Annotated in this window: 32 protein-coding genes and 1 pseudogene (1 of these 33 running past the window's edge); 6 read left to right on the top strand and 27 right to left on the bottom strand. The window is 41.3% G+C overall.

Going from position 1 to position 57,671, the window contains the following annotated elements; translation table 11 throughout:
* From QZR76_RS09485 to QZR76_RS09425, 13 genes are all read right to left on the bottom strand, one after another.
* Positions 1-125, bottom strand: the 5' portion of a protein-coding gene (locus QZR76_RS09485) for an STN domain-containing protein (protein ID WP_294142567.1). It extends 235 nt beyond the left edge of the window; the window shows 125 of its 360 coding nt (coding positions 1-125); the start codon lies at positions 123-125; its stop codon lies off the left edge, out of view.
* Between the two features lie 143 nt (positions 126-268).
* Positions 269-2,947 carry a prolyl oligopeptidase family serine peptidase gene (locus tag QZR76_RS09480; protein WP_294142566.1) on the bottom strand — a complete coding sequence of 893 codons (2,679 nt, stop codon included), beginning with the start codon at positions 2,945-2,947 and terminating at the stop codon, positions 269-271.
* A gap of 89 nt (positions 2,948-3,036) precedes the next feature.
* Positions 3,037-5,637: a zinc-dependent metalloprotease gene (locus QZR76_RS09475; RefSeq protein ID WP_294142565.1), complete on the bottom strand. Its 2,601-nt coding sequence runs from the start codon at positions 5,635-5,637 to the stop codon at positions 3,037-3,039.
* A gap of 75 nt (positions 5,638-5,712) precedes the next feature.
* A complete protein-coding gene (locus QZR76_RS09470; protein WP_294142564.1) occupies positions 5,713-8,352 on the bottom strand; it encodes a zinc-dependent metalloprotease in 2,640 nt (879 codons plus the stop codon).
* A gap of 46 nt (positions 8,353-8,398) precedes the next feature.
* The gene (locus tag QZR76_RS09465; protein ID WP_294142562.1) at positions 8,399-10,723 is read right to left on the bottom strand and encodes a DPP IV N-terminal domain-containing protein; all 2,325 of its coding nucleotides are present in this window, start codon (positions 10,721-10,723) and stop codon (positions 8,399-8,401) included.
* A gap of 149 nt (positions 10,724-10,872) precedes the next feature.
* A complete protein-coding gene (locus QZR76_RS09460) occupies positions 10,873-13,236 on the bottom strand; it encodes a DPP IV N-terminal domain-containing protein (protein WP_294142560.1) in 2,364 nt (787 codons plus the stop codon).
* An 89-nt stretch (positions 13,237-13,325) separates the two neighbouring features.
* The gene (locus QZR76_RS09455; protein ID WP_294142558.1) at positions 13,326-15,644 is read right to left on the bottom strand and encodes a DPP IV N-terminal domain-containing protein; all 2,319 of its coding nucleotides are present in this window, start codon (positions 15,642-15,644) and stop codon (positions 13,326-13,328) included.
* Between the two features lie 95 nt (positions 15,645-15,739).
* Positions 15,740-18,058 carry a DPP IV N-terminal domain-containing protein gene (locus QZR76_RS09450; protein ID WP_294142557.1) on the bottom strand — a complete coding sequence of 773 codons (2,319 nt, stop codon included), beginning with the start codon at positions 18,056-18,058 and terminating at the stop codon, positions 15,740-15,742.
* Positions 18,059-18,165: 107 nt separating this feature from the next.
* Positions 18,166-19,821, bottom strand: coding sequence for a PKD-like family lipoprotein (locus QZR76_RS09445; protein WP_294142556.1), 1,656 nt, complete (start codon positions 19,819-19,821; stop codon positions 18,166-18,168).
* 12 nt (positions 19,822-19,833) lie between these two features.
* Positions 19,834-20,595, bottom strand: coding sequence for a DUF4843 domain-containing protein (locus tag QZR76_RS09440; RefSeq protein WP_294142554.1), 762 nt, complete (start codon positions 20,593-20,595; stop codon positions 19,834-19,836).
* A 7-nt stretch (positions 20,596-20,602) separates the two neighbouring features.
* Positions 20,603-22,129, bottom strand: a complete 1,527-nt coding sequence (locus QZR76_RS09435; protein WP_294142551.1) for a RagB/SusD family nutrient uptake outer membrane protein — start codon at positions 22,127-22,129, stop codon at positions 20,603-20,605.
* Between the two features lie 12 nt (positions 22,130-22,141).
* Positions 22,142-25,579, bottom strand: coding sequence for a SusC/RagA family TonB-linked outer membrane protein (locus QZR76_RS09430; RefSeq protein WP_294142549.1), 3,438 nt, complete (start codon positions 25,577-25,579; stop codon positions 22,142-22,144).
* Between the two features lie 114 nt (positions 25,580-25,693).
* Positions 25,694-26,890, bottom strand: coding sequence for a FecR domain-containing protein (locus tag QZR76_RS09425; RefSeq protein WP_294142547.1), 1,197 nt, complete (start codon positions 26,888-26,890; stop codon positions 25,694-25,696).
* A gap of 223 nt (positions 26,891-27,113) precedes the next feature.
* On the opposite strand from QZR76_RS09425, the pseudogene QZR76_RS09420 reads away from it, so the two are divergent.
* Positions 27,114-27,318, top strand: a pseudogene (locus QZR76_RS09420) (KilA-N domain-containing protein); the annotation flags it as partial.
* 116 nt (positions 27,319-27,434) lie between these two features.
* Here QZR76_RS09420 and QZR76_RS09415 read toward each other — a convergent pair.
* Positions 27,435-28,334 (bottom strand): helix-turn-helix domain-containing protein, encoded by a 900-nt coding sequence (locus tag QZR76_RS09415; RefSeq protein WP_294142598.1) that lies wholly within the window; start codon positions 28,332-28,334, stop codon positions 27,435-27,437.
* A 252-nt stretch (positions 28,335-28,586) separates the two neighbouring features.
* Here QZR76_RS09415 and QZR76_RS09410 point away from each other — a divergent pair, with 252 nt between their 5' ends.
* A complete protein-coding gene (locus tag QZR76_RS09410) occupies positions 28,587-29,696 on the top strand; it encodes an alpha/beta hydrolase (protein ID WP_294142597.1) in 1,110 nt (369 codons plus the stop codon).
* 145 nt (positions 29,697-29,841) lie between these two features.
* Here QZR76_RS09410 and QZR76_RS09405 read toward each other — a convergent pair whose 3' ends face one another.
* The 7 genes from QZR76_RS09405 to QZR76_RS09375 all read right to left on the bottom strand — a co-directional run bounded on the left by QZR76_RS09405 (position 29,842) and on the right by QZR76_RS09375 (position 39,986).
* On the bottom strand, positions 29,842-30,393 hold the full coding sequence (locus tag QZR76_RS09405) for an RNA polymerase sigma-70 factor (RefSeq protein ID WP_294142545.1): 552 nt from the start codon (positions 30,391-30,393) through the stop codon (positions 29,842-29,844).
* Positions 30,394-30,860: 467 nt separating this feature from the next.
* Positions 30,861-32,441 (bottom strand): PKD-like family lipoprotein, encoded by a 1,581-nt coding sequence (locus QZR76_RS09400; protein WP_294142544.1) that lies wholly within the window; start codon positions 32,439-32,441, stop codon positions 30,861-30,863.
* Positions 32,442-32,461: 20 nt separating this feature from the next.
* A complete protein-coding gene (locus QZR76_RS09395) occupies positions 32,462-33,124 on the bottom strand; it encodes a DUF4843 domain-containing protein (RefSeq protein WP_294142541.1) in 663 nt (220 codons plus the stop codon).
* 10 nt (positions 33,125-33,134) lie between these two features.
* Positions 33,135-34,649: a RagB/SusD family nutrient uptake outer membrane protein gene (locus tag QZR76_RS09390; protein WP_294142539.1), complete on the bottom strand. Its 1,515-nt coding sequence runs from the start codon at positions 34,647-34,649 to the stop codon at positions 33,135-33,137.
* 11 nt (positions 34,650-34,660) lie between these two features.
* Complete coding sequence (locus tag QZR76_RS09385; RefSeq protein WP_294142537.1) at positions 34,661-38,119, bottom strand: SusC/RagA family TonB-linked outer membrane protein; 3,459 nt, start codon at positions 38,117-38,119, stop codon at positions 34,661-34,663.
* 76 nt (positions 38,120-38,195) lie between these two features.
* Positions 38,196-39,353 carry a FecR domain-containing protein gene (locus QZR76_RS09380; protein WP_294142535.1) on the bottom strand — a complete coding sequence of 386 codons (1,158 nt, stop codon included), beginning with the start codon at positions 39,351-39,353 and terminating at the stop codon, positions 38,196-38,198.
* 72 nt (positions 39,354-39,425) lie between these two features.
* Positions 39,426-39,986 carry a sigma-70 family RNA polymerase sigma factor gene (locus QZR76_RS09375; protein WP_294142533.1) on the bottom strand — a complete coding sequence of 187 codons (561 nt, stop codon included), beginning with the start codon at positions 39,984-39,986 and terminating at the stop codon, positions 39,426-39,428.
* A 228-nt stretch (positions 39,987-40,214) separates the two neighbouring features.
* Between QZR76_RS09375 and QZR76_RS09370 the strand changes: the two genes are divergently transcribed.
* Positions 40,215-45,941 (top strand): alpha-2-macroglobulin family protein, encoded by a 5,727-nt coding sequence (locus tag QZR76_RS09370; protein WP_294142531.1) that lies wholly within the window; start codon positions 40,215-40,217, stop codon positions 45,939-45,941.
* Between the two features lie 61 nt (positions 45,942-46,002).
* Here QZR76_RS09370 and QZR76_RS09365 read toward each other — a convergent pair whose 3' ends face one another.
* The 6 genes from QZR76_RS09365 to alaS all read right to left on the bottom strand — a co-directional run bounded on the left by QZR76_RS09365 (position 46,003) and on the right by alaS (position 55,253).
* Positions 46,003-46,689 (bottom strand): response regulator transcription factor, encoded by a 687-nt coding sequence (locus QZR76_RS09365; protein WP_041502773.1) that lies wholly within the window; start codon positions 46,687-46,689, stop codon positions 46,003-46,005.
* A 39-nt stretch (positions 46,690-46,728) separates the two neighbouring features.
* Entirely contained in the window at positions 46,729-48,309 is a 1,581-nt protein-coding gene (locus QZR76_RS09360) for a HAMP domain-containing sensor histidine kinase (RefSeq protein WP_294142529.1), read from the bottom strand.
* Between the two features lie 133 nt (positions 48,310-48,442).
* Positions 48,443-49,126, bottom strand: coding sequence for a hypothetical protein (locus QZR76_RS09355; protein ID WP_294142527.1), 684 nt, complete (start codon positions 49,124-49,126; stop codon positions 48,443-48,445).
* A gap of 149 nt (positions 49,127-49,275) precedes the next feature.
* A complete protein-coding gene (locus QZR76_RS09350; RefSeq protein WP_294142525.1) occupies positions 49,276-50,583 on the bottom strand; it encodes a TlpA disulfide reductase family protein in 1,308 nt (435 codons plus the stop codon).
* 212 nt (positions 50,584-50,795) lie between these two features.
* Complete coding sequence (locus tag QZR76_RS09345; RefSeq protein ID WP_294142523.1) at positions 50,796-52,514, bottom strand: hypothetical protein; 1,719 nt, start codon at positions 52,512-52,514, stop codon at positions 50,796-50,798.
* A gap of 99 nt (positions 52,515-52,613) precedes the next feature.
* Positions 52,614-55,253 carry an alanine--tRNA ligase gene (alaS, locus tag QZR76_RS09340; RefSeq protein ID WP_294142520.1) on the bottom strand — a complete coding sequence of 880 codons (2,640 nt, stop codon included), beginning with the start codon at positions 55,251-55,253 and terminating at the stop codon, positions 52,614-52,616.
* A gap of 144 nt (positions 55,254-55,397) precedes the next feature.
* Here alaS and QZR76_RS09335 point away from each other — a divergent pair, with 144 nt between their 5' ends.
* From QZR76_RS09335 to QZR76_RS09325, 3 genes are read left to right on the top strand one after another with little or no spacing between them, the layout of a single operon-like run.
* A complete protein-coding gene (locus QZR76_RS09335; protein ID WP_294142518.1) occupies positions 55,398-56,366 on the top strand; it encodes a M23 family metallopeptidase in 969 nt (322 codons plus the stop codon).
* Positions 56,367-56,402: 36 nt separating this feature from the next.
* Positions 56,403-56,744 (top strand): MerR family transcriptional regulator, encoded by a 342-nt coding sequence (locus QZR76_RS09330; RefSeq protein ID WP_294142516.1) that lies wholly within the window; start codon positions 56,403-56,405, stop codon positions 56,742-56,744.
* Positions 56,745-56,774: 30 nt separating this feature from the next.
* Positions 56,775-57,560: a Nif3-like dinuclear metal center hexameric protein gene (locus QZR76_RS09325; protein WP_294142514.1), complete on the top strand. Its 786-nt coding sequence runs from the start codon at positions 56,775-56,777 to the stop codon at positions 57,558-57,560.
* The last annotated feature ends 111 nt before the right edge of the window (positions 57,561-57,671 follow it).

Here is a 57,671-nt window from a genome sequence, read left to right as displayed (position 1 = left end):
TTAAAAAACTCGACACTCACCCGCTGTTCCGTCTCCCAATAGCGAAAAGACAAGAACGCCCCCGACAATACAACTCCCGTCAACAAAACAAAATACATCATCTTTTTACTTACAACTTCCTTCATATTTTTAGTCACACATTTAAAATACCCAAAAAGCATTTATCCACCGGAATAAATCCTTCCAACACCATCCTCCCCGATATTCCCATTTTTAAACACTTCCTGGGTATTCGTCAAAACTATTACTATCGCACACTCTATTTCTACTAATCGTATTTCTGGTCGATTCCCCTTTCGTTCACATGAATCCCCTCTTTCATCCAGCGGGGCATAGGAAGTCCTTTCAAATAGTGATCGAAGAACTGTTGCATGCGGAAGGTCCAATCCCGCTCTGCCGCTTTATTATAGAGGAAATGGCGTTCACCCTTGTAATTCAACAGCCAGGCCGGTTTTTGCAGCCTCCGCATGGCTAAGAACAGGTTGAGTCCTTCCGCATAGGGCACAGCCTCATCCGCATCGCAATGGAAAATCAACAGTGGGGTCTGAATCCTATCGGCATACAGGATCGGAGAGTGTTTGATATACATCTCCGGGTCCTCCCATAAGGATTTTCCCAAACGGCTTTGTGTCTCTTCGTACATAAACATACGGGGCATACCGCTACCCGTACGGATTCCCGTGTAGGCCGATATCATACTGGAAACCGCCGCTCCGGGACTGGCACATTTAAACATATTCGTCCGGGTTACCAAATAGGCCACCTGATAGCCGGACCAACTGTGTCCCTGTATCCCGATACGATCCTTGTCCGCTATTCCCCGGTCGATCAACATTTGGGTTCCGCTGACCACGGCATTGTAACTGCTTTCCCCGGGATTTCCCACGGTGAAATGCACGTCCGGCATAAACACCACATACCCGTTGCTCACGTAAGTCACGACATTGATCATCCCACTACTTAAAGCAGGAACGATATAGTTATGCAGATCGCCCGAGTGCGTCTCGTAAAAATTCACGATCGTAGGATAGGTCTTTGTCGAGTCGTAATTTTCAGGCAAATAGAGCAATCCGGCATTCTCCTTCCCCTCGAAATTGTTCCACTTCACTAACCTCACACTTCCCCATTTATAGTTTTTTTGCTGCGGATTAGCATCCGTAAGGCGTTGGGGATGTTTGAAGTCGCTCCTACTCCACCACAAATCCCGAAACTCCGTGTAGCTCTGTTTGGTCCAAATACAACTCTTCCCATCCTCCGAAAGCTGATAGACATTGACGGAAAACGGCCCCTCTATCAGACGGACGAATTTACCTCCGGGAATAAAACGGTATATCCCCTGATCCCCGTTATCCACCTTGGTAAACTCCAACAAAAGGTCTTTTTTCAGATCGACGATCTTTTCGTCGTAATCCCGTTTCAACCAACGGAAAGTCCTCTGGGTCTCCCGGCCGTATCCCTTTGTCAAACAATACGTCTCTGCATTTCCCGTCATGTCCACCACCCATAAATCGTAACGATCGTAAAGGATCACCCGGTCTCCGTCGGCCGTCCATCCCGCAATACCGTAGGGATCGGCAGGTTTGGGCAGATCATGCAATTCGTTATGTACCGGATGACCGATAGCCTTGGAAATATTCTCCTGTTTCCCGGTTTTCGGGTCCACCTTATACCACGCCTTCTCTTTCGCGTGATAAAGCACGGCATATTTCCCGTTCGGACTCCAGACGGGCTCGGTTTCAAAATCCTTTTCCAAAACACGGGCCTCTCCGGTATTCATATCGATCAGATAGATATCTCCGTTCACGTCGTTTTTCCAATCCGAAAAACGTTTATAGGGATTTTTGTCAATGGCAAAAGCATAATCATAAGAGACACCGGAAGGAAGAATCAGTTTCTCCATATTCTGTGTCGTTATCCGGTAACATTTTTGTTGCTCCAGATCGTACGCGAACTTAACATTGCTCGGACGATAGCTTCCCTTATGTTGTTGCAAACAAGATACTTCGTCGTTCCAAGTCCACAACTCCAATTCAAAACTCGTATCCGGTTTTTCCTCCCTTTTCCTTCTTCCGGAAGAGATCGTATCCACATCGATAATCACCCGTTTTTCTCCTTTCGACAACCGATAAGGACGATTCCGGGAAACATATTGTTTAGGTATGCCGATTTTTTCGTAATTCAACAAAAAACGGACCTTCCCGTCCTGTAATGAAAAGGCATACAACAAATCCGGATTTTTAATCTTCAATGTATCCGAGGCTGCCACAAAAGTGCCTTCCTCGCGTTGAGCATTCAAAAAGAAATCCGTGACAACCGCATTCCCGTCACCGAAGATCCGCGAATGACGCCCCTTTAAAGGGCCATAATACAGAACTCCTTTCTTTATATAAAGGATATTTTTCCCCTTATCCAACAACTTATAATCGCCTATACTATCTACCGAAGTCGTGTCTCCCGTTTCGATATTCCAACAAACCAGCCGCTTATCGGCATTATCCCCTTCCGATAATTTATAAGAATAAGTAACGATAGTGGAACCGGAGGACTCCGAGAAATCATACTTCCGATTCCAGTACAGTTTTTTCATATCCCTCAAACGCAGTAAAAAGGTCGAATCCTGCATTCCAGTAGTATCGGCTTCCGGTTTCAATACCGTGTATCTCAACCATTTTCCCCCGGCAAAAAAGTTCGGGCGGGTCACGCGAGGAAGTTCATAGGTCTTGCGGGTTGTCGTATTATACAAAAAAGTAATGGGATCCTTGGGATTAGAATCACTATCGATAAACGTAAATTGGTAAGAGACCCATTTCCCGTCTTCGGACATGGTCTGGGCATCCACCCGTTTCCACAGCTTATAGTCCTCCATCGTCAACCTCTTTTTCTGGGCATATCCCTGGAGGCTTAAAGCCGTTATGAAAAGAAATAAAAAGATATTTTTTGTCTTCATCAACGTGAATTATTGTGTCCGGTTTATGATTGTACCACGGGATATTACTCCCGTGGTACGAATCGGACTATTATGAAAAATGGATTATACTAATTTTTCTTCAACGCTTTCTTTATCCTGTAAAGCATCAGCTCGTAATGCAATTTGGTCTCTCCGGAACTGTTCACGAGAGCCCGGTTAATCAAATCCCTCGTTTTAAACAACATTTCCAAATAGATATGCGCCGTGGAGCCGTTCGAGGCTTCAAAATAAGGAATAGACGAATAGCCGGCTATCTCCTCTTCCGCGGGACGATCGAGAGCAAAACGGTTTTGTTCGAAGGACTGCATCCGGTTTACCAATTCCATCTCCCAGGGATTCAGCGAACGAAGACCGTCGGAGAATTGCGGGGCAAAAACAGTTGCCGGAGCATCCACACAGGAGGTGGCAATAATACTGGCCAAGAACAATTGTTCCATGTCCATATCGTGTTTTGTCAACGGACGGTTCCGGATCGTATTCTTCCAAACCTCATCATAGATATCCTGGATAAACTCCTCCTGGGTATAATCTCCTCCCGATTTCTGAGCGGCAATTCCCACGTAACGGAAACGGGACATAATACCGTTGAAAATTTCATCTCTCATCTTCAAGGAGGGGAGATCGCTGATCTGCATCTGCGTCAAGACCTCCTTATTATCAATCCAGGAGAGATCTTTAGATAAGTCGAACAGGTATTTCAACACCTTTCTTTGTGTCGCTTTCGGAATAACTTTATAACTGGGAGCCTGATCCCCCTCCTCCACGTCAAAGATCTCGATACCTCCGAGATAAGTCATCAGGGGACGGACCGTTGTCGTAAACAAGCCCGTCAACTCCATGTTGAACAGGCGGCGGGCCTCCATATCCAAATCCCCCTCCTTATACCATTCAAAGAAGTTTTTGATAGCCCCTTTCATATTGGGCAACATATAATTCATAGCCTTAATCGGATCATCTCCCAAATCTCCCCGAACAACCGTCGGATCGAATTTGGCCCAGGAATCCGGATTCCGCTTATAGATACAATAAGGCTTCGCCTGCATCTCTTTGATCCATTGTTCCAACACGTTTTTTTCGGCTTTCATGTCTTTAGCTTCCGGTATCGGTTTATAAAGATACTTGATCACCTCATAATCGTATTCGCCCAAACGGTCCTGTACCAACAAAACGCCTTTTTTCACATCTTCCGGCTGAGCGATACGGTTACAGGGGAAATCATCCATTACAGAGGGAACAATACCGTATTTTCTGGTGAAAGAAGCCGAACGCAAAGAATCTACCGGATAGGCAGAAGAAGCGGCGTAATTCTCGGTCAATCCTAAACAACGTCCGATTACCTGCATCATTTTGGCTTTGATCATCTCCCCGGTCTGTTCGTCGGACAAACGGGCTTTCCGCACGCTCGGATCGGCCACCATCGTCTCTTCCGTCCGCGACGTGTAGAAAACAGAAGCCATGTTGGCATGCATATAGACGGAAGCATTCAGTATCTCTCCCGTCCGGGGATCCGTGTGCATGGATGTTTGCGGAAAATACATCCACAACGGGGAATAGCGTATGGTCGAATTATTAATATTGTTGGCATCGAAAGAGGGATCTTTCGGGAACTCCACGGCCCTCACCACATTTTTAAAGCCGATCTTTTCAAAAGCGGCATTCCAGGCTTCGGCTCCGGCTTTCACGTACTTTTTCCATGCCTCCGGCATCAACGTGTCGATATAAAACACGATCGGCTTTTTGACGTCCACCAATTCACCCCGCTTGTATTTGCTTTCGTCTGCAGGCTCCAGCCTCCAACGTTTGGTAAAGTAATCCTGTTTGATTCCTTCGCATACTCCCCGCAATTCCGACTGTACCACGGGACTTACCCCGATTTTGGAATTAGCCAACCGGGGACGCATGGGCTCTTCCGGCAACACCAGCAGAATTTTGTTTACCGTAACGGAAACAGGAACATCCTGAGCTTGCAAGAAAGCACCGAAAAACAGTCGGTCCACGTTAAATCCCATGTTACAGGTCACCACCACATTATTCTCGTAGGCTTTAATCCTTAATAATTCGGAACGATGCTCTTGAAATTTATGCACCCGCTGTACAAAGCCGAATAACGAATTTCCGGCATAACCGGAAAAAGGATTGGTAAAACGGGAACTCTCCATAAAGAATTTGGTCATATCTACCACAACGGCAGAACTATCCGGAGTATAAGCCTCTATCTTATACGTTTGAAAAATACCGGGGGTATTGGAACGCTCGATCATCTCGTCGGCATTCTCTCCCATCCCCATATTCTTCACCTTACGACGTAAAACCAATCGAGCCTGTAACATCGAATCCAGTTTCGTGAAGCGAAATTGATTCCCGCGACCGGCAAACTGACCGACAACACCCTCTCCGTTATCACTGATATCCTCGATAGAGGAGGTCAGCATCATATCCTTATTCAATAAATTCAAAGGAAATTCCACGTACACCTTTCCGTTCATCAGGTGCATTTTCATGAGCCCGTCTACCGTAACCGCTTTTTTCCCTTTAAACAATTTATCGTAAGCCGTCAGGGTCTCCTTTTTTTCCACTTTCTTTTCCCCTTTTTTCTTTCTGGCCGAAGCATCATTGCTTAACCCCAGTAATAAAAGAGAAATAAAGCCTATATATATCAATTTTTTCATCTAATTCTCGTTTTTGATTTATGGTTGACAAATAGAATCACCTATTTTAATTTCTCAGATTCCCAAGAAAACGTCCTATTTTTCCAGCGCTTTCTCGATCTTATAAATCAATAATTTATAATGTTGTTTCGTATCTGTCGAACCCGTTCCGGCCTTAGCCTTTAACAAGGCTAACGTCTTTTTCAACGTATCGAAATAGATATGATCTGTCGCAATATACGGTGCCGTTATCCCCAAGAACGATCCGAAACCCATTTGTTCCGCCTTCGCTATTAACTGTTCGGAAACTTCCGGAGCTACTGTTTTTTGATTGGTATACATTCCGGTAAATTCCTCCGACAAAATTCCATAAGCAGCCCGGCTCTGTTCCTTCACGAACTCCGGAATACGAATCATATTCGTCAAAGCGAAAGGAGTCGCTTTTTGAGAACCGACAATACCCGCCTTACCCATAATCGTACTCAACAAACTGATCTGAAGATTTTTTTCAACTTGAGTCAAAGTCTTACCTTGTTTGGTCGGAGCCCACACGAAATCATAGATATCTTTCATATACTCCTCCGCCGTGTAAGGCTTATCAAAAGTCTTGCTGGCACAAACCATCACATTGGCCGTTTGTCGGATCATCGCAAAGAACATTTCATCCTGTAAATAAGAAGCTATATTTCCCCGTAACGGATAACCTTCCTGCATCTCCTTGGCATCCAACCAGTCCATGTCCTTCAATTGGGCCAACAGGAATCGAACGGCACGTTTTTGTTTCTCCTTGGTTACCGGAACATAGCTCGGGAGAGCATCGCCGTCATAACGTTCGTTGATATAGATACCCCCGATATTCATCAACACGTTGTTCAAATAACGGAAATATTGATACAAGACCTCGTTATACATATTCAAACGATACTTGTACTCCGGATCATCTTTACCTACCCAGTCGTTCAGGTTGGCCAAAATAACTTTCAGGTTTTTAATACCATAAGCACCTGCTTTCATGGCATCGTCACCCAAATCTTCTTCCAAGGAACTCGGATCTATTCGCGTACGGAACTGTTGTTTGCCGTAACGATAAGCCGGATCACCGGATTTATCGGAAATCCACTTGGACAATGTCGGAACCTCATCTTTCGGCGTGGCGGCATCCAACAGCGGAGTATACAACCAGGCGATAGAGAAATAATCGTAAACACCTAATTCCGGCGGGGTCAATTTTACCCCTCTCTCTTTGTCTCCCGGTTGAGCCACGTAGTTATTACGCGCGTAATCCATGATAGAATAAGTTGTCCCGTATTTTTGCGTAAACGAAGGTGAACGCAACGAATCGACCGGAACAGCGGCAGACGCCGACATATCGTGCATCAAAGAGAGACAGTGTCCCACCTCGTGAGAAACAACATAACGGATACAATCACCGATCACATCATCGTCCAATATCACTTTTCTGACATCCGGATCTACAGCTGCCGTATGCAGAAAACGCCAATCCTGTACCAATTTAATCACGTTATGATAAACGTATACCGAAGCGTTAATGATCTCTCCCGTTCTCGGGTCCGTCCAGGAAGGGCCCATGGCATTGGCAACCGGAGACGGAGAGTAACGAATACAGGAGTATTTCAAATTATCCGGGTCGAAATCAGGATCATCCGTCGGAAAATCTTTAGCTACAATAGCATTTTTAAAACCAATTTTCTCGAAAGTCTTTTGCCAAACTTCCACGGCTTGTTTCATATAAGGTTTCCACATCTCGGGGAAAGCACTATCGATATAGAAAACAATTTGCTTTTTGGGTTCCACCAATTCTCCCCGACGGTAAGCAGCCTCATCTTTCGGTTCCAATCTCCAACGATTAGCATAATAGAGCGGTTTAACTCCGTTTCCGTTATTACTGAATTCCGACCTCCCTTGCCAGAAGATATTGATCCGAGGATCGGCAATTCTCGGACGCATCGGCTCTTCCGGCAAAAGCATAAAGGTACGGGTCATTACGGCCGTAAACGGCTCCTTATACCAATAATAGAATTTTCTATCCCGTAAGCTCACCAAATAGGTCAAAGAAGATTGCACACTGATATTATCGTCAAAAGCCTTTACTTCGGCAATTTGAGAATCTCCCTTTTTAAACTCTTTTTCGATCCATGCCCCTCCCCAAGTGATAGGAGCATAGGCAGAAAAAGGATTCAACTGGCTGTTGTCACTCAATAAAAAGTTGGTCATATCGATCACTACTGCCGTACTGTCGGCATTATAAGCCTTGATTTCGAAATTCTCTATAATGGCAGGGACGGTACTGGTAGCTATCCGCTCCATCAAATTTTTATCTTCCGACGTATAGGCACAAACCACCTGACGCAAATTAATGGTAGAATCCATCCTCGTAAATCTGATATGCATCGGATCATGAGGTTTTTCTCCCACGTTGGCAAAGCCGTTATTGGTAATTTCGGTCACCGTCGAACCGATCAACATGTCTTTTCCCAATAAATTCAAAGGCAGTTCAAAATAGATCTTGTTATCCATTTTATGAAGGGTAATCAATCCCTTAACAGTCTCACGTTTCTTCCCTTTGAATAATTTGTCATAAGAAGTCTCTTTCTTCTTCTCTACTTTTTCCTCTTTGTTATCCTTTTTCTTTTTTCTGGATGCCCCGTAAGACGGCATCACAGCACATTGGATAAGCAAAAGGCTTGCTAAAAAAATGACTGTTTTTAATCTCATAATAACTACATTTAATTGATTTACTTATATATTACAATACAAACATTTATCGTTTCATAAAATAATCCAGATCGGACTGGTAATCGGCCGTATCATCCCCCAACAGAAGACGGGCAAAATGATACCATAACTTCCGTTCGTAAAAATACTCGGCAGGACCGCTGTAACCGTGAGTATTTCCGGGTAAAATCAGCATATCGAAATGTTTACCCTCCTTAATCAGCGCATCAGCCATTTTCAAGGTATGGCCGGGATGTACGGTATGGTCCATATCCCCGGTAACTAACAATAACCCGTCTTTATAGTTTTTTGCCAGTTCCATGTTGGTTTTACTTCTCACGGAGTAAGTCACCTCCTCATGCTCGCCGGTACTGTCTTTTACCATTTTCTTTTGCTCCTGTACCCCGAAATGAATTTCCACCCATCCCTTATTATACATAGTATTATCGTGATTCCCGGCAGAAGCCACCGCCGCACTGTAAAAATCGGGATAAGTACATATAGCCGCCGCCGACATAAAGCCGCCGCCGGAATGACCGTATATTCCCACCTTTTTCCCATCTATATAAGGATAACGATCCGCCAATTGTTCGATGCCGTATTTATCGTCAGCCAAAGGATAATCCCGCTGGTTACCATACCCGTAAGTATGATAAAACTTCCCCCGCATCGGCGTGCCTCCCCGGTGTCCCATGGAGACAACGATAAATCCTAATTGGGCCAAACGGGTATTCAACCCGTCATTGATCGTAAACCGAGTGGGTACATACTCGAATTGAGGCCCCGGGTAAACGGACGAAATAATCGGATAACGTTTGGTCGAATCAAAATCAAAAGGTTTCCACATCACACCGTACAAATCGGTCACCCCGTCGGCAGCCTTTACCGTAAAACGCTCCGGCTTGCACCACCCCGTTTCGTAGAGGCGACGCAGGTTCGGTTTTTCCAACTGAAGTATAACCTTTCCTTTCCGGTTGCGCACCACGTTGACCGGCTCCATATCTACCCGGGAGTAAGCATCCACGTAATAATCGGAAGAAGGGGATATCGCCACGTCATGCGTGGCATCTTCCGGCGTAAGACAAGTCAAACTATTCTTTTTATCCAGATCCGCCCGGTAAAGGATATAATAATAAGGATCTACCCCCTCTTCTTTTCCGTATCCATAAAAATAAATCTGACGACGAGCCGTGTCCACGTGGATCACCGGCCCAGCAACCCAATCCCCGGACGTCACCTGATTCTTTAACTTTCCATCCCGACCGTACAAATAATAGTGTCCCCAACCGGACCGCTCCGAGCGAAACAAGATCTCTTCTCCGTCGTTCAAAAACGTAACACTTCGCATCTGATAATCCAAGTAAGGTTTATTCACCTCGTTAATAATTACCCTTACTTCCCCGGTCTCTGCATTCACCTCACAAATATCCGCCTCATCCCAAGTTCTTTTATACCGTTGAAAATACAACCGCTTCCCATCGTTACTCGTGTACAAAACATCCACGTACTGATCCAGCCATCGTTTGATATCGATCTCTTTTACTTCCCGGGTCTCCACATCGCCGATAATCAGGCTGAATTGATCCACATGCTTATCCCCGGCCATTTCATATTTATAGGTTTTCAATCGAGGTCTGGGCCGAGCCAATACATCCACGAGCCACATATCATTTACCTGACGGGAATCCACACGCAAGGCATAAAACTTATTTCCTTTCTTAAACCATCTGGCACTACAACCGAAGCGATCGTCAACCTCTCCTTCCTCTTCCCGGTTAAAAGAAAAATTTCGTTCTCCGTCTGTTGTCAACTGTATTTCAGTCGTATCTTTTCCCTTTGCAGGATTCCCCACCGTATAAAGATTATGTCGTTTGGCAAATAACATATAACTGCTATCCGGAGAATAGTATTTCCAATAAGGATCCGAATTCCAATCGTCTTTTCCCGCCTTCCCCTCTTTCAACTCTTTTGTCCGGGTATTGTAAGTGAAATCATGCCGATCCATATCAAAAGCTATCGTTTCGTCATCCGGCAAGAACGTAAAACTCAATTCCAAATTCTTATGATTATACGGTCTACGGGTGATCTCGGCGATCTTAGCCGTTAATTCGGCATTGTCAAATAAAAGCCGTTTACTCTTCCGAGCCGGATCGACCAAATAATAGTTATTTCCCTCTTCCGTACGATAAGAGTACCAAAATTTATCCGTCCCGTTGATAAACTTGGGACGTACGGTCAATGTGTATTTCGCCAAAGGAGCCCGCGTCAGTTCCCGAAAACGTTCCGCCAACTCATAATTGGCCTTTTGTTGGGCAACACCATTTAAGGCCGTTCCGAATAATAGGATATAAAATAAAATTGCTCGTACCATTTGAATTATTTTTGATTCTGCGATTAAATGATTCCGGGATTGAGTGATTCAATCACAATCTTTTAATCATCTAATCACAGAGTTTTTTAATTTAAAATTTACAATCGCCAATCTAAAATCATCCTTCTCTTAATCCTTCAATCACTTAATTATTTGTTCCACTCTCTATTATCTTTTAACAAGTATTTGGCAAAGTGATGCCACAACCGGTATTCGAAAAAACGATCGGCACGTCCAAACCCGTGATTACAACCGGGAAGAACATACATATCGAAATTCTTACGGGCTTTAATCAACGCATCCGCCATCCGTAACGTATGGGCCGGATGCACGTTATCATCCATATCCCCGGTCACCAACAACAAATGACCTTTCAGATTTTTAGCCAGACTTTGGTTGATCGGCACACTCACCGTGTATTCAAACTCTTTTTCCTGAGCCATTTGCATGTCTATCATTTCGTGGGCCGGACGCACTCGTTCCCATCCTCCTGAATTTCTTTCTTGCTTCTCCTCCTGTTTTACTTCCCGGCGAGTCTCTTTCACACCATGATGCGTTTCCACCCATCCCGCGTTATAAATCCGGTTATCGTGATTACCGGCAGAAGCCACGGCAGCCGTGTAGAAATCCGGATACGTACAAATCGCCGCTACCGACATAAAACCTCCTCCCGAATGACCGAACATACCCACTCTTGTAGCGTCAATAAAGGAATAACGATCGGCCAACTGTTCGATGGCATATTTATCGTCGGCTAAAGGATAATCGCGCAAATTTCCATACCCGTAACGATGATAGAATTTGCCTCTCAAAGGACTTCCGCCCCGGTGTCCCATGGCCACCACAATAAATCCCAATTGGGCCAACTCCGTGTTGTAACCGTCATCCAACGAAAAGGTCGTGTTTACATACTCAAAAAAAGGCCCGGGGTAAACCGAAGAGATGATCGGGTATTTTTTGTTCGGATCGAAATCGGCAGGTTTCCACATGATTCCATAAATATCCGTTATGCCATCGGCAGCTTTTACGGAAAACCGTTCCGGAGCCCGCCATCCCATCTCGTACAAACGACGCAAGTCGGGCTTTGCCAACTCCATTATCGTATTACCCTGCCTATCCCGCAATAAGATTTTAGGTTCATCGCTCACAGTCGCGTAAATATCCACAAAATAGCGATGCGTGGGAGAACAAGTGGCCCGATGCCGGGCATTCTCTCCCCCTAACAATTCTACATTTCCTTTATCCATATGAGCCCGATAGACCAAGCTATAATAAGGATCAACCCCTTTTTCCCGGCCGTACCCGTAAAAATAAAACTCCCGTTTTACCGTATCTATGGATATAATCATTCCGGCGACCCAATCTCCGGCCGTTATGACATTTTTCAACACGCCGTTTCCGTCGTAATGATAATAGTGCCCCCACCCGGTACGCTCCGACCGGTACAGGATATCCGCCCCGTCGTTAACAAAGGAAATATTTCTCATATGATAATCCACATAGGGTTTATCCTCCTCGTGAATTAAGACCTTTACCTCCCCGGTTTCCGTATCGGCTACACACAACTCCACCTGATCTACCGTCCGTTTATAACGTTCAAAATAGATTTTATCCGCCTTCTTTCCGGCATAAACGACCTGAATCTCCTGATCCTGCCATTTATCGGCCTTTACCTTTATCACCTTACGTTTCTCCACGTCGATAATAGACAATTCCGGTCTGGAGAGCTCCTCCGCCCCGGCCATATCATACCGGTACCGTTTCAAAACCGGTCGGTCTTTCGACAATACATCTACCAAAAACATCTCATCCACCCGCCGGCTGTCGTAACGCACGATATAAGCTTTTTTAGAGTTCTTAAACCAGCGGACTTTACTCTCCTGCTCCCCGTCTCCTGTTTGCGAACCGTCCTTGGCATAAGAGAAGAAAGGCACACCGTCGGTGGTTAACTGTATTTCGGTCGTATCCTTCCCTTTTTCGGACACTCCTCTCATGTACAGGTTATGCTCTTTCGCGTATAAAATATAACTGCTATCCGGAGCAACCACCATCCAGGAGTAACGTGCCCCTTCCGTATTTTTCAGCTTGGCTGCTTGTTTCAGCTTTTTTGTATCCAAACGATATTCGCAATAAAGCGTATCCAACCTGAAGGTAATGGTTTTCTCATCCTTCGAGAATTTCAACCCGGAAATTTCCAGTTCACGCGCCTGATAAGCCACCCGGGTAATCTCGCTCGCCTGTTGCGCCACATCCTCGTTTTCAAACAGTAACCGCTTTACTCTCTTAACCGGATCCACGTAATAAAACTTCTTTCCTTCCTCCGTGGTAAAATCAAACCAAAAACGATCCGAATCATTGATATACCTTGGATACATGTCCAAACTAAACTTGGATAAATCACTAAAAGAGAGATCCCGGAATTTTTCCGCTAACTCATAATTGGCCTTTTGTTGGGCAACACCCGTTAAAGCAGCCCCCCATAATAAAACAGATATTAAAATTCCTCGTACCATATAAATTATTTTTGATTCTGCGATTAAGTGATTCCGAGATTGAGTGATCTAATCACAGAATCTTTTAATCGAATAATCACAGAATCTTATCAGTTTTTATATTCTTCAATCTCAGAGAAATACACCCCAGAGGTATCTCCTAATAAATACTTGGCAAAATGGAACCACAATTTCCGTTCATAAAACAGCTCTGCACTTCCGCTAAACCCGTGATCCTGACCCGGTAAAACCAACATATCGAAATTCTTCCTGGCTTTAATCAAAGCATCTGCCATACGGAAGGTGTGAGCCGGATGGACATTATCGTCCATATCTCCCGTCACCAAGAGTAGTCCGCTTTTATAGTTCTTGGCTAACTCCTGATTCGTACGTACCTGAAATTTAAAAATACTCTCCTCCCGATCTCCGTTCACGCTGTCTTTGATCACCTTTTTCTCCTCCGTTACTCCGTTATGGGTTTCGGTAAACCACTTGTTATAGATCGTATTATCATGATTCCCTGCTGCCGCCACGGCTGCCTTATAAAAATCGGGATAGGTACAAATAGCTGCCGTCGACATAAAGCCTCCCCCGGAATGACCGTATATACCGACTTTTGTCGCATCGATAAAAGGATAACGATCGGCCAACTGCTCAATGGCGTATTTATCGTCGGCCAAAGGATAATCCCGTAGATTTCCGGCACCATACGTGTTGTAATATTTCCCTCTCATAGGAGTTCCTCCCCGGTGTCCCACGGCAATCACGATAAATCCCAATTGGGCTAATTGGGTGTTTCGATCATGAATAATGGCAAATTGAGTAGGTACATACTCATAAAAGGGGCCGGGATAAACCGAAGAGATAATCGGGTAATGCTTGGTAGAATCAAAATCAAAAGGCTTCCACATTACCCCATACAAATCGGTTATCCCGTCCGCCGCTTTTACTTTAAAACGTTCCGGAGCCTTCCAGCCCATCTCTTTCGCCCGGGAAATATCGGCTTTACCCAAATCCATTATTTTCTTTCCCTTTTTGTTTCTCACGACAAAGTGAGGTTCCATATCCACCCGCTGGTAAGTATCCACAAAATAGTTAAAAGATTTCGACCAATCCACCATGTGCGTGACATTATCGAAAGTCAATTGTACCACCCTATTAGGTTTATCCAAATTTGCTTTACATAACGTATAATAGTAAGGATCGATATTTTTATCCTTACCTAAAGCGTAAAAATAAATCGTACGCCCCACGGTATCGATCTCCGCGATAGGCCCGGCTGTCCATCCTCCGGCCGTCACCTCATTTTTTAGGTTCCCTTCTCCGTCATAAAGGTAATAGTGTCCCCAACCGGTACGACTGGAGCGAAAAAGAATATCCTCCCCGTCATTCAAAAACGAGATACTTCCCATTTTAAAATCCAAAAACGGCTTATCCTCCTCGTGAATCAACACCTTTACCTTTCCGGTCTTCACGTCGACCACACAAATCTCTTTTTCATTGAAAGCTCTATTGACCCGTTCGAAATAAATTTTATCCGCATTTTTATTGGTATATAAAACGTCCACGTACTGATCGGGCCATCTATCGATATCGATTGAAGTTATTTTCCGGGTTTCAATATCGATGATCAGAAATTGGCTTTGCGAAATTTCCTTGTCTCCCGGCATATCGTAACGATATGTTTTCAGGGTCGGACGAGGTTTAGCCAGATGATCCACCAAAAACAACTTTTCCACCTTACGGGCATCTTCCCGGATAGCATAAATCTTTTTGGAATCCTTCATCCAGGATGCGATCGACTCTACTTCCGTATCCGAATCATCGAATTCTTTGGCAAAGGTGTAATCTTTCTCCGCATCGAAAGTCAATTGAATGGCCGTAGTATCTTTCCCTTTTTCCTTGTTGCCCATCACGTACAAATTGTGATTACGGGCATACAGGATATAAGCGCTATCCGGTGAATATTTCATCCAAGAGGCAAACCCGGACCAAGGCTTTACCGTGTCGATCTTTTCTACCAGAGCGGTTTTAAACGTGTAACGATATTTCGCCTCGTCAAACTCAAACGTGAAAGATTTTTCGTCTTTGGCAAACTTTATATCCTGCAGGGAAAAATCCTTGGGATTATAAGCCTTCCGGGTCTCCCGACTCAATTGTCCGAGTAGCCGATCATGATCAAAGAGTAATTTTCTCTCCTTTTTTGCCGGGTCTACCAAATAGTATTTTTTCCCCTCTTCCGTGGTAAAATAGTACCAGAAACGATCTGATTTATGAATAAACTCCGGATGAATAGCCATACTGTTCTCGAATACGCCCGTCATTGTCCGTTTATTGAATTTTTCCGCTAATTTATAATTGGCTTTCTGCTGGGCAAAACTACCGAGAGCAAACCCCAACAGCAAAATATAAAATAAAATATAACGCATATATTATTTATTTATAATTCTGTGATTTAGTGATTAGGCGATTCTGTGATTAACACATTTTTCCCAATCACTTAATCTTTGAATCATTGAATCACTTAATTATTTATCTTTTTCCAGTAATCGGCGGAATCATCTCCCAGCAGATACTTGGCAAAATGAGCCCAAAGTTTATACTCGAAAAAATCCTCGGCCGCTCCGCGGAAACCGTGACCGTTTCCCGGAAGTACGATCATATCGAAATTCTTACCTGCCTTTATCAAAGCATCGACCATACGAAGGGTATTGGCAGGATGTACGTTTTTATCCATATCACCCGTAACCAATAAAAGGTGGCCCTTCAAATTTTTAGCTAACTCCATATTGGTCGGTACTCTACAGGCATATTCGTAGACGGTACTATCCTGTCCGGCGGAACCTTTTACCGTTTTGGTCGTCTCTTTCACTCCATGATATATCTCGGACCACCCCCGGTTAAAGATATTATTATCATGATTTCCCGCGGAAGATACTGCCGCCGTGTAAAAGTCAGGATAGGTACAGATGGCCGCCGTCGACATAAAACCGCCGCCGGAGTGACCGAATATCCCCACTTTCGTTTCGTCGATAAAAGAGTAACGGTCAGCCAATTGTTCTATGGCATATTTATCGTCGGCCAACGGGTAATCCCGCAGATTTCCGTAACCGTAGCGGTGGTAGAACTTACCCCGCATGGGGCTACCTCCCCGGTGTCCCATGGCAACAACGATAAATCCGAGTTGAGCCAGTTTTGTATTATAACCGTCATTGATTGTAAAACTCGTGTTTACATATTCATAGAAAGGACCGGGATAAACCGAAGAGATGATCGGGTACTTTTTATTCGGATCGAAATCGGCCGGCTTCCACATGATTCCGTATATATCGGTCAATCCGTCGGCGGCCTTTACCTTAAAACGTTCCGGGGCTATCCATCCCATCTCCTTTAATAACCGGGTGTCGGGCTTAGCCAGTTCTAAAATCACTTTCCCCTGATTATTCTTCAACATGATTTTCGGTTCCATATCTACCCGGGAATAGGTATCCACGTAATATTTCCGGGAAGGAGTGAATTTTGCCGAATGTTGAGCATTCTCCCCGCTTAACAAGGTTACTCCCTCCTTATCTATATGTGCCTTATAAAGCATATAGTAATAAGGATCCGTTCCTTTTTCCCGTCCGTGACCGTAAAAATAAATCGTCCGGCCGACCGTATCGATCGAAGCCATTTGTCCGGCCACCCATGAACCGGAAGTGATGGTATTTAAGAGCTTACCGTTTCCGTCGTAATGGTAATAATGAGCCCATCCGGTACGTTCCGAGCGGAACAAAATATCTTTTCCGTCATTCAATATCACCGTATTTTGCATATGATAATCGCGATAAGGTTTATCCACCTCGTGGATCAACTCCTTTACCTCCATGGTCTCCGTGTTGGCCACACAAATATCCACCTCGTCCCAAGTACGTTTAAAACGCTGAAAGAAAATCTTATCCCCGTTTTTACCCGGTTCTATTACCTGAATGTACTGATCCGTCCATTTATCCGCCGGAACCCGTTTAGCCGTCTTTTTCTCCACATCCATGATCCACAGCTCGTATTGGCATAAATCTTTCTCTCCCGGCATTTCGTATCGGTATCTTTCTAAAGTCGGACGCTTTGTTAAGGAATTCACCACAAACATATCCTGTAACTTCCGGCTATCCTCCCGGACCATAAAAATATGCCGGGAATCTTTAAACCAACGGGCATTGGTTTCAGTCTCTCCTTTGGCGTCTTTCTCGGTCTCCCGGGCAAAAGAGTAATATTTTTCACCGTCGGTCGTCAACTGGATCTCCGTCGTATCCATTCCCTTGTACTTATTGCCCCGCACGTATAGATTATGATTTTTAGCGTACAGGATATATTTCTCGTCCGGAGAAAAAACCATCCAGGAGTAGCGGGTCTGCTTATCCTCTTCCGATGCCTCTTCCTCCGGCAAAGCTTTTACTTTTTTAGTCTTAAAATCAAATTCGTAATGACCGTCCATCGAAAAGGTCATCTTCGACAAGTCTTTCGAAAACTCTATACCCGAGATCCTTAAATCTCTCTCGTTATAGGCTTTCCGGGTAATCCGGCTCACCCCTTGTGCAAGATCCGAATTATTGAAAAGCAACCGCTTTTCCCCTTTCGCCGGATCGACGAAATAAAACAACCTCCCCTCCCCCGTGTAAAATTCGAACCAGAACTTATCCGTACCGTTAATAGCCTTCGGGTATATACTCATACTATTTTTCCCGACGACACTCTCGAGCGAAATGTTCCTAAATTTCTCTGCCAATTTATAGTTTGCCTTCTGCTGGGCATCCCCTCCCGTAAAAGCAAACACCAACGACAACAACAATAATATTTTTTTCATACGTTTTTTCTGATTTACATACAATTACCCACACGAACAAACAACAAGAATAGATCGAAGGGAGTTTAACTCCCCTCGACTATTTATCGAAACACTAAAACAACATACTAATATAAACCACTAGATCCCGGCCTTGATCCGGATCCGAATTTATATTCCAAATCCACAATCTCCCCGAATCCGTCCTTATGATAAATTTCCAATAACTCTACCGTCTCTTCTCCTTTATCGTACTTTACTTCGTATACATAAATCTCACCGGATTTTAAAGCCACCGCCAAATGTGCATTATTTTTATCTGATTTATAATCCTTTACAGCAATATCTACAATTTCAGATCCGTAAACCGGTGCATTGAGTATCCGAACAAAACCTGCAACGCTTCTGACATAATCAAAGCCATGCAAGGTATTACCACTCGCAATCATCAATAGTTTTTTCCACGGTAATACGCTTGCAGCCTGATATCTATTCATAACAGAAGCATCCAAAAGACCGCTCTTACTTTTTGACACAATCATTTTCATCCCCGGCTTGTAACGATATCCATCAAATTCAAAGGTGTAATTATGCCAATAATAATCACTCCCTCTTTTTAAGATAGAAAGATAAATTCCTTTGTTACGCGGATAGTCTTCCCATGCATGAAAAATATATTCACCATCGATGTTTTTAAACAAAGATTCATCTGCACCCTTAAGGCTACCCAATTCCATGAAACTACCTGTATAATTTCCACCGGCAACAATTGTAAAATCACCTTCGTAATAATTTTTAACGCTACATTGGTCTACAATTCCGAAAAAGGTATTGTTTTCGTCGATTCCGATAACTGCAATATTCCCATAAGGAGAAGCTTTCCAATAAGGCAGCAATTGTTTTATTTTCTTTTTGTTGAATATCGGTTCCTTAAAGTAACGACCGGAATGCAAATCTGTAGCAACGGACATAGTCGCCTCATACACATAATTGTCACTACTTAACAACCATTTTCCTCCCCAGGAAAGAGCGGCATTCACGGGATCGAAGTTGGCGGGCACTCCATCAAAAAACTCATCTTTAGTCGAACCGATTACAGACAAATCATTTCCGTTTAACTCCACGGGACCACTGGCTTGAAGAACCATCACCTCATCCTGAAGATCAACATCATAAGCATACTCTTCATAAATAAAATTTTCAACTAATTTATACGGTTCCCGACCTAAATTGGGAACAACATTTATATTCTGTCCAATATAGACTACAGTATCCACACTCTTCTCCTTTCCGGTCTCAATATCCACTACAAATTTAGATTGCTTTTTAGAAAGAATCATCGAGAGCTGTGATTCTCCCGATCCGCCCTTCGACAGTACCATCCAGCCGTTTTTCCAGGGAGACACAACCGTTATGTCAACTCCATGACTAAATACCACCCCTGTTTTATTATCAGTTGCAGATAATATCAGTCTATATTCTCCAATCACAACTGCTTCATGCGTATAAAACAGTTGATCACAAACTTTCGTCAGTTTATTATCTTTCTCTATATACCAAGCATAAGTAGCGTCAGGATTTAACGTATCTATCGAAAAGCGTACTTTGGGTTCCAATGTTACGGACTCTCCCGGATAAAGCGTATAACTATCCTGAATGTTCTTCACACCCACATTCTGCCAATTGTCAAAATCGTTTATATCCTTATAATCATAATTGCTTTTATCGTCTAAACAACCGACAACCAAGAATGCAATCAATATCCATAATACATTATTTTTCATATTCTTGCCTTTTTAACCTACAACAGGAATTACTATTTTTTCGCCATTTTCATCTTTTAACGGTGTCAATCCGGCATCTTGATTAGCCTGATCATTATTAAAGGCCTCTACCCGGTACTTTAATCGTTGAGAATATTTTTTTAACACCATGCGGTCTTTTCCGTCAAAAACAATATCATCCTTAGCCAATTCTTCCAAAAACATGATATATTTCGTCTCCGAATAATCTCCGAGATAATAACTTTCCGCTACATTAAATGATGGACTTCCACCATATCCTCCATCCAACTCCGTCCACCATTTCGGACGTTCCAATTTGTCAGACACCTGAAATATAGCTCGTTGATACTTTACATCAGCAGCAACTTTCACATCCTCGCTTTCATCTATTTGCAATACAAAACGATAGGCATTCTCGGCTAACCGGGGATCATTCAGAAAAGTAATCGTTATTGTATCTAATTCCTGCCCGGCAGAAAACTCACATTTTTCTGGCAATTCATATAACTCGGTTGGCAATGTTGTCAACTTAGGATCAGCAGACACTCTAAATCCCCGGCTCTCAGTTAACCATTTTCCTCTGGTTCTTATTGGAATCTCTACTGAAACTCTATCTTCATTATAGGTCCTAAAGGATAATATAGTACTATCTACCGTCGCATCCGCTACAAAAGAAAGAAATACCCTATTATCGGAAAATTCTTCAATCCCTTTTCTATCACAGGAGGTCAACCCTCCTATCAATATTAACGCAAAAACAATAAAAGATCTCATAATTGTATTAATTAATATTAGTTTCACTATCCGGCAAAGGCACAACAAAATGTTCCTCTGAAGCCGTTATCGTTTTACCCGACTCTGTCGGAATATTTTTATTCAAACGCTTATACAGGTAAAAAGTCTGACCTTCACCTATCCAATCTCGACGCATATCATTAATTAACAAATGATTGAATGTTTCTGTAGTTGCATTCGACACGTCTATTATAGATTGATCCGTTTTTTTCAAACCCCGTCCCTCCTTTACATAATTCAAATAAGTTTTTGCCTTTGCCAATCCGGCAGCATCTTTTTTAGCTAAAATTTCAGCAGCCATATAATAGATCTCGCTCATTCGAATCAACGGAACCAATGTTTTACTGATCTCGATCTGCGTAGAACCGCCACTGGTAGGATCATCATATTTTTTCAGTCGATAATAAGAGTTGTAATTTTCCCAGTCATGTATCCAATTTGTATAACGACAATCATTAGAAATAAATGTTTCAAGATTATCATCATATGTTAAATCTTTCCCGAAATAATTATCTTCAATTTCGGATATACATAAGAAGGTAGCCTTGTCTTCATCCGTAATATCATTTATTTTTTGATTTAATTCCGGTAGATCGATCACGTACAAACCAAAAATCACGTCTCTGTACAATTTTGAACCACCGGAAGAGGTACTAAACGGAAAAGCACTGTTCTTGGCAACAAAAGTGATTATTTCATTCGCCTGCTCCAATGCCTCCGTCTCTTTCTGGGCATATAAATAAACCCGTGCCAATAAAGCTGTTGCGGCCCAATAATTCATATGATACCCCCTTCGGTAGAAAAAGATATTATCTCCCGTTCCGGACATCTCAAAAGTTACCGACGGAGTAAATGATTTAGCAGTATCAATCTGCCAAAGCAATTTTTTAGCTTGTTTCAAATCCTCTATAACCAATGTCAGACACTCATCCACTGTTTTTTTATTTGAAACATAAGACGGATACGTATTTATATAAGGAATAAATTTTCTACCTCCGGGTTGAGTTACAGGTGCCGAAGCAAACAAACGCAACATATCGAACTGCAAAAAAGCACGTAAACCCAAGGCTTCTCCCCAAATCATTGCTTTTTCCCGTTCTTTCAGGGGGAAAATATCCGGGTCGGTATTTTCTATATTCTTTATAAGATTATTGCAATTGGCCACGATATTATACGTCTCGTTCCACATGGATTCGAGCTCCGGCTTCAGATTCTCGTTATCCCAACTGTATTTGGCAGCTCCATATTCCATGGGTTTCATATTATTGGAACCATAAGTATAATCGTACACTTGCCCCAAGGCATCTACAATTCCCCAACTCATATTCATTCCATACAAATTCTTTGTTCCCATGGTATAATAAACACCATTCAGGGCATGACGAAAACCGTCGGCAGAATTAAAAAGATCCTCTTCATCAATTTCATCCTCCGGTTTCACGTTCAACCATTCGTTACATCCCGATATAAAGAATGGTAAAAACAATAAAAATAAAAATCTATATTTTTTCATATTACCTAAGTTCTAAAAAGTTGCACGTAAGGTAAAATTTATACTTCTTGCAAACGGATAGCTGGTTCCTCGTTCCTGTTTTACACTGGACAAACGGAAAATATCGTTCATTTGGAATTCCAGATTAAGCGTTCTTAAATAAATTTTCCGTAATAAATCTTGTTTAAAGTCATAACTCAACGTCAAGGTACTTAATGATAATACATTCTCATCCTGTACAAAACGGGAAGTAGGCAGAGTTACCGCATCTCTATTCTTAATATCTTTTAACGGAGCTATGTCTCCCGGTTTCTCCCAACGTTGAGTCAGTACGCGTTTGTCCACGTTACTGTTTTCGATATCCGCATTTTCCACACTATTGACTAAGGTTTCATTGTAAATCTGTTTTCCCCATTCATAAGAGAAAGAAGCAAATAAACTAAAGCCTTTATAAGTAGCATTTACCCCGAAAGCACCACTGGCAGTCGGCTCCGTATTTCCAAGTACAACTTGTTGTGATGCCTTCCATTGATTACTAACCTGACCGTTCCGATAGATATATAACTCTTTACCGGTTGTCGGATCGATACCCAAAGAACGGACACCGAAAATGGACGTCAAAGAAGCTCCTTCTTCATATTTCATCAACGGTTTGGCATATTCTTCCATTGTCTTATCCCACCAGAGAACTTGCTCTTGACTCTCTTCCGCATCGGCATAATAATCGTCTACCTGACCGTTATACTGTTTTAAAGCATCGGAAATCTTTAAAATTTTATTTTTGTTATGGCTCATATTCCCCCACAATGCCACGTACAAACCGTTATTACTTTTTACAACATCAAATTGAGTTCTGATTTCAAAACCTTCATTCAAAGTCTCTCCCATATTACTTTTATACGAAGAGAATCCGGAAGAACCGGGTAGAGTAACATCCGTAATTAAATCTACCGTCTTATCCCTGTAATAATCAAAATTCAAAGCGATACGCTCATTCCAAAAGCCTAAGTCCGTACCAATATTCATCTTATTCGTTGTCTCCCATTTCAAATCTTTGTTTCCCAAAGCCCGTAAGCCAACTCCGAACCCGGCTATATACCAACGATCAAAAGTCTTGTAAATCGTTTTTGCATTGTAAGGGGCAAAGTTGGTTTTTCCGGTCTGACCGTAAGAACCTCTTAATTTTAAACGGGTTATTACTTCACTATCCTTTAAAAAACTGTAATTATGCACATTGATTCCCAAACCTCCGGACCAAAAAGGCGCCCATTTCTGATCCAACCCGAATTCGGATGAACCGTCAAACCGGACAGAAAGGTCTGCCAAATAAATATCATTCCAGGTATAGTTGGCTAACAAAAGAAAACCGACCAATCGAGTTAGATTCTCAGATTTCGAGGGTTTATTATAAACTTCTGCAGCAAAATTAGGAGAGTGATACTTTCCGGACGGAAATCCCCGATAATGAGACGAAGTGCTCTCTGTTTTCGTGTTCGTCGCATTCATCACCAAAGAAGCATTCAAGGCATGTGCATTTCCAAACACTCTTGTGTAATAAACACCCACCTGTGCATCCCATTTGGTTTCTTCTCCTTTATCGATATAAAGGTCTCCCATATATTCCGTTGAAGATATTTTTGAAGATTTAGGATCAACAAAACGTTCATTTTTAGATATGGATTTCGTTATGGCAAACTGTCCTTTTAATTGAAAATGATCCGTCACGTAAATCTGAGCCATCATACGTTCGATAAAAGTATCCGATTTATCGTACTGGAAATTATTCAATAATGCCTCGTACAAAGGATTATTCTTTCCTACATTATCACTCTTTTTAGAAAATTCCAACTCCCGAATAAGGTTACCTTGTTTGTCATAAGGACGGTCATACGGTTGTAAATGAGCATAATCGCTAAAATCACCATAAGGAGATTCGGTAGCATCCGTATAACTGTATTCTATATAATTTACCACCTGCAACCATTTCCCTATCCGGTAATCGATGTGAAAACCTAAATCCAAATTATCCCGGTAGGAATCTTTCATCACACCATTATCGTTTTTATAACTGACATCAAGACCATATCGTAAATCATTGTTACCCCCTTCAACAGATAAGGAGTGTTTATGTTTGAAAGCATTCCGTAAAGGCAAAGAGAGCCAATCCGTAGTAACCCCCTCTTTTACACGCACCAAACGTCTATTATATTCATTTAAAGCCGACGTCCAACCTCCCCCACCTCCGAAAGCAACATTCGGATCATACAATCCTGATTTTCTTTCGATTTCCAACTTCTCAGCAGCATTTGCCAAATTATAATCGGAAAGGTCGGGCATTGAAAGTTCTCCGGTCAAACTGTACGTAATGACCACTTCTCCCGGCTTTGGGGCTACCGTCGTAATCACCACAACACCGTTTGCCGCCCGGGATCCGTACATGGCTGTAGCCGAAGCATCCTTTAGAATTTGTATATTCTCTATCCGCATCGGGTCCATATCGTACACCTTCTGAACACTTACCTCGAATCCATCCATAATAAATACCGGAAGATTCGGATTGTTTTTTAACGAAGATTTGGACAGAGCATCCTTATCCAGATCCTTCACCCCGATACCGGAACGGCCTCTAATATACATTTCCGGAACAGCGTTCGGATCCGACCCCCATTTATTATTTTGTTGTATCCGAAAAGAGGGATCGAAAGTCGACAATGCCTTTATCACACTCGTTTTCGAAACCTTCAACAAATCTTCTCTCTTAATAGAAACCGAACTACCCGTAAAGCTTTCCTTCTTAATATTAGCGTATCCGGTAACCACCACCTCTTCCACCTCTTTTACCTCTTCCTTCATCGTGATAACCAACTCTTTCTCATCGTCTTTCGGGTCCTTGCTCAGGCGATGTTCTACTTTTTCCATTCCGATAAAAGTGAAGACAAGAATGGTCGTGTCCTGTTTGGGTATTTCAATGGTAAATTTTCCATTAATATCCGTTGATACACCCAAGGTCGTACCTTTGATCACCACCGTTACGCCGGGTAAAGGTATTTTTTGAGTATCAATGACCTTTCCTTTGATTACTCTTTTCTTTTCCTCTTTTTTCTCGTCTTTTACAGGAGTAATGATCACTACCTCGTTCTGGATTTCATAAGAAAGGGAAGTTCCTTTTAACAGCTGATTTAAAACTTCTTCTAAAGCTGCATTTTTTACGTTAAGGTCTCTTTTTCCATATTTTAGGACCTCTTCTACCTGGTACAAGAAACGATAGCTCGTCTCTTTACTCATGCTTGTAATGATTTCATCAATTGTGGCATTTTTCATGTTCATGGTCAATTTTACAACTTGCCGGGCAGCATTGGCCTGCAAAAAGAAAATCGACATAAACAGAAGAAGAACGCAGCGTTTAAAAATAAATCGCATTTTTAGCAATCTTTGATTCTCATCAAAGACCCCGATTCCGTTTTTTTTCATACTTTTACATGCTTAATGATTAATAATCGATTTGTTAATCGTTATCTAAACTCAATTTACAAGCAGAAGATAGGACCAATATCTTCTGCTTTTTTATTTAACACTCAAATTCTATTACATTCTTTTACGCACCACCACGTTGTTTTTGTTGATCTCAAAAGAGATCTTTGCCGATTTCTCTAACATTTTCAAGGCTTCCGGAAAATCTTCATAACGCTCCAGTTCCCCGGAGAAATGATAGTCTCTCACCTCCTCGTTCACGTAGAAAACATGAATATCATACCATCTGCTCAACCGGGTCATAATCGATTCCAACGTCTCGTTTTTCATGACAAAGCGCCCGTCTTTCCAAGCAGAATAAGCATCGGCATCCACTTCCCGCGAAGAGAGTTCCCCACTTTTTTTATTGTAAACAGCTTGCTGATTCGGGTGCAATTCGATAGACTGATCACCCGAAACCACCCGAACCGCACCCTCGTTTAGGGTCGCCTCGATGTCCTCCTCGTCGGTATAAGCCTGCACGTTAAATTCCGTTCCTAAAACCTCTATTTGTAATTTACCCGGTGTATTGACAACAAAAGGATGTTTCTTGTCTTTCGCCACCATAAAAAATGCTTCTCCCGTTAAAAACACTTCTCGTTTTCCCTCTCCGAATTGCTCCGGGAAACGAATCTCCGAATCAGAGTTTAAATACACCCGGGTATTATCGGACAGGGTCAGGTTATATTCTCCCCCCCGCGGAATACGAATCGTGGAATAACGAATCTCCTGCGCTACCGTATCCTGTTTCCCTCCTTGCAAGGCCACACTCTTTCCATTGTTTAAAGCCACGACGCCGTTATTTAAAACGATCTGTTGAACACTACTATCCTGCAATTCGATCTGTTTCCCCTCGGACGTAATTAAAATCGCCTTGGATGTTCCTACCTGAATACCGGCAAATTCGGCAGGCGGAACAACCTGTTCCCGTTGTTGAAAAAACCACATACCGACCCCGACCAGCAAAGCTATCGAAGCGGCAATTCCGATTCCCCAACCTAACCTCCGGTTTCTCTTTTTGTAAGGAAATATCTGTTTTTCAACCGCTTTCCATTCTTTTTCAATATCTAAGCCTTCCACGTATTTATCCCGCTCCGATTTATTACCCGAATCCATAATCCGGTCATACAATCTCCGGTTATCCGGATCTTCAGCCAGCCAACGCTCCAGCTTCTCCTCCTCCCCGGGGGAAAGCCCGTGGACAAACTGTTTGGCAATCAAACGGGATATTTTATAATCTTTCGGTTCTAACATAAATCTTCTCTCCTTCATTTACAGAACGACAAACAAAATCAAAAGGATGACTCGAACCTCAAATTATTTTGCTTTTTAACATTTCAAATAGCACTTTTGCCCCGTTCCTAAGTGCTACCTAAGTGCTAAAGAAAAGTTGTCTTCTGGCCATGAATAGAATAGGGCAAAGTGCTATCTACCGAACGAACGTAAACAGGCGAGCACTATTTATGTAAACGAAGCTGATATATTAATGTGACACGAACAAAATTCTGAATTAATAAGGAAATATCCGTGACTATACTTCTATTAACGAATTGATATGTCTTTCTAATATGGGAAATCTCAATACGGTATTTATAGAGCAAAGGATTCCGCAGGGGGAACGGTTTATAAAATTCAATTATAGTGCCATTCAACAGATGAGAGTATTAGAAAATACTGACGAAAAAAAACTTTGGAAATAGAGTATATTTAGAAATTATCGGTAAAAGAAAGAAAATAGCACTTTTGCCCCGTCCCCAAGTGCTATAGTTTGTTTTTTTACGGGATGGCGAAAACGGAGTCTGTCGTCACCGAGGTATCAATTCGCCCGTCTGTATTCGTTAGGCGTTATGCCTGCATATCTTTTAAAAAACCGTACGAAATGCTGCGGATATTGGAAACCCAACGCATAAGCGACTTGGGTAATCGATTTGCTATAATCAAACAAGATTTCCTTCGCTACGTCCAACATTCTCAATTGTATATATTCTTTTGCCGTTTTCCCTGTTTCCTTTTTGATCAAATCACCGAAATAATTGGGCGAGAGACAAATCTTGTCCGCAAAATATTGAACGGACGGCACACCTTTTTCCGAAGCAATCCCCGTACTCAAATAGTCATCAAGAAGTCTCTCGAAGCGAGCCAACACGTCGAGATTCATATCCTGCCTCGTGATAAACTGCCGTTCATAAAATCGTAGACAATAATCCAGCAATAATTCTATATTCGTGCAAATCAGTCCTCTGGTATGTTTATCTATGGCATGTTGCAATTCCGTTTTTATTATAGACATACAGTTGATAACGATCGTTCGCTCCTCTTTCGAGAGGTGTAGTGCCTCATTAGACTCGTAGGCAAAAAACGAATATTTTTTAATTTTCTGCCCCAATGAAGTACCGCGAATGAAATCAGGATGGAACAGCAAGCCTTTGGCTTTAGTCGGGATTCCCTCGATCGTGGAATAACCGACAGTTTGTCCCGGAGCAATGCTGACTATTGTCCAATCGTCGAAATCATATTTGGTCTTTCCATAGTTTATCGTACAGGCTACCGTCTCTTTCAAAAAGATCGAATAGAAACCGACCGTCATGCGATACGGTTTCTGACTCTCCACCGTGTCGAAATCGACGAAGTTGACTTGAGGATGTCGAGTCTCGAAATCGAACAGGTTATTGTATTGTTCGATTGTATCTACTTTCAATATAGGGGATTCATTCATATCCATAGCGACGACTTTTATTCAGAACAAAGATAGTGTTTTTATCGTACCCGAGCCGGGATCACAATCGAAAACGGTAATCGGGGTAAATCTTTCCGTATATTCCGTGATTCAGGTAATATCGTTGAACATCAAACAATAGTAAAAATTGCAAAATCCGTAAATAAGGTAAATCGAACCTTGTTTTTGGTATGATACGATATATGGCTATTCCGTATTTTTGTATTAAAACAATAAGATATGAAGAGCAATATGAAACGAATTTTATTTTTAACGGTATTGACAATTACAGCCTTATGCGTCCCATGTCACGGAAAAGGCAGAGAACGGACAACAAAATCGATAAAGAGAGTCGAAGCAAACGAAAATCATTTTAAAGCCGATACGAATATGAAGGAGAATTTGAATTTATCTCAAAAGTGGGACAAAGTATTCCCGCAAAGCGACAAAGTAAATCACAGCAAAGTAACTTTCCGTAACCGCTACGGCATCACGCTCGCAGCCGATCTGTATATACCGAAAAAAGCAAAGGGGAAATTACCGGCCATAGCCGTTTGCGGGCCGTTCGGAGCCGTAAAAGAACAATCATCCGGCCTGTATGCGCAAACTATGGCCGAACGCGGATTTTTAACCATAGCCTTCGACCCATCGTTCACAGGCGAGAGCAGCGGCGAACCCCGATACGTGGCGTCGCCGGACATCAACACGGAAGACTTTTGTGCGGCAGTCGATTTCCTCTCGACACGCAACGATGTCGATCCAGAACGAATCGGCATTATCGGTATTTGCGGCTGGGGAGGGATGGCGATCAACGCAGCCGCTATCGACACTCGCATCAAAGCAACGGTAGCCTCGACGATGTACGATATGAGCCGTGTAAACGCTAACGGTTATTTCGATGCAACGGATGCAGATACTCGCCACGAACTACGTAAGCAACTTAACGCACAACGGACTGCAGATTACCGGAACGGCACTTATGCACTTGCTGGCGGCGTGATCGATCCGTTGCCTGAAGCTGCTCCGCAATTCGTGAAAGACTATCATGCTTATTACAAGACCGAACGCGGTTATCATCCCCGCTCGCTAAACTCCAATTGCGGCTGGAACAAAACATCGGCCCTGTCATTTATCAACATGCCTATCCTTTCTTACAGCGATGAAATCCGTAGTGCCGTACTCTTGATACACGGAGAAAAAGCCCATTCTCGTTATTTCAGCGAGGACGCTTTCAAAAAGCTGAAAGGCGACAACAAGAAGTTAACGATCATACCCGGTGCAAATCACACGGATTTATACGACCGTACGGATACAATACCCTTCGATCAGTTGGAAACATTCTTCAACAATTACCTGAAATGATATACACATAAAAAAGCGATGATTACCTACGCGTAAATTTTTCCGGCTTCATTTGTCCGACACGATTCGACAGATGAAGCCGGTCATCCATCCGTAACCCACCACCCAAAACAAAAAAAATAATACGACAAGAAAACCGAAGAGCTTAAATCCCTAACAAAACCAGAAGAATATAGAAATAATCTTTTAAAGAGATTTTTAAAGATTCTAACGAACGATACTTTAACGTTTTAACGGTATTCACGGATATTCCTAAAATATCCGCAATCTCTTTATTTTGTTTTCCCTCCAAAGAGAGTTTAATGATACGGGCACTTTGCGGAGGCAATGCTTCTATGGCCTGAGAAATAATTCGATAAGACTCCTCCTCTATTAATAAGTCCCTAAAAAAAACCTCATTATTAACGACCTCCGAATCCATGTAGTCAACCATATCTTTTTGCGATTTCAAATAATCAAAACAACGATTACGTACCAATACATACAAAAAGATTTCCACGTTAGGGATCGTGTCGTACTCTTCCCGCTTCTCCCACAGTTTGATAAATACCTCCTGGGCAATATCTTTCGCCGTATCCCCATCTCCGATATAACGCTTGGCGACGGTACACATCGACGCATAATATTGCTGAAACAAAGTCTTATAGGCTCTCATATCACCTCGCTTTATCGCATCAAAAGAGACTTTATCTACCATAGTATACAAAAGCTATCCTATTCATTTCCAACACGAAAAAATGATCGTTTATTAAAACCCAAAAAAATCTTGAGACAAAATCACCCCGTCAAAGATAATATCTTTATCTTGTTATTCACCATCAGCACGTTAAAAAGATTCAAACCCATCCATTTTTTACAAATTTCACTCCATTTTAGCAGTATCAATAAACGATCCTTTATTGATCTTCACTCCTGCAAAAGCATTAGAAAAACAGTATTTTTCTTCCTTTATATGTAGAAAGGAGATCGTTGTAGATCTCCTTCTGTCATTCATTTTTTCATGAATCCCTCAATCGGAATACATGAATCTTTTCATATGTTTTTCTACTTTGTTAAATGTATTATGAAAGCAAGATTTTATGGATTTACTCCTAAAAAAGGGGGTAATTACCATAAAACACTCTTGCTTTCGATCACCACTTTGATTTATTTACCGCAGAGAGATTAATCCGCATTATTAGCATTCGTTCTATAATTATACACGTTATAATTCGGGTATTTATAATCTATATCTATTACTTTCCCGAAACCCGACTTCTCGTATATACGCTCTCCGGAATACAGCTTATCGTTTTCAATATTCAACGTGGCAAAGACTCCGTCATCCAATACCACACCCAATTCCGATTCTTGCGGATTAGAGCTCATAGCCACAACCGAAGCGTTCTCATTCGCAAAAGTATAGAACGGATAACTCTCTCCCGTGGTAAGATCATACCAATATACAATGTTTTTTTCCGCAAAGAACATGTATCCCCGGGTCTTTAGCGTGTAATATTTCGTGTTTTCGGAAATATATTTTTTACCCGAAAAATCCCGTAATGTCACATCGATGATAGAGACCGATGAAGCATTATAATAAGAAGGAGAAGATTTTGCCGTAAATGTTTGAGCTTTTACGACGTCTCCTTTTTTAAAGATAGCCACAAAACGAGGTTGCCCGTAAGCAGAACCTCCCGTGTGCGTACCGCAGAATACCAATTCCCACCCATCCAAATCAGTCAGATCAATATATTCCGATGCGGATGTTTGCATCACGGAAGGAATCACCACGTCGACACTCGCACTATAAGCAACCCCCGCCCATAAGAAACGACTGTTCTCCGCATCATATAATCCACAAATATAATCGTACATAGGCCGGGTAGGAATCACACGGTCGATATGCAATTCTTCTCCTTTGTATTTAGAGGGAATATTTGTAAAATCGCGGGTATAAAGAGCTTGATACATACCTTGAACGTTCATGAAATTTCGCACGTACATTTTTCCCGTCTTATCCAACACGATATCCACGTTCGTTCCGTTAAAGAAATCCTTTACCTCCAATTGGTCCGGTATTCCTCCTACAAATTCATCGTCCAGTAATACCTCTTTTTTATATGAATTCCCGTTCAAATAAAGAGGACTATTCTTTTGTAATACCATGATGGCTCCGTCATACCACGTTAACATCTGCCTTAATCCGACAGGCAAGGTGCCTAAAGGTTGTTCCGGAAAGATTTTTTCGTATAAATCCACCATCGGAGTGTATATTCTCTTTTTCCCCTCTTCCGTTTCTTCATACCCCGGCCGAACAAACGAAAGTGTCGTACGATCGTTGTCCTGCCCCAGGATCATCCATCCTTTCCCGTAAGAACTCTGCACGTTTAAAGCTAAAATATCCGAGGTCGTCACGACTCCCGTTCTCTGTTCTTTTACACATAACCTTACCCAAACCTCTCCCGTTTCCTGCGGATTAAAATTTAAAGTCCTGGTCTTACAAATCGTGTCATAAGCACCTCCGGCAGCACTGCTTCCGGTATATTCCCACCAATACTCGAACCCGACAGAATCCGATACATTGGTAAAGGTTATGTCCGGATCATAACAGTAAATTTCTCCCAGATAAGCAATTTTCGAAACAGGATTAAGGGCTATCGTTACCCCATTCGAACGAATATAATCATAATTCCCTTTGTCGTCATAACAAGCCTGGACGATAAACAAACAGGCAAGCATATATCGTATAATCTTTGCATTCATAATTTCTTTTATTAAAGTTATCATCCTTTTACCGGAACATAAATATCTGTCCGTCCCTCCTCCTGTAACCAATATTTAAACATCAAAGAATAATACCGCAACATCCCTTCATCCGCTCCCGTCAAATCATATTGTTTCGTAGCACGAATAAATAAATCATATTTCTCATCGGTATAAGTTCCTAAATAATACCAGTTTACTATATCATCCCACCATTTCGGTTGTGATAATTTATCATTTACCCGTAGCACGGCAATCAATTTATTCTCTTCTCCCTGTTTAAAAGATGCGTTCTCTTCAATCCGTAACACAATCTGTAAATTACCTGCCTTCATCTCTTCACGGCGCATCAACTTCACCAGACAGGTATCCCGGTAAGCTCCGACCTTAAAGGTTAATTTCTCCGGAATCGTGAAATGTTTTCCTTCCTCGGCTGTCGTGTTTTCCTTATCCACCACAACACGATAAGAGGTCTCCGTCCGGCATGCCGACCCCGACATTTCCACCACTACCGGGAATTCGTAATCATTCAGTTCCGGATAAAAAGAGAAAGAAAAAGTACTCGTGTCTTTTAACGTTTTCGTGAATTGAATATAATTATCTCCATTATAAATCATCATTTCATTCTTTTGGCAGCTCAAGAAAAGAAGCAGGCCAATTCCCCATATATATAACTTTTTCATCATCATTAAATTAAAGGTTCGTATATGCCGTTTCACTGTAGGGAGCAGGTAAAACCCATTTACCCGTCATATCTATTCCGGAAGAACCATCATACACAGGTTCATCCAATCGTTTATACAAAAAGAACGTTTGCCCTTCCGTCATAAAATCTTTAACCATCTCTTTCCGCAAGATCGTCAAAAAATCGTCTTTCGTCATCCCGAGAGGTAACGGATTGATTGCACCCCGTGCAGTCCTTACCGTTTGCAATAAATCGGTGGCTTCGTCCACCTTTCCCTCTTCTGCCAGACACTCGCACATAATGTAATACACCTCGCTCATCCGAATCACCGGGGCAATAGGTCCCTGATAAGTAGCGACATCCTGTGCCTCCGAATAGGTTAAATCTGCCGGTTTCGACCAACGAGTGGAAAGATAGGTCCAGACCTCCTCCCAATCATCCCAACTGCCACTAATCAATTTAGTCTTCCGGAAATCATTGGCATCGGAACGATACAAATCGTCGATATTTTTTAAGAAGAAATTAATCTCCGTAGATTGTGAATTCAACTCATCCTTATAAATATCATACATCTTTTCGTTATAAGCAGCCATCAAAATATCATCATACATTTTTTGCGGCCACCCGTTTTTGTCCCACAATTCGAAAGCCGAGGCAGGAGTAAACTGAAAATAGGTTTTCCGGGTTGAATATTGATACACCTCATGAGCATAACGATAAGCATTTATCTTGTCCCCTTTGTATAAATACGCTCTTGCCAACAGAGCCGTCGCCGCAAAATAATTCATGCGTCCACCCCGGTTCGAGAAGAAAAATCCTCCTTTTACGGAAGCAAAAACAGTATGAAAACGGACTTTTACATTATGAATGGCCTCTACGTTATATAATGTATCGTTATAGCTTAACATATCCCGAGCTCTCTTCAAATCCGAAATGATACTATCCATCACGGCCGTTACCGAAAGATGTTTCGGCTGATGCTCCGGATAAACGGTCACGTAAGGGATATATAACTTACCGTCATCCTCTTTGAAAGAGGGGGCATAAAGACGTAATAAATCGAAATGCAACAAAGCCCGCATCCCGATAGCTTCCCCCATGATCACATCTTTTTCAACCTTACCCTCCGGAAAAAAATCATCCTTCTTATCTCTTCCCTGTATCAACAAATTATTACAATTGGAAATTAACTTGTATCCTTGTTCCCATATTTCCTCCACGTATTTTTTACCGCTCACGGCCTCGTAATCATTGAGGAAATCCCGGTACGAATAAGGCAACGTATTTTTTTCATAATTATTTCCCAATACACTGGCGGCACCCCAGGTCAAATTACGAGCGTATAGCTCTTTTGTTCCCAACAAACGATAAATACCGTTCAAACTGGAACGAAATCCCTCGTAACTCTCGAATAGTTCTTCCTGGACCACCTTCGTATCGGCATTGATGTCCAACCAATCGTTACAAGAGGATAATCCTCCCACAACAAAGAAAAACACTATTATGTATCGATATATTTTCATAACCTTATGCATTAAAAACTTACATTTAACGTGAAATTAAAAGTACGGGCAAAAGGATAACTCAATCCTCTCTCCTGCTTCACCGTTGAGAAAACAGCTATATCCTTCATATTAAAAGATAAGCGCAACATACTTATTCCGAAACGTTGAAGCGACTCCTTATCGAAATCATAGCCTAATGTCAAAGAATTAAAATTCAACGTATTGTTTTTCTCCACGAAACGAGAAGTCGAACGAGTGACATTATAACGATCTTTTATCGATTTCAGCGGAGTCATATCACCCTCTTTTTGCCAACGATCGGAAGAAACACGCTTATCCACGTTACGGGCCCATAAGTTCACGCATTCCACCTGATCGACCAATGTCTGATTATAAGTATCTCCACCCAATTCAAACAGGAACGTCGTGTATAAGGTGAAATTTCTGTATCGCAAATTCAAACCGAACGAGCCTTGTACTTCCGGCTCCGTATCTCCGATAATCACCTGTTCCGAAGATTTCCACGCGTAAGAAACCTTACCGTCCCGGTAAAGAAATAACTCTTGCCCGTTAGCCGGAGAAATTCCCAAAGATTTCATACCGAAAATAGAGGTCAGCGATCCTCCTTCCTGATATTTCATAACGGGTTTCGAGTATTGCTCGTTCTTCGAATCACTTCCGGAAGTATATCCATTGTAATACTCATCTACCCGATCATTGTACTCACGCAAAGCATCGGAAATCTTCACAATCTTATTTTTATTATGAGCCAATCGCACAAAGGTACTTACATCCCAGTTTTTATTCTGGAAAGCGGTAACATTCAAATTAACCTCGTATCCGCGATTTTCTACCTCTCCCAAATTATCCTTATACACCGTAGATCCGGAAGACGAAGGAACCGACACATCTGTAATCAAATCCACCGTTCGTTTATTATACCAAGACAACTCCAGATTTACGCGTCTTGCCAGGTTTACATCAAAACCCAAATTCAACATCTTCGTTTTCTCCCACGTCAGGTCGTCATTACCCATATAATACAATATCGTCCCTATTCCTGTCATATGCCAACTGTCAGACAATATTTCATAAGTATGACGAGCCGCAAAAGGAGGGAAATTCACTTTACCGGTCTGCCCGTAATTTGCTTTTACCCGTAACAATGTAATCAGCGGGAGTGATTTCATAAAAGCATAATTATGAATATTAATACCCGCACCTCCGGACCAGAAGGTCGCAAAGCGATTATTCGTTCCGAACTCCGATGATCCGTCCAAACGCAAAGAGACATCCAATAAATAAATATCATTAAAGGTGTAGTTTCCCTGTAAGAACGCACCCACAAGTCGGGTATGATTACTCTGAAGGGTTTCCGAATCTATCCGGTTTGCAAATTTCCGATCGCTCATCCCGGAAAGAGGGAATCCGATATACCGGATCTGGTTATAATTCGTTTTATCTTCCTTTACGTTTGCTCCCAAGGTCAAATTAACATTATGATGCTTTCCGATGACCTCGTTATACATTAACAAAAGATTGGTATTCCAACCAAACGTTTTCCTCCGCGTATAATTGAGCCCTCCCTTGTCCAATTCGGAAACAGTTCCGCCGGAAAGATCCACGTCATTATAAATCGGATGATTCGGGTCGGTAAACGCTTTAGACGTCTCTTCTTTCCAGTTAAGAGATAGTTGAGCTTTAAATTGCAAACTTTTTGTGATATACCAATTCAACTGCAAATTATCGGAAATCTCTTGGTAATTACTACGATTATAACTGTTCAACGTTGCCGCATACAACGGGTTGGCCGTACCTCCGCTGGTACCGTAAGTCCGTTTATAACTTCGTATTAATTCTCCATTCTCGTCCGTCGGTCTCCAATATGGCTGCATTCTCACGTAATCATAAAAGGTTCCATAAGGCGAATTTTGAGTCCGTACCGCATCATAAGAAACCTGATTACTGATTTGAACACTCTTTATCCGACTGTCTAATTTCAAATCTGCCCCGATTTTGTTCCGGTATGACCCTTTCATAACCCCATTTTGTCCCTCGTAACGTAAACCCAGCATGTATCGAATAGATTCCACTCCTCCATCCACGAATAAACTATGTTTATGATTCACCTCCGTCCTTAAAGGTTTTCCCAACCAATACGTGTCCACTCCTAACAAGATATTATTCAATTTATTCCTGTAATCCGCCACACGATCGGCGTAATCATTCGTCCCCGGCTCCAAAGGACTATCCGCATCCAATAATCCGGCAGCTACTTCTGCTTCCAGTTTCTCCCGCGCATTCATCAAATTATAGTCCGACAAATCAGGAGCCGTAATCCCCAATGTTCCATTATAAGCCACTCGCAACTGCCCCGGTTTCGGGGCTACCGTCTCGATGACAATCACTCCGTTTGAAGCTCTTGAACCATACATGGCAGTAGCAGCCGCATCTTTTAAGATATTAATCGATTCAACCCGGTTCGGATCCATATCGTATACTTTCTCTATCGATACCTCATAACCATCCATAATAAAAATCGGAAGATTAGGGTTATTCGTTAAGGCATATTCCGATATATCCGACGATTGAATTTTATCCAACTGTTTCACGCCCTCCATTCCGGAACGTCCCCGAATATAAAATTCGGGCAACGTATTCGGATCCGATCCCATTTCATTATTTTTAATCATTCGCAAGGATGGATCGAATACCTGTAAAGCATCGATAATATTCCCCGTCGAAACCTTTAATAGCTCTTCCCGTTTTACTTGCGTCGCCGACCCCGTGAAACTCGATTTCCGGATATTGGCATATCCCGTTACCACGACATCTTCCAAGACCATTTTATCTTCTTTCATGACAATAGATAACGCCTTACGCTCCTCTCCCTCTTTCAATTTATCAATTTTTACGTGTTGCGTTTTCATACCGACGAAAGTAAACACTAACGTGACCGTATCCTTTACCAATTGAATCTCGAACTTCCCGTCCTTATCCGTAGCGACACCAACGGAAGAGCCTTTTATCAACACGGTTACCCCCGGCAAAGGCAATCCAGCTTCGTCTTTTACCTCTCCCCGCACGATATTCTTTTGAGGCTTTTTCTCTTCCGGAACATTTGAACTCGGACGAATCAAAATAACATTATTGTAAAATTCATATTCAAATCCCACCTGTTTCAACACCGTAGCCAACACCTCACTCAACATTTTTTTCTTCACCTTGACAGAAATATGCCCCGCTTTTGCCACCAATTCGGAGTTATACATAAAACTATAACTCGTTTGTTTTCTTAACTCGACAAGAAACCGTTCCATGGATACATTTTCCAAATCCAACGATACTTTTTCATTTTGTGCACTCACAGTTGCGGATAAGTTCAGACATAGCAAGAAAACAAACACACAACACAATTTCATAATCATAAGAATCTTTTTGTACTTTTTCCATAGGCAAAAATGCCATAGTAATTGAATTTTTTTCATAACATTGTAGATTATTTATAAGTAATTTCAGGGGAACGGACGACAGACCTGAGAAATTTGAAATCCGTCTCCCCTGTTATTTATACAGCACAATCGTATCTTCCGATACTTCGTAACGTACTTCCCGTAATCGCTTCAATAATTCCAAAAAGACAGTAACATTATCATATCGATGGAGATTCCCCGTGAAAGTCAAGGATTCTAATCCTTTATCCCGAAATTCTACCTTTACTCCATACCACCGTTCTAATATGATCATAATATCCTTCAGCGATTTATTATTAAACACGAACAACCCGTCTTTCCAACTGACATACTCCTGTATATCAACTTCCCGAACGCTCATATTGCCGGATTTAGACATTACGGCCTGTTGTCCAGGAGCCAGAATAACCTCTTCATCTTCTACCGAAGTACAACTCACTTTTCCACTCACTAAGGTCGTATATCCCTCTGTTCCGGAATAAGCATTCACGTCAAAAGAGGTTCCCAATACTTTGGTTTTGCCAAAATTCGTATGAACGACAAACGGACGTTCCCCATCCTGCTTCACGTTAAAATAGGCTTCTCCCTCCAGATAAACTTCCCGTTTCGCTTTACCGAATACAAGCGGATACCTTAACTTCGAATCAGCATTTAACCACACTTCGGTTCCGTCATTCAAGCAGACAAAACACTCTCCCCCAATCGGTACAATCAATTCATTAGAATCCGTTTCCGAAACCAATTCTCCCTTTGACAAGTAACTCAATTCTCCTTTTTCATATTTAATCGCAGTTCCTCCCTTTTCCTTAATCTCGAGAAATCCATCTTGTATATTCACCGTTTTTCCATCCGTTAATCTTAAAACAGCCTGTTTTATCCCCGGATGTATTATGTTCTTTTTAATCATCATTTCCGTTTGCGAAAGAGAATCTTTGGATTTATCCCATATCACAAGACTAAACACCCCTATCAGTAAAACGGCTGCCGAAACAACGCCTCTTCGGATCCACTTCAACCGACGATATTTACGGACACGAGTTTTCAAACGAGCAAAAGCCTCCCGGTGATCATATGATTTCAGCTCTTCTATCCGTTCGTGTAAATATTTTTCATCCTCTATCCGTTCGAACATTTCCCGTGTAGAGTCGTCCTTCATCAATATTTCAAACTCATGCTTTTCTTCCTCATTTAAACCGTTTTTACGCGAAAGCCTAAACAAATCTATTATTCGAAATATATCTTTTTCCATCCTACCAATTTTCGAGTTTCATGGTGTATAATACATGAAATCCGAAAGAGTATGACATAAATCCGATTTTTTTTAAATTCCTAAAACAAAAAATAAAAGGGGATTTTTGTAGCGAGACCTTAAATACTTAAATACCCGACTCTTATGCGTCTTTACCGTGTGTATGGTCACACCTAATTTTTCAGCAATTTCGGGTCCGGAAAAACCTTGTATCATTAAATTTATAATTTCCCGGCCTTTCTCCGGTAATTCTTGAATATAAACATACAATTGCCGGATAAGTTCTTCTTCTATTGTAATAGCAAACATCTCTTCATCCGTATTTGCGGATTCCCGTGCCATCCGTTGTTCAATACTCCAACGCAGATTCCTATTCCGAATATAAATCAAAGCATTATTATAGCAAGAACGATAAAGATACATAGAGAAGTCACGCATATTTAAAAATTGCCGGGGAGATTTCCATATCGACACCAATAGATCCTGTACAATATCCTGAGCCGCATTCTTATCCCGCACAATCCGATTCACATAAGAACATAATGTTGCATAATAATCAGCATACAAACATTCCCATGCCTCCATGTCCTTATTATTAATCCCTATCAATAAGCCGTTTAATGAAGTATTCATACCGGACACACGTTATATTCCTGACAAATGTAATTTATTTCCCTGATTTTTTAATTTGTTTTTTTATTAAAAGATTCTTTCTGTATTGTACATTTGTGTGAATAGTCATTTATACATCCAAAATTATCATTATTTTTATGGAATTCTTCGTTGAATAGCATCTATAGGACAACTATTCAATTAAAAAAACGAATAATAAAAATGATCATTGATAAAATAATAAGGGAAATGAAAACAATCAGATTACTTGTAGCAATCCTTTTCGTTCTGTTGGTAACAAACGGGTTCGGACAGTCAGAAAAGGCAGAAGAAAATCCAAGGACAGCCTTGACCGAAGCTCGTAAAACGTATGAACAAGCCCTAAAAAAGAAAGACGCTCCTCTTTTGATTAAATCGATTATTCTACAAATCAAATACCAAAGTTTAATCGATCAGGACAGTATACCGACACTACTGTCTAATTTGGAAGCTTACGTCGTAACAAGTAAAAATCCGGTTGAAAAAAGTATTTTACACTCGCTTTTAGCCGAATTATATAAATCCTATTACATCAGCAGAGTCTTTGAGATTAACGGGCTGACTCCGATCACCGGATATATACCGGAAGATGTAAAAGTCTGGACCGGAAATATTTTTATCGAAAAGATTTTCCAACATATCGAGGCCTCTTTAAAGCCGACCAAGGAGCTTATTGCCACAAATAGCCTCCAATACAAAGACATTTTAATTTTAGGAAAAGATTCCCGGGAATTCAGTCCGACGCTTTACGATTTACTTGTTTATCGTAGTATCAACCTAATCTCTTCCATAAGCTATTATGTTCCCGATTTTTTTAAACAAAAACCCCTCACGAATGATAAGTTGTTTGCTCCCGAAGATGAGTTTGTCCAATTATCCGTTCCCGAAGAACCTTATAATTGCGACCAGTATATCATTCGATTATACCAATCCTTACTTCAAGTTCAATTAAACTCGGGACAAAAAAATACATTATTATGGGCCAATCTGCAACGATTGAATTTTGTATCGACTCATATTACAAACGAAAACGCCTCCTCTCTTTATGAAAAAGCCTTATTCGAGTTAAACGACGAATACCGGAACGACCCTCTCCGGGTAGAGATATTGCATACTCTCGCTCAATTATACCTTCGAAAAAACATCGAACAACAGGAGTCTCCCATCCATAAAGAGAATCCGGAGAGTATCATAAAATCCGAAATGGAAAAAGAAGTTCGAAAAGCCCTTCAATTTTGCCAGGAAGGAATTCGACTCTTTCCCAACTATTTTAGGATTAACATCTTAAAAAATTTGGCAGAAACGCTTAAAAGCAGTGCCGTGAATATTAATCTTCTTCAAACGGTTTATCCGGGAAAAGACCAAATTATTCGCATAAATTATAAAAATACCTCTTCCATCAAATTCGAGTTATATAAATTAAATGTAAAAATGGACGAATACCTTGCCGGTACCTCCAAAACCTATCCGAAAGAAAAAATATCAACCCGTTCGTACAAACTTCCTGCCTGGTTGCTTTCATACGACACCACGTTTCAGATTCCAATCTCCCGAATAGGCCTTTACGAACTGATTATCAGCAGCCAGGGGAATACGCTGGAAAAAGATACGCTCTATTTTAGTTCCAGCCGTTTTACCGGATTTTCACGTCAAATAGAGAGAAATACCAATTCCATATTGGTATGCGATATGGAAAGCGGCAAACCCATATCCGGAGCAACAGTAAATATATATGATAGTAAAGGAGACAAAACTTACCAGTACATTGCTCAATATCGTTCAGATAAAAACGGTATTGCTTCCATTCCCACGGACTATAGAAATACGCTCTGTTTTCAAATATCTTCTGGCGATGATACCCATGGCGCTATTAATTATCTACCCTCCTACTATTCTAATTATCAAGCACCCACACGGCAATTCGAGGTAAATCTGTTTACAGACCGGGCCATTTACCGTCCGGGACAAACGATTTATTTCTGCGGAATAGCCTGGGAAGCCAACAAAGAAAATTCAGAGGCCATCGCCGGAAAAGAGTACACCGTAACTTTCCAGGATGCCAATAACCAGGAGATTGCCAGCAAACAATTTACGACAAACGAATTCGGTTCCTTTGCCGGAAATTTTACAATTCCCAAAGATATATTAAACGGTCAGGTATCACTCCGTACCAATGGTGCCAGACGTTTTGTCAGTGTTGCCGAATACCAACGCCCCAAATTCGAAATTACATTCGATCCTATAACGGGAAGCTATCAATTAGGTGACACGATTACCGTAAAAGGGAAAGCAAAAACCTATTCCGGGGTAAATTTATCCGACTGTCAGGTCTCCTACACGCTATATAAAAGCAATTTCTACCGATTTAATTCCAAACGTACTATCTCTAATGGCGAAGTAAAAACCGATCGCAACGGAAATTTTGAAATTTACTTCGCAACAGATACGACACAAGATATGCCTTATCACAGGATGTATAATACTTATTATACCGTCTCGGTTACCATTACCTCCCCGAACGGAGAGACACAAACAAGAGAATTTACAATCCATGTTGACAAATACCCTTATCAACTAAGCATACAACTACCCACACAATGGAATAAGCACAACCCACTCGATATAAAAATCGTAGCCGTCAATGCAAACGGGAATCCGTTATCACAGACGGTAAACTACTCCATCGCAAAGCTCAAACCTCTTTCCAGCTTAAAAGAGTCCTATTCCGACAACAATGCTCCCGTTGAGAAAGAGGTACTCCACGGTATTTATAAAACCGGAAACAATCCGCTAAACATTGATCTGTCCATTTATCCTTCCGGGGCTTATCTGTTTACAACAGAGGGTAGTACCACCAACGGTCAAAAGATTCGCAAACAAAAGATCTTTTACCTCTATTCCCCATCGGATAAACGCCCGCCTGTACTGACTTATAATTGGCTTATCAAAGAAAAAACGACCTGTAAACCCGGGGAAGAAGCTAAAGTCATATTAGGTTCATCCGCCTCCGATATATACGTCTTATACGAATTATACGACCGGGGACAGTTTATAGAAAGGAAACGTTTCGAAATGACAGACGAAAACACCACGCTCACGATCCCTTACAAAGCGAATTACGGAAAATCGATCCAATTGCTTATCACTTACGTGAAGGATCGGCAACTATTCTATAATGCCATCACCATTGAACGGCAGGAACCCGATAAACAATTGGATATTTTTACCAAAACATTCCGGGATCATCTTTCTCCCGGGCAAAAAGAAGAGTGGAGTTTCACAATTCGGAACAAGGCGGGACAAGCCGTATTAGCCGAGCTTATGGCCGGGATGTACGATGCCTCTTTAGATCAATTCGCATCGAATACATGGTATTTTAACCCTGTTCTCAGGTATTACGAAATGACACCTCGATGGATTTCCAACGCACTTACGGCCAACATTTACGGGTATATCGATTTTAAATCAAAAAATTATAAGATCCCCGAATTCAAATTCGACCGACTAAATCTTTTCGGTTTGAATTTCAATCAACCCATAATAGTCCGCGGATACGCTACCGGCCGGCCGGCCAAAACCGTCATGCGAGATGCGGTATTAGAAGAAAATAGTGTTACGGAATATGATTATGCCGGAGAGTATTCGGATAAAGCGAAATCGGATGAACGACAGGTTCCTCCCGTCCAAATCCGGCAAAACTTACAGGAAACGGCATTTTTCTATCCGCAATTACGCACGGATTCCGCCGGAAACGTAAGCATTAAATTTACCGTACCCGAGGCCACGACTACCTGGCGTTTTATGGCCTTGGCCCATACCCCCGACATGGCTTACGGTCAATTGGAAAAATCGGTTATTACCAATAAAGAGTTTATGGTAAGCACCAACCTTCCTCGTTTTGTTCGTACCGGGGATCAGGTCGTACTCAAGGCTACCGTGAATAATCTCTCTCCGTCTCAACAACAAGGTAACATTTACTTAGAATTGTTCGACCCTGTAACAGAAAAAATAATTAGCAAACAGACGCAATCATTCAGCGTGGATACCGACCAAAATCAAACTTTTAGCTTCACCTTTACAGCACCGGGAGATATCGATATGCTGGGATGCAGAACGGTCGCCTCTTCTTCCCTCTTCAGTGACGGAGAGCAACAGATAATCGCAGTCGTTCCCAATGAAGTATTGGTCACTCGAACTTTGCCCATCTATATGATTCGCAAGGGAGAAGAAACATTCACAATGAATGTACCTAAAAAAATCACTCCTTATCGGTTGACTCTCGAAATGACAGCCAACCCGATTTGGTATGCAATATTGGCTCTACCGAGCGTTAATACCCCACAAACGGATAATGTCACCGAAATAACAGCCTCCTACTATGTCAGTACATTAGCCACCACTATTGCAAATGCCAATCCTGAAATTACCCGGACGATAAAAGAGTGGCTCAGAAAACCAGGTAATACCCTGACTTCGCCCCTGGAAAAAAATGAAGAATTAAAATCCATCCTTCTCCAATTGACACCCTGGATAAGAGAGGCTCAAAACGAAACCGAACAGATGCACCTATTGGGAGAATTATTAGACGTCAATCGTCAAAACTACATCCGCCAGCAAGCTTTGACGAAATTAGCCCGACTGCAAAACAGCGATGGAGGCTGGAGTTGGTTTAAGGGCTCCGGTTCCAATACCTTCATCACCGAGAACGTACTGGAAGCCATGGCAAGATTAGTAAGAACTGGAGCGACAGAATTGTCTCAAGAAGAAAAAATGATGCAAATTCAGGCCTTAAAGTATCTGGATAATCAAATTGAAAGAGAGTATAAAGAAAAAAACGGATACGGATACTCTCAACTACTATACCTCTACACAAGGAGCTCGTTCCGGGATATTCCTCTAACAAATGCTTTAGAAGCACACAAGTACTATCTGTCGAAATTCAAAGATTCTTGGGTCAACCTATCTCTTTATGAAAAAGCCCTTGCAGCCATGACATTATACCGTTACGGTGAGGTCGAAACGGCCAAACGCATTCTTCATTCGCTGAAGGAATACGCCACTACCACCCCAGAAATGGGCATGTTCTGGGCAAACAACCGTTCTAACCTATTTACCAATTCGGCTATTCAAACCCATGTCGCACTCATGAGTGCTTTTCACGAGATCGAAGAAGATTCCAAAGATACCGAACTCATGAAACAATGGTTATTACGGCAGAAACAAACCCAAAACTGGGGAAGTACGCCGACAACCGTGGATGCCATTTATGCTCTCGTTCTCACGGGAAAAGAACAGCTCTCTCAACAAGATCAGCTAACGGTGAAACTGGGGAACAAAAATATAAATGTCACGCCGGAAGAATCAAGATTGGGATACATAAAGAAAAGCTATACGGCAGAGGAGATTACACCTAAGATGACGAAGGTGAGTATCACCAAGGCAATCGATCAGGCCTCCTGGGGTGGTCTCTATCTACAATATTTTGAGAAATTAGACAAGATAGCATCTCACTCCGGAGGAATATCCGTTCACAAACAACTCTTTATAGAAGAAATAGGGAAGAACGGAAAGATTCTGGTACCTTTAACCGGTCAGAAATTAAAAATCGGAACTAAAATCAATGTTCGAATCACCGTACAAACAGGACAGGATATGCAATTTGTACACTTAAAAGACTTACGTGCCGGCTGTCTTGAACCGACGGAACAACTTTCCGGTTATCGTTGGCAAAGCGGTATCTCCTACTATCAGGAAACCACGGATGCGGCTATGAATTTCTTCTTTGAATTCCTACCCAAGGGAACCCATGTATTCGAATATACGGTATGGATTGCACAAGACGGAATCTACCAAGGCGGAATTGCCACCTTACAATGTATATATGCACCGCAATATTCAGCCAACAGTAAAGCTTCAACATTAAAAATCGAAGAATAAATAAAAATGCCGTCCGTTAATGTTTCGGACGACATTTTTTATTTAGGGACATCTATGATTGTTATTCCAGTATTAACCGGAATCCCGAACCATGTACATTTTCGATTTTTATAGAAGGATCGTCTTTAAAATATTTACGTAATTTCGTCACGTAAACATCCATGCTCCTTGCCGTAAAATAATCATTCGAACCCCATATTTCATTTAGTGCCTTTTCCCGCTGCAGTAATCCGTCCTTATGGTAGTATAACAACTCCAATAAACGGGATTCTTTCGGGGTAAGCTTTATTACCTCATCATTTTTAGTGATTGTTCTCAGCTCCGTGTTGAAAACGTAAGCACCCAACTCGATAAACTTCGGTTTTACTTCCGTTTCATCATGCTCACACCTGCTAAGAATAGCTTTTATTTTAAAGATAAGCAATTCGGAATCAAACGGCTTAACGATATAATCATCCGCACCGATCTCGTACCCTTGTTTCATATCGTCTTTCATGCTCTTAGCCGTAATATACACAAAAGGTACGGCCATATCGATCTCTCGAATTTTCTTACCCAATGTAAATCCATCCATTTCAGGCATCATCACGTCTAAAAGGCACAGATCAAATTTCTCCTTCCTGAAAGCTTCAAATCCGTCGTGCCCATTCACACAATGGACCACGTCATAATCGGACAACTCCAAGTATGATTTCAGAACAGATCCGAAACAAGGATCATCTTCTACTAAAAGTATTTTATGTCCCATATATTCAATTTTTAATTTATGTTTAGGTTATAGTTTATTCTACTCTATCTTAAAAATAATCTCCACTAACGTCCCTTTGTTTTTCTTAGAGGTCAAGCGAATCGTTCCGTTATGCAACTCCACGATTGACTTCACATAACTCAACCCCAAGCCGAAGCCTTTTACATTATGCAGGTTTCCACTCGGTACCCGATAAAATCGTTTAAACACTTTCTTTTGAGATTCTTTAGGTATCCCGATACCGCTATCTAAAACCCCAATAATAAAATGTCCGTCAACACGACGTGTAAATATATAAATATTCAGCGAATCATACGAATACTTAATCGCATTATCTAACAAATTACACACGACATTTAACATATGTACCTCATCGGCCTCCATGACAAATCCTTCCGGATCCAACTCTTCTTTGATCTCTCCTCCCCGTTCTTCAACCTGCAACCGGAAATGCTGTACGGCCTCATCCACCAATATATTCAAATCGACCTCTACTTTATTCAAATGAATTTCTCTCCGATCCAACTTAGCCTGAAGTAAAATCCGTTCCACATATTTATTCATCCGATCATTTTCCTTCCGGATCATCGTGTTAAATTTCAATAACTGATTTTTATCGTTCAACACTTTTTCCTTCTCGATCGCCGATGTTGCTAAAGATATAGTTGCCAAAGGCGTTTTAAACTCATGCGTCATATTATTGATAAAATCATTTTTAATGACAGATACTTTTTGTTGACGCGTGAGTACTACAATCGTAAAGATAAATACCCCCATCAGACCAAAAATGCAAAAAGCAGAAGCGATCAACATCCAACCGATATTTTCGTAAATCAACGAATCAGCAGACTCTAAGGTAATACCTAAAATCGCATCCTTGACAATCCAATCCTTGGGGAACAAATCCGTGCAATAGAAATTTTTCTTCAGGTCATCCCTTACGACTTTCTGTTTTAATTCCTTTTTTCGTATAATCTCGTATTTAAAAGGAAGACGAATGTCCTTAGCATCTAACGTCATTCGCAAAAGTCTCTCTATATCAACAACTTCCAAACGTTTCTCGACAGATACATTTTCCGGGTCCTTCTCCTTAATCAATTTCAACATAATATCCTCCAGCCTCTTGTACAGAGCCTGCTGGCTTAAATTACTCGTCGTATCTTGAATGCCAAACCCTAACGTCTTGATACTTTGCTCCAGAAGATCCTGATTCAAGTACCTTCTTTGCGGCAGATTGTGAGGAGGGATCTCACCCGGGGTTTCGATCACGAAAGTAGCACTCCTGTTGGAGGATTTACTACCATATTCCCACACCTGCGTAATAAAAGAAAAGGCCGTAAAATTTTCTCTATCCATATTCGTGGAATCCCAGGGAATCATCTCTTTACTCTCCTCTTCAATACGTTTCATGTGTTCTGTTATTTCGGTAAGATAACGAACATTATTAATATCATCGATCGTATTTACCACCTGCTCCAATGCGGCATGTACTTTAGAGGAGAAACGAATCTCACTCTCTCTCATACTGTATTTTATCCAAAACCACTGCACACCGACAACAGCGATAAAGGCAACCAGCATCACGACGGTTAATATTCTGATTATTATTTTTTTGATCATACCGACACAAAATAGATTTAGCGAAAATAGTATTTTTTACGTCATTATGCAACAAAAAGAGGTACCCGGGAAAGGCACCTCTCAAAAACAACTAAGTAATAAAAACGGGAAAATAAAACCATAAAATGGTTTTTTACTTTAATTTATCTTCTAATATTTTGTATATATTACTTTCTTTATTCTCAATCATCATCTTTTTGAAAAGAGCTCTCTGTGCATCCAGGCTGTCAACCAACTCATCTTTTAAGATAAACAAAGAAACTTCCTTACCCGGATTTGCTTCAATTAAAGCTTTCGCCCAGTTAGCCCGCATTTTCAAGTAACGTTGAATTCTCAATTGATTGACGCCTATTAACATTTCATAATCCTTACTCTTTTTCTGGCTATTGGCGATCCTCTCGTTTTTAGCTTCTAACTCCTTAATGGGTTCTTCGTATTTTTCTTTGAATTGTTTTTTAATATTCTCGTATTCATCCATCAATCCGGAACCGCTTGCTTCAATTTCTGTCGGAAATTTAATCTTACCTTTAATCCAGATCATATCCTTCGTATCCAGAATAATTTCAAGCATTCTTTTTCCATCGATATCTACCCAAACACGTGCCGGAATCTTTAAACTATCCGTTCTTAAATCTATATCACCATCTTTCACATCTTGTTCCGCAAGGATGGTCAAGCCCGGTTTTCCCGGCATCTCAGCCATTAACTTTACCGGCCCATTCAAGCCTTCCACTTTCCCCCGAACCTTAACCTGATCGCTATTACATGCATTTAATAGAAATGCGATAAGCACTAAAATTAAATTAATTCTTCTCATAATAAACATATTTGGTCTTTATTACTTAAAACATACATCCTGAGGAGAATTGTATCTCCATTAAAAATATCCGCTAATTTACGACAAATATACAAAAATATCATTCATAAAAGAATTATCTGTCGGAAAGCTTCAAAAAATCTTAAGTATTACAGATCAAGTGTCTTAAAGAGCAATTCAGCGCCGTCAGGAGCAGGAGCCGTGGCTGTAATAATCTTTCCCATGGGATCTATCAATAAAAAACGAGGAAAGATGTAAGCCATATAACGGGCACAAAACTCGTCCCGGTTCTGAATAATATAGTGTTCACCCGGAATATTATTTTCCGTTATATATTCTTCCCAAAGATTTTTAAGTTGCACATCATCCAAAGAGAGCATGATAAAACGAATTTTCTTCTCTTTAAACTTCTCTTGAAGACGATTCAAAGCCTCGAACTTTTCTTTGGAAGCATCATTCCAAGTCGCCCATACATAGGCATAAACATATTCGCCGGCAAACGAACGCAATGAAAATTTCTCACCATGTTGATCCACCATCTCAAAATCAGGTGCCGTTGCCCCAGCCGAAAGCCGTCGCCAACGATCCACTAATCTCTCTATTCTCGATATTTTTGCCGTATCCGTCACTTCCTTCCAGCAGAGTGAAAGCAAATAATCCGAATCCCTTAATCCCTTCGCCGCCACATGGCTAATGATAACTTCCGACAACAAATAGTTTTTTATCGTCTGATTATGGATATTATCCAATATATAATTTACAAGATCGCGTATCTCCATACTGCGTCCTTTATAATATATATAGTTCAATATATATCGAGAAAAGTCTCGTGAGCCGATCAGATCTTCATTGTCCAAAGAAAAACCGGAAACAAATTTATCGAATACAGGACCCGGAACATATTTCCCGTGTAAAGAATCCATTTGGTGAAAGTTAGGATAGTAAAGAGCCCACCCGGCAATAACATATTTGATCCGTTCCCGTTCCAAATTCGAAAAAGTCTCCCCAAAATTCTTAGCCTCTAATAGTAATATTCTTTCCCGGATTAGATTTTGCAACTCTTTTACAAACTCCTCTTCATCCAAATCGAAAAGTTTAAATTTCAATTCATTTTCTACTTCCCGTTCGTACAAATAATTATTGATAGCTCCTAACGTCCCGCGGAATTGCAACGCTCCCCCGGACTCCACCGAATTCGCATTGATTTCCAAATCTTCACCGGGACTTAAAAACAAACTGATACCGAATCGATCGACACTCGCGTAAGTAGCCCGTTCCAAACCTATTTTTCCGGAAAAAAAATTCTTATCATCCAAGGGGAAAATAAATTCACGATTGTTTACGACAATCCGAACAACCGAATCCTGCACGTCAAAACGCCCTCCTACCTGTACACTATCAGAATGTGTACATGCAACCAAAGTCAAAAAATATATTGCCGCAAGCAGTATCTTCATACTTTCATACCTAAAATGGGATACAAAGATAAATATTAGCGCAGTCACAATATGTTAAAGAAAAGGTAAATAAAAAAGATCAAAAACAATTTTATGAAGTAAAAAATAACATTACGGATAAAAAAACATTACATCTATCACGGAAAAGCATATAAAAAGAAAAGACTATCTGAAGAGTTACAGATAGCCTTTTCCAAATTATCAGAAATTAATTATTTTACAATTGAAGTAAAGTCTGCATTATCGAAATATTTTACAAACTCCATGTCTGTTGCAGCCAATTGTTTTAAATCAGCATCCATAGCACATGCTTTCTTCAAATTATCCAATACCATAGCATTGTCATTTGTTCTGGCTCCAATCACTGCTTTCAAATAAGAAGCCATAGCTGAATCTTCACCTGCATTCAATTTCTTTAAAGCCTCATTGTTATTTCCAGCTAAAATGTTAGCTAAAGCAGCGTTTACGCAACTGCAATTTCCAAAATATTGAACTGCATTGTTATAATCACCCTTCATAATAGCAACAACACCCTTATTGTAATCAACTTCATTACCTACTCCCGTAGCAGCTCCAAAATAAACTTCAGCCTGTCCGATGTTACCTTCTTTCAAAGCAACAGCACCTAAGTTATTTTGAACTGTTTTGTTGTTAGCAGATAAGGAATTGGCTTTTTCGAAATTAGCCTTTGCAACATCAACCTGCCCCATTTCAAACTGAATCATACCGGCGTCATTATAACCTCTCCAATCACTTGGGAACTGACTGATACATGCATTATAGATAGCTAATTTATCCGCATTGTCGTCAAATAAGGTAGCAGAGTAAAGTAACTCCTCTACATTCAATTCAGCAGGATTAGATTTTGCCAAATCTTTCAATTCATCGTCTGATTTACCGATTAACTCAGCATTTACCACAAACATGGATCTTCTCAACTTCGGAAGAATTTGATCGGCAATGATCGTGAAAGCAGAAGCGATATTCTTAATCTCTCTTTCTCTCACTTCCGGATCAGAATACATGGAAAGTACGCGAAGGATTAATTCTTTATCTTGAATATTAGAAGCCTCCATAGCTTTCTGGAATCCTTCCCAATCCTCTGCCACCACATATTTTTTGAAAAATTCGGCATCTTTATATTGTTGAACCTTATCTTTCTTCAACTGTTTCTTCATGAAAGTAGAAGAATTAGCTTCCCGTTTGTTCGCTAATTTCTCATTCCAATCGTAACTACCGTCCGGAGAAGCATAGGATTTGACGTCAATACCGTTCAATTTCATATTCTCCTTAGAAGCAGCTTCCTTAACAAATTTCTGCAAATTCTTCATCTCCTCAGAGGTCATCTCTTTGGAACGAATATTGGCAGCATTGATCAAGAAATAGATTGCGGCCTCTTCCTGTTGTTTAATAATTCTCTGGAAAGCATCAGCTCCTAAAGCGATAGCCGGCTGATTCTCTACTAAAGTTTCCGTAGCGATCACACCATCACCGATTTTTCTCGGTTCAAATTTCCGGGATGCTTCTCCTTTAGAACCGAGAATATCGATCTCCAAATTCGAAAGTCTCATAGCATCTTCAAAAGGAATTTGGCTTACGTAAGAAACCGTTTTTCCTGCCTCATAAGGGATTACTTCATTATTACCCTGCACTTTTTCTCCCTGAATGGCTTTTGCGGCAAAAGCTTTTTCGCCTCCTTCATATCTCAATACCGGTGTGGCTTCGATCGTCACTTTTTTATGGAAATATTTTTCCGGGAAAGTAACATCAATCTTCAAATCAACCATACCACCCTTTGTAACCAAAGTTTCAGGAGTTACCACATACGTAACTTCATTTGCACGTTTTTCCATCTTTTTCAAAGAAGAACAAGACACAGCAACAAGTCCGGTTAAACCAATAACCGCAACCAATCCAAAAGTTCTTTTCATAGAATTCTCAATTTTATTTGTAATACTCAAATTAGTTTTCACTTTTCCACAAAACAAATGTATAATTTTTTTTTAACATTACACATTCAATTGCAAATTTTATACCAGATCCACTTTAATTTTGTCTAATATTAACTTTTCGGCTCTTTGAATAGCGTGCCCTACACCGGCAGGATCTGAGCCTCCGGCAGTTGCAAAAAACGGCTGGCCGCCTCCGCCGCCTTTTATTTCCCGTGCCGCATCTTTAACAATTTGTCCTGCATGTAAATCATATTCCTTTACCAAGGATTCACTAATCATCACGGTTAAATGGGGTTTGTTATTATATATGCCTCCTATAACCAAAATCAGTCTATCCACCTCTCCTTTCAGTTGAAAAGCCAAATCTTTCACTTTAGCAGGCGGAATCGCAACATCTTTAGCTATAAAATTAATATCCCTTATTACCCTTTTACTATTTTTCAGGCCGTTCTTGGCTATTTTTAGCGACTCATTTTCAAATTTTTCAATATCTTTTTTCAACTCCACGTTCTCTTCCAGCAAATTTCGGATATTTTCCAAAATTCCGCGATTGGACTTAAACATGTTCTCCATCTCGCTAAACATATGAAAATGATTCAATATGTATTCTTCAGCCTTGGTTGCCGTTATCGCTTCAATACGCCGCACACCCGCGGATACCGAACTTTCGGAAATAATTTTAAAAAATCCGATTTGTCCCGTAGCATGGGCATGTGTACCTCCACATAATTCCACAGATTCCCCAAATTTTACCACACGTACCAAATCTCCATACTTTTCACCGAAGATCGCCATTGCTCCCATTTTCTTAGCTTCCCCTATGGGCATGGAACGATTCTCTTCCAGTATCGAATTTTCCCGTATCCGACGATTCACGATAGCAGCGACCTTGTCCAACTCCTCATCCGTAACCTTCTGAAAATGGGAGAAATCGAAACGCAAGTACTCGTCACTTACGAATGACCCCTTTTGTTCTACATGCGTTCCCAGCACGTCCCGTAAAGCGTGATGCAGCAAATGAGTTGCCGTATGGTTATTTGCGATTGCCGTCCGTCTCTCCGTATCGACCTGTGCCATAAACGTCCGGGTCAAATCTTCCGGTAACTTATCCGTAACATGTACTGTTAACCCGTTTTCTTTTTGAGTATCGATGATCCGTACTTTTTCGGTATCAGAAATAAGGTAACCACTATCACCAACCTGACCGCCACCCTCTCCATAAAAAGGAGTAATGTTAAATACAAGCTGATAAAAGGTTTTCCCCTTAGTAACAATTTTCCTGTAACGGGCTATCTGCACCTCGGTCTCCGTATAATCGTACCCCACGAACTCTTGCGTATCATCCACGATTAACTCGACCCAATCGTCGGTATCTACAGCCGCAGCAGATCTGGAACGTTCTTTCTGAGCCTCCATTTCCGCTTTAAATTCCCGGCGATTCACAACCAAACCATTTTCCCGAAGGATCAATTCCGTCAAATCCAAAGGAAAGCCATACGTATCATAAAGTTCAAAAGCCACATTCCCCGGAACCGTCACATAATCTTCTTCTTTCGTTTTGGCAATAATCCTGTCTAATAACTTTATTCCCTTATCCAACGTCTTAAAGAAAGCATTTTCCTCTTCTTGGATCACGCGTTCTATCAACACCCGTTGGGTAGACAGTTCGGGATAATGTTGTCCCATAACTTCTATCAATACGGGAACCAATTTAAACATAAAAGCCTCTTTCTGACCTAAAAAGGTATATGCATAACGCACCGCTCTTCGCAAAATACGACGGATGACATAACCAGCCTTAACATTGGAAGGCAATTGTCCATCGGTAATCGAAAAAGCGATGGTTCTCAAATGGTCGGCCACCACTCTCATGGCGATATCCGCCTTTTCATCCTTCCCGTAACGGATTCCGCTGAGCCCGGAAATCTCGTCAATAATGGGAGTGAATACGTCGGTATCGTAATTAGAGCGTTTACCTTGAACGGCCATACACAACCGTTCAAACCCCATACCCGTGTCCACATGGTGACTGGGCAGATTCTCCAAGCTACCATCTGCCTTCCGGTTATATTGCATGAATACCAGATTCCATATCTCTATGACAAGAGGATTATCTTTATTTACCAGTTCGCTTCCCGGCTTCAATTTTCGTTCCTCTTCGGGACGCAAATCAATGTGAATCTCCGAACAGGGACCGCAAGGTCCCATATCTCCCATCTCCCAGAAATTATCTTTTTTATTCCCGAAAAGGATACGCTCTTCGGGTAAATAATCGGACCAAAATTTTAAAGCTTCCGTGTCTGCCTCCAGGTGATCCTCCTTACTTCCTTCGAAAACAGTAGCATACAATCTCTCTTTATCCAATTTCATCTCCCCGGTCAGGAACTCCCACGCGTAAGCAATCGCTTCCTTTTTGAAATAATCACCGAACGACCAATTCCCCAACATCTCGAACATCGTATGATGATAAGTATCATGCCCCACCTCTTCCAAGTCATTATGTTTACCCGAGACCCGCAGGCACTTTTGAGAATCAGCCACCCTCGTTGCTTTCGGCCGCACATTTCCCAAAATAATATCTTTAAACTGATTCATCCCGGCATTTGTAAACATTAACGTGGGATCTCCCTTAATTACCATAGGGGCGGAAGGAACTATCATATGAGATTTTTTCTCAAAAAAATCCAGAAATTTTTGTCTGATCTCTACCGACTTCATATAGCTAATTTTCTAAATAATTAAACTCCTGCCAACAAACCGCATGCGTGTCCGAAAGGCCATAGAATTATAAGGTTGCAAATTTAGATTATTTCTTTTAACTTTGCGCCGGAAACAATAAATTTATTACAAACAAACCAGATTATGCCAAAAGCTGGGTATCATTTTAATTCGGAAACATTATCTTTTGATAAAATAGAGACAACGATAAGGAAAAGAATCAAAAAGGCCATTCAAAAATTCATTTCAAGTTTCTCTTTAGCCATTGTGATGCTTCTTCTTATATTTGCTTTTATGGATTCTCCCAAAGAGAAAGCTCTGAAAAGAGAAAACGAAGAAATCCTTACCCAATATCATCTATTAAGCAACGAGGTTAGACGGTTAGACAATATTCTAAAAGACCTGGAACAGAGAGATGACAATATATACCGTGTCATTTTCGAAACAGATCCGATAGCGACCTCCATACGCCGGGCTGGAACGGGAGGAGTCAACAAATACGAATACTTGGAACATCTGAAAAATTCAGACCTGATTATAGAAACAGCCCGAAAAATTGATCAACTGTCCAAAGCCATCTACATTCAGAGTAAATCGTATGACGAAGTCGAAAAGCTTGCCAAAAACAAGATCGAGATGTTAGCTTCTATTCCGGCCATCTTACCCGTTTCCAAAAATGCGGCACATCCCGTTTCTTCTTCATACGGATGGCGCATGCATCCCATCTACAAAACGGTAAAATTTCATGCTGGAATGGATTTCACCGGTAGCGTGGGAACCCCTATCTATGCCACGGGAGACGGAGTCGTGGAAAGCAACACCTTTGACAAAGGATACGGACGTCATGTCGTTATAGACCATGGTTTTAACTATAAAACCCTTTACGCCCACATGAAAGAATCCTACGTGAAGAAAGGGCAAAAAATAAAAAGAGGTGATGTTATAGGATACTTAGGGAATACGGGCCTCTCGACAGGTCCTCATTTACATTACGAGGTTCGGAAAAACGGGAAACCGGTAGATCCGATAAACTATTATTTCAACGACCTTACCGCGGAAGAATTCGACGCCATGGTCGAAGCGGCTAATAATACAGGCCAGAGTATGGACTAAACTACTTTATAATCCAGACTAAAATCATACGGGATTATGAAAAAAGAAGAACAAGATCTAAAAGTATATTACTCCATTGGAGAAGTCGCCAATATGTTTGACGTAAATGCCTCTTTAATCCGTTTCTGGGAAAAAGAATTCGACATCATAAAACCGCATAAAAACAAAAAGGGAAACCGGCAATTCACTAAAAGCGACGTGGATAATTTTCACCTGATCTATCATCTTGTAAAAGAAAGAGGCATGACCCTGAAAGGAGCCCAATTACAGCTAAAAGACAGAAAAGAAGAGACGGAACTCCGATTCGAGATTATCAAAAAACTAAAAAGCATAAAGGAAGAATTGATTTCCATCAAGGATAACCTTAAAGTAGAATGAACCTTTTACTACATATTAAACCCATCTATCATGAAAATACAGGAGATTATTCAAATCATTGAAGCGTATGCACCGAGAGAGCTACAGGCCGATTTTGATAACTCCGGCCTGATTTGTGGGAATGCAGAACAGGAAGTCTCTTCGATCTTACTTTGTATAGATGTAACAGAGGATGTCGTACGGGAAGCCGTCCAAAAAGGACACAACCTGATTATTTCTCACCATCCCCTCATATTCAAAGGACTAAAACAAATTACACCTTCGACCTATGTTGAAAGATCCATTATACTTGCCGTCAAAAACGAAATAGCGATCTACGCAGCCCACACGAATATGGACGTAGTTGCCCGGGGAGTCAGCGGCAGAATGGCAGATAAACTAAGTTTGAAAAATCAGGAGATATTGCAACCGGAAGGAGAGACCCCCTATCCGCACGGATATGGTATCATCGGAACATTGGATACTCCTGTTGACCCCTTTTCCTTTCTCCAACATGTGAAAGAGACGTTTCATTGTAAAACAATCCGCTACACGACCCCTCCCGATCAACAAGTCCAACGGGTAGCCGTATGCGGAGGAGCCGGGGCTTCATTCCTGCAAAAAGCAATTCAAAAAAGGGCAGACATATATATCACGGGAGATTTCAAATACCATGATTTCTTCTTAACAGAGAACCGGATTATTTTAGCCGATATCGGACATTACGAAAGTGAACAATTCACAAAAGATATCTTTTATGAGTTAGTTACAAAAAAAATGCCTAAATTTGCCGTTCAGTTTTCTGATATTAATACAAATCCGATAAACTATTTATAAATATATGGTGACGAATAACAATGAAAAAATGCAAGATCTGACAATTGAAGAGAAATTGCAGAACCTGTATGAATTACAACGAATTGACACCGAGATCGATAAAATCAAAAC

It is taken from the genome of uncultured Sanguibacteroides sp., from assembly GCF_900543425.1.
GTDB lineage: Bacteria > Bacteroidota > Bacteroidia > Bacteroidales > Marinifilaceae > Gabonibacter.
Note: the sequence above shows the minus strand (reverse complement) of the source record. Positions and strands in the feature narration are given on the sequence as shown.

Coding starts and splice junctions, on each gene's coding strand:
- QZR76_RS09325 (WP_294142514.1), top strand. CDS start 56,775: ATGAAAATACAGGAGATTATTCAAATCATTGAAGCGTATGCACCGAGA.
- QZR76_RS09370 (WP_294142531.1), top strand. CDS start 40,215: ATGAAAACAATCAGATTACTTGTAGCAATCCTTTTCGTTCTGTTGGTA.
- QZR76_RS09480 (WP_294142566.1), bottom strand. CDS start 2,947: ATGAAGACAAAAAATATCTTTTTATTTCTTTTCATAACGGCTTTAAGC.
- QZR76_RS09445 (WP_294142556.1), bottom strand. CDS start 19,821: ATGAAAAATAATGTATTATGGATATTGATTGCATTCTTGGTTGTCGGT.
- QZR76_RS09380 (WP_294142535.1), bottom strand. CDS start 39,353: ATGGAAAAAGATATATTTCGAATAATAGATTTGTTTAGGCTTTCGCGT.
- QZR76_RS09365 (WP_041502773.1), bottom strand. CDS start 46,689: ATGGGACATAAAATACTTTTAGTAGAAGATGATCCTTGTTTCGGATCT.
- QZR76_RS09410 (WP_294142597.1), top strand. CDS start 28,587: ATGAAACGAATTTTATTTTTAACGGTATTGACAATTACAGCCTTATGC.
- QZR76_RS09460 (WP_294142560.1), bottom strand. CDS start 13,236: ATGGTACGAGGAATTTTAATATCTGTTTTATTATGGGGGGCTGCTTTA.
- QZR76_RS09405 (WP_294142545.1), bottom strand. CDS start 30,393: ATGGTAGATAAAGTCTCTTTTGATGCGATAAAGCGAGGTGATATGAGA.
- QZR76_RS09375 (WP_294142533.1), bottom strand. CDS start 39,986: ATGAATACTTCATTAAACGGCTTATTGATAGGGATTAATAATAAGGAC.
- QZR76_RS09470 (WP_294142564.1), bottom strand. CDS start 8,352: ATGAGATTAAAAACAGTCATTTTTTTAGCAAGCCTTTTGCTTATCCAA.
- QZR76_RS09400 (WP_294142544.1), bottom strand. CDS start 32,441: ATGAATGCAAAGATTATACGATATATGCTTGCCTGTTTGTTTATCGTC.
- alaS (WP_294142520.1), bottom strand. CDS start 55,253: ATGAAGTCGGTAGAGATCAGACAAAAATTTCTGGATTTTTTTGAGAAA.
- QZR76_RS09435 (WP_294142551.1), bottom strand. CDS start 22,129: ATGAAAAAATATAGATTTTTATTTTTATTGTTTTTACCATTCTTTATA.
- QZR76_RS09455 (WP_294142558.1), bottom strand. CDS start 15,644: ATGCGTTATATTTTATTTTATATTTTGCTGTTGGGGTTTGCTCTCGGT.
- QZR76_RS09330 (WP_294142516.1), top strand. CDS start 56,403: ATGAAAAAAGAAGAACAAGATCTAAAAGTATATTACTCCATTGGAGAA.
- QZR76_RS09345 (WP_294142523.1), bottom strand. CDS start 52,514: ATGAAAAGAACTTTTGGATTGGTTGCGGTTATTGGTTTAACCGGACTT.
- QZR76_RS09350 (WP_294142525.1), bottom strand. CDS start 50,583: ATGAAGATACTGCTTGCGGCAATATATTTTTTGACTTTGGTTGCATGT.
- QZR76_RS09430 (WP_294142549.1), bottom strand. CDS start 25,579: ATGAAAAAAAACGGAATCGGGGTCTTTGATGAGAATCAAAGATTGCTA.
- QZR76_RS09465 (WP_294142562.1), bottom strand. CDS start 10,723: ATGGTACGAGCAATTTTATTTTATATCCTATTATTCGGAACGGCCTTA.
- QZR76_RS09385 (WP_294142537.1), bottom strand. CDS start 38,119: ATGAAAAAAATTCAATTACTATGGCATTTTTGCCTATGGAAAAAGTAC.
- QZR76_RS09425 (WP_294142547.1), bottom strand. CDS start 26,890: ATGAAGGAGAGAAGATTTATGTTAGAACCGAAAGATTATAAAATATCC.
- QZR76_RS09390 (WP_294142539.1), bottom strand. CDS start 34,649: ATGAAAATATATCGATACATAATAGTGTTTTTCTTTGTTGTGGGAGGA.
- QZR76_RS09335 (WP_294142518.1), top strand. CDS start 55,398: ATGCCAAAAGCTGGGTATCATTTTAATTCGGAAACATTATCTTTTGAT.
- QZR76_RS09475 (WP_294142565.1), bottom strand. CDS start 5,637: ATGAAAAAATTGATATATATAGGCTTTATTTCTCTTTTATTACTGGGG.
- QZR76_RS09360 (WP_294142529.1), bottom strand. CDS start 48,309: ATGATCAAAAAAATAATAATCAGAATATTAACCGTCGTGATGCTGGTT.
- QZR76_RS09450 (WP_294142557.1), bottom strand. CDS start 18,058: ATGAAAAAAATATTATTGTTGTTGTCGTTGGTGTTTGCTTTTACGGGA.
- QZR76_RS09415 (WP_294142598.1), bottom strand. CDS start 28,334: ATGAATGAATCCCCTATATTGAAAGTAGATACAATCGAACAATACAAT.
- QZR76_RS09440 (WP_294142554.1), bottom strand. CDS start 20,595: ATGAGATCTTTTATTGTTTTTGCGTTAATATTGATAGGAGGGTTGACC.
- QZR76_RS09355 (WP_294142527.1), bottom strand. CDS start 49,126: ATGAGAAGAATTAATTTAATTTTAGTGCTTATCGCATTTCTATTAAAT.
- QZR76_RS09395 (WP_294142541.1), bottom strand. CDS start 33,124: ATGAAAAAGTTATATATATGGGGAATTGGCCTGCTTCTTTTCTTGAGC.